Source organism: Streptomyces spectabilis (assembly GCF_008704795.1).
GTDB classification, from domain to species: domain Bacteria; phylum Actinomycetota; class Actinomycetes; order Streptomycetales; family Streptomycetaceae; genus Streptomyces; species Streptomyces spectabilis.
Genome location: NZ_CP023690.1, coordinates 7,875,062 through 7,932,732, shown reverse-complemented (window position 1 = coordinate 7,932,732; position 57,671 = coordinate 7,875,062). Strand labels below are relative to the sequence as shown.

Annotated in this window: 46 protein-coding genes and 1 tRNA gene (2 of these 47 running past the window's edge); 20 read left to right on the top strand and 27 right to left on the bottom strand. The window is 73.3% G+C overall.

All coding sequences use genetic code 11. The annotated features are described in order from the left end of the window. From CP982_RS34470 to CP982_RS34455, 4 genes are all read right to left on the bottom strand, one after another. Nucleotides 1–756 carry the 5' portion of a 4'-phosphopantetheinyl transferase family protein gene (locus tag CP982_RS34470; protein WP_150514044.1) on the bottom strand. 6 nt of this gene lie to the left of the window's left edge, so the window shows 756 of its 762 coding nt (coding positions 1–756); its start codon is at nt 754–756; its stop codon lies beyond the left edge, outside the window. A gap of 4 nt (nt 757–760) precedes the next feature. Beyond that, nucleotides 761–1,669 carry a DUF6206 family protein gene (locus CP982_RS34465; RefSeq protein WP_150514043.1) on the bottom strand — a complete coding sequence of 303 codons (909 nt, stop codon included), beginning with the start codon at nt 1,667–1,669 and terminating at the stop codon, nt 761–763. Between the two features lie 9 nt (nt 1,670–1,678). After that, a complete protein-coding gene (locus CP982_RS34460) occupies nt 1,679–2,086 on the bottom strand; it encodes a DUF6041 domain-containing protein (protein ID WP_150514042.1) in 408 nt (135 codons plus the stop codon). A gap of 67 nt (nt 2,087–2,153) precedes the next feature. Beyond that, entirely contained in the window at nt 2,154–3,362 is a 1,209-nt protein-coding gene (locus tag CP982_RS34455; protein WP_184925581.1) for a beta-ketoacyl-[acyl-carrier-protein] synthase family protein, read from the bottom strand. A gap of 451 nt (nt 3,363–3,813) precedes the next feature. On the opposite strand from CP982_RS34455, the gene CP982_RS34450 reads away from it, so the two are divergent. The 10 genes from CP982_RS34450 (at nt 3,814) to CP982_RS34405 (ending at nt 22,771) form a co-directional block, all read left to right on the top strand. Then, nucleotides 3,814–4,845: a beta-ketoacyl-ACP synthase III gene (locus tag CP982_RS34450; RefSeq protein WP_150514041.1), complete on the top strand. Its 1,032-nt coding sequence runs from the start codon at nt 3,814–3,816 to the stop codon at nt 4,843–4,845. A gap of 52 nt (nt 4,846–4,897) precedes the next feature. Then, nucleotides 4,898–5,164 (top strand): acyl carrier protein, encoded by a 267-nt coding sequence (locus CP982_RS34445; RefSeq protein ID WP_150514040.1) that lies wholly within the window; start codon nt 4,898–4,900, stop codon nt 5,162–5,164. 7 nt (nt 5,165–5,171) lie between these two features. Beyond that, nucleotides 5,172–5,444 (top strand): acyl carrier protein, encoded by a 273-nt coding sequence (locus CP982_RS34440; protein ID WP_150514039.1) that lies wholly within the window; start codon nt 5,172–5,174, stop codon nt 5,442–5,444. Beyond that, nucleotides 5,441–7,243: an aminotransferase class I/II-fold pyridoxal phosphate-dependent enzyme gene (locus CP982_RS34435; RefSeq protein WP_150514038.1), complete on the top strand. Its 1,803-nt coding sequence runs from the start codon at nt 5,441–5,443 to the stop codon at nt 7,241–7,243. The genes CP982_RS34440 and CP982_RS34435 overlap by 4 nt, the downstream gene beginning before the upstream one ends. Nucleotides 7,244–7,248: 5 nt before the next feature. Further along, nucleotides 7,249–8,949, top strand: a complete 1,701-nt coding sequence (locus CP982_RS34430; RefSeq protein WP_150514037.1) for an amino acid adenylation domain-containing protein — start codon at nt 7,249–7,251, stop codon at nt 8,947–8,949. A 22-nt stretch (nt 8,950–8,971) separates the two neighbouring features. After that, nucleotides 8,972–16,741: a type I polyketide synthase gene (locus tag CP982_RS34425; RefSeq protein WP_150514036.1), complete on the top strand. Its 7,770-nt coding sequence runs from the start codon at nt 8,972–8,974 to the stop codon at nt 16,739–16,741. A gap of 40 nt (nt 16,742–16,781) precedes the next feature. Continuing rightward, the gene (locus CP982_RS34420; RefSeq protein WP_150514035.1) at nt 16,782–17,585 is read left to right on the top strand and encodes a thioesterase II family protein; all 804 of its coding nucleotides are present in this window, start codon (nt 16,782–16,784) and stop codon (nt 17,583–17,585) included. Beyond that, entirely contained in the window at nt 17,573–18,736 is a 1,164-nt protein-coding gene (locus CP982_RS34415) for an SAM-dependent methyltransferase (protein ID WP_150514034.1), read from the top strand. The genes CP982_RS34420 and CP982_RS34415 overlap by 13 nt, the downstream gene beginning before the upstream one ends. After that, nucleotides 18,733–21,471 (top strand): undecylprodigiosin ligase RedH, encoded by a 2,739-nt coding sequence (gene redH / locus CP982_RS34410; protein ID WP_150514033.1) that lies wholly within the window; start codon nt 18,733–18,735, stop codon nt 21,469–21,471. Before CP982_RS34415 ends, redH begins: the two co-directional genes overlap by 4 nt. A gap of 76 nt (nt 21,472–21,547) precedes the next feature. Next, nucleotides 21,548–22,771, top strand: a complete 1,224-nt coding sequence (locus CP982_RS34405) for an aromatic ring-hydroxylating oxygenase subunit alpha (protein WP_150514032.1) — start codon at nt 21,548–21,550, stop codon at nt 22,769–22,771. A 22-nt stretch (nt 22,772–22,793) separates the two neighbouring features. Here CP982_RS34405 and CP982_RS34400 read toward each other — a convergent pair whose 3' ends face one another. Beyond that, on the bottom strand, nt 22,794–23,792 hold the full coding sequence (locus CP982_RS34400; RefSeq protein WP_150514031.1) for a Ppx/GppA family phosphatase: 999 nt from the start codon (nt 23,790–23,792) through the stop codon (nt 22,794–22,796). 111 nt (nt 23,793–23,903) lie between these two features. Between CP982_RS34400 and CP982_RS34395 the strand changes: the two genes are divergently transcribed. Next, complete coding sequence (locus CP982_RS34395) at nt 23,904–25,400, top strand: amidohydrolase family protein (RefSeq protein ID WP_170316541.1); 1,497 nt, start codon at nt 23,904–23,906, stop codon at nt 25,398–25,400. Between the two features lie 16 nt (nt 25,401–25,416). Here the strand turns inward: CP982_RS34395 and CP982_RS34390 are convergent, their stop codons facing one another. After that, nucleotides 25,417–26,394: an ATP-binding cassette domain-containing protein gene (locus CP982_RS34390; protein ID WP_150514030.1), complete on the bottom strand. Its 978-nt coding sequence runs from the start codon at nt 26,392–26,394 to the stop codon at nt 25,417–25,419. 541 nt (nt 26,395–26,935) lie between these two features. Between CP982_RS34390 and CP982_RS34385 the strand changes: the two genes are divergently transcribed. After that, entirely contained in the window at nt 26,936–27,502 is a 567-nt protein-coding gene (locus tag CP982_RS34385) for a hypothetical protein (RefSeq protein WP_150514029.1), read from the top strand. On the opposite strand, the gene CP982_RS34380 is transcribed toward CP982_RS34385, so the two are convergent. The 5 genes from CP982_RS34380 to argJ form a co-directional block, all read right to left on the bottom strand. After that, nucleotides 27,499–28,758: a cytochrome P450 gene (locus CP982_RS34380; RefSeq protein WP_150514028.1), complete on the bottom strand. Its 1,260-nt coding sequence runs from the start codon at nt 28,756–28,758 to the stop codon at nt 27,499–27,501. The two genes, CP982_RS34385 and CP982_RS34380, sit on opposite strands and share 4 nt — an antisense overlap. Before the next feature lie 205 nt (nt 28,759–28,963). After that, entirely contained in the window at nt 28,964–29,803 is an 840-nt protein-coding gene (locus tag CP982_RS34375) for a DUF4097 family beta strand repeat-containing protein (RefSeq protein ID WP_150514027.1), read from the bottom strand. A gap of 317 nt (nt 29,804–30,120) precedes the next feature. Next, complete coding sequence (locus CP982_RS34370) at nt 30,121–31,347, bottom strand: acetylornithine transaminase (protein WP_372503530.1); 1,227 nt, start codon at nt 31,345–31,347, stop codon at nt 30,121–30,123. Nucleotides 31,348–31,459: 112 nt separating this feature from the next. Beyond that, nucleotides 31,460–32,371: an acetylglutamate kinase gene (argB, locus tag CP982_RS34365; protein WP_150514025.1), complete on the bottom strand. Its 912-nt coding sequence runs from the start codon at nt 32,369–32,371 to the stop codon at nt 31,460–31,462. Continuing rightward, nucleotides 32,368–33,522, bottom strand: a complete 1,155-nt coding sequence (gene argJ / locus CP982_RS34360; protein WP_150514024.1) for a bifunctional glutamate N-acetyltransferase/amino-acid acetyltransferase ArgJ — start codon at nt 33,520–33,522, stop codon at nt 32,368–32,370. Before argJ ends, argB begins: the two co-directional genes overlap by 4 nt. Before the next feature lie 677 nt (nt 33,523–34,199). On the opposite strand from argJ, the gene CP982_RS34355 reads away from it, so the two are divergent. Next, entirely contained in the window at nt 34,200–34,424 is a 225-nt protein-coding gene (locus CP982_RS34355; RefSeq protein ID WP_138962850.1) for an MbtH family protein, read from the top strand. Nucleotides 34,425–34,701: 277 nt separating this feature from the next. On the opposite strand, the gene CP982_RS34350 is transcribed toward CP982_RS34355, so the two are convergent. After that, on the bottom strand, nt 34,702–36,027 hold the full coding sequence (locus CP982_RS34350; RefSeq protein WP_150514023.1) for a lysine N(6)-hydroxylase/L-ornithine N(5)-oxygenase family protein: 1,326 nt from the start codon (nt 36,025–36,027) through the stop codon (nt 34,702–34,704). A 388-nt stretch (nt 36,028–36,415) separates the two neighbouring features. Here CP982_RS34350 and CP982_RS34345 point away from each other — a divergent pair, with 388 nt between their 5' ends. Next, nucleotides 36,416–37,060, top strand: coding sequence for an FMN-binding negative transcriptional regulator (locus CP982_RS34345; protein WP_150514022.1), 645 nt, complete (start codon nt 36,416–36,418; stop codon nt 37,058–37,060). 199 nt (nt 37,061–37,259) lie between these two features. Here the strand turns inward: CP982_RS34345 and CP982_RS34340 are convergent, their stop codons facing one another. Continuing rightward, complete coding sequence (locus CP982_RS34340; RefSeq protein ID WP_144321977.1) at nt 37,260–37,946, bottom strand: LmbU family transcriptional regulator; 687 nt, start codon at nt 37,944–37,946, stop codon at nt 37,260–37,262. A 1,317-nt stretch (nt 37,947–39,263) separates the two neighbouring features. On the opposite strand from CP982_RS34340, the gene CP982_RS34335 reads away from it, so the two are divergent. Further along, the gene (locus CP982_RS34335; RefSeq protein WP_150514021.1) at nt 39,264–40,505 is read left to right on the top strand and encodes an IS701 family transposase; all 1,242 of its coding nucleotides are present in this window, start codon (nt 39,264–39,266) and stop codon (nt 40,503–40,505) included. A gap of 545 nt (nt 40,506–41,050) precedes the next feature. Here the strand turns inward: CP982_RS34335 and CP982_RS34330 are convergent. Further along, a complete protein-coding gene (locus CP982_RS34330) occupies nt 41,051–41,614 on the bottom strand; it encodes a hypothetical protein (RefSeq protein ID WP_150514020.1) in 564 nt (187 codons plus the stop codon). Between the two features lie 198 nt (nt 41,615–41,812). Here CP982_RS34330 and CP982_RS34325 point away from each other — a divergent pair, with 198 nt between their 5' ends. Next, nucleotides 41,813–42,604 (top strand): VOC family protein, encoded by a 792-nt coding sequence (locus CP982_RS34325; RefSeq protein ID WP_150514019.1) that lies wholly within the window; start codon nt 41,813–41,815, stop codon nt 42,602–42,604. 74 nt (nt 42,605–42,678) lie between these two features. Here CP982_RS34325 and CP982_RS34320 read toward each other — a convergent pair. Further along, nucleotides 42,679–42,752, bottom strand: a tRNA-Pro gene (locus CP982_RS34320). Between the two features lie 126 nt (nt 42,753–42,878). Between CP982_RS34320 and CP982_RS34315 the strand changes: the two genes are divergently transcribed. After that, nucleotides 42,879–43,601 carry a transketolase gene (locus tag CP982_RS34315; protein ID WP_150514018.1) on the top strand — a complete coding sequence of 241 codons (723 nt, stop codon included), beginning with the start codon at nt 42,879–42,881 and terminating at the stop codon, nt 43,599–43,601. 54 nt (nt 43,602–43,655) lie between these two features. Beyond that, nucleotides 43,656–44,588, top strand: coding sequence for a transketolase family protein (locus CP982_RS34310; RefSeq protein ID WP_150514017.1), 933 nt, complete (start codon nt 43,656–43,658; stop codon nt 44,586–44,588). A 46-nt stretch (nt 44,589–44,634) separates the two neighbouring features. On the opposite strand, the gene CP982_RS34305 is transcribed toward CP982_RS34310, so the two are convergent. The 12 genes from CP982_RS34305 to CP982_RS34250 all read right to left on the bottom strand — a co-directional run bounded on the left by CP982_RS34305 (nt 44,635) and on the right by CP982_RS34250 (nt 56,435). Then, entirely contained in the window at nt 44,635–44,991 is a 357-nt protein-coding gene (locus CP982_RS34305) for an MmcQ/YjbR family DNA-binding protein (protein WP_150514016.1), read from the bottom strand. A 49-nt stretch (nt 44,992–45,040) separates the two neighbouring features. Beyond that, nucleotides 45,041–46,015, bottom strand: a complete 975-nt coding sequence (locus CP982_RS34300) for an alpha/beta fold hydrolase (RefSeq protein WP_150514015.1) — start codon at nt 46,013–46,015, stop codon at nt 45,041–45,043. A gap of 79 nt (nt 46,016–46,094) precedes the next feature. Continuing rightward, complete coding sequence (locus tag CP982_RS34295; protein WP_150514014.1) at nt 46,095–47,000, bottom strand: LysR family transcriptional regulator; 906 nt, start codon at nt 46,998–47,000, stop codon at nt 46,095–46,097. A gap of 130 nt (nt 47,001–47,130) precedes the next feature. Continuing rightward, nucleotides 47,131–48,339, bottom strand: a complete 1,209-nt coding sequence (locus CP982_RS34290; RefSeq protein WP_150514013.1) for a glycine C-acetyltransferase — start codon at nt 48,337–48,339, stop codon at nt 47,131–47,133. A gap of 70 nt (nt 48,340–48,409) precedes the next feature. Next, the gene (gene tdh / locus CP982_RS34285) at nt 48,410–49,438 is read right to left on the bottom strand and encodes an L-threonine 3-dehydrogenase (protein ID WP_150514012.1); all 1,029 of its coding nucleotides are present in this window, start codon (nt 49,436–49,438) and stop codon (nt 48,410–48,412) included. A gap of 182 nt (nt 49,439–49,620) precedes the next feature. Continuing rightward, nucleotides 49,621–50,805 (bottom strand): Gfo/Idh/MocA family protein, encoded by a 1,185-nt coding sequence (locus tag CP982_RS34280; protein ID WP_150514011.1) that lies wholly within the window; start codon nt 50,803–50,805, stop codon nt 49,621–49,623. A 124-nt stretch (nt 50,806–50,929) separates the two neighbouring features. Further along, the gene (locus tag CP982_RS34275) at nt 50,930–51,577 is read right to left on the bottom strand and encodes a GAF domain-containing protein (protein ID WP_150514010.1); all 648 of its coding nucleotides are present in this window, start codon (nt 51,575–51,577) and stop codon (nt 50,930–50,932) included. Nucleotides 51,578–51,593: 16 nt separating this feature from the next. Beyond that, nucleotides 51,594–52,190: a GTP-binding protein gene (locus CP982_RS34270; RefSeq protein WP_030688235.1), complete on the bottom strand. Its 597-nt coding sequence runs from the start codon at nt 52,188–52,190 to the stop codon at nt 51,594–51,596. Then, a complete protein-coding gene (locus CP982_RS34265; protein ID WP_138962816.1) occupies nt 52,168–52,539 on the bottom strand; it encodes a DUF742 domain-containing protein in 372 nt (123 codons plus the stop codon). The genes CP982_RS34270 and CP982_RS34265 overlap by 23 nt, the downstream gene beginning before the upstream one ends. A gap of 2 nt (nt 52,540–52,541) precedes the next feature. Beyond that, complete coding sequence (locus CP982_RS34260; protein ID WP_150514009.1) at nt 52,542–52,976, bottom strand: roadblock/LC7 domain-containing protein; 435 nt, start codon at nt 52,974–52,976, stop codon at nt 52,542–52,544. Nucleotides 52,977–53,057: 81 nt separating this feature from the next. Further along, nucleotides 53,058–54,911 (bottom strand): sensor histidine kinase, encoded by a 1,854-nt coding sequence (locus tag CP982_RS34255; protein ID WP_150514008.1) that lies wholly within the window; start codon nt 54,909–54,911, stop codon nt 53,058–53,060. 345 nt (nt 54,912–55,256) lie between these two features. Further along, complete coding sequence (locus tag CP982_RS34250; protein ID WP_229879363.1) at nt 55,257–56,435, bottom strand: MBL fold metallo-hydrolase; 1,179 nt, start codon at nt 56,433–56,435, stop codon at nt 55,257–55,259. Nucleotides 56,436–56,627: 192 nt separating this feature from the next. On the opposite strand from CP982_RS34250, the gene CP982_RS34245 reads away from it, so the two are divergent. Together CP982_RS34245 and CP982_RS34240 are read left to right on the top strand one after the other, a co-directional pair. Next, entirely contained in the window at nt 56,628–57,206 is a 579-nt protein-coding gene (locus CP982_RS34245; RefSeq protein WP_150514006.1) for a carboxymuconolactone decarboxylase family protein, read from the top strand. 82 nt (nt 57,207–57,288) lie between these two features. After that, nucleotides 57,289–57,671 carry the start of a glutamate dehydrogenase gene (locus CP982_RS34240; protein WP_150514005.1) on the top strand. 871 nt of this gene lie beyond the right edge of the window, so the window shows 383 of its 1,254 coding nt (coding positions 1–383); it begins with the start codon at nt 57,289–57,291; its stop codon lies beyond the right edge, outside the window.

The following is a 57,671-nucleotide window of genomic DNA, read 5'->3' as shown; positions in this document are numbered from 1 at the left end:
CCACACGAGGGACAGGCAGTAGCCGTCGACTTCGCGCGCCCAGCTGTCCAGGCGCAGTGTGTCCACGGCCGGGACGTGGCGCCGCAGGCCCGGTCCCGCGCGCCAGGAGAAGCGGCCGTCGGGGCGCCACCCGGTGAGCTCGACCTCGCGCGTGTCGACCCGCAGGCCGAAGCCGAAGTGCTTGAGCACGGCCTCCTTGCACGCCCAGCGCAGGGACAGCGGCATGGCGTCGACGGCCGGGCGGTCCGGCTGCGCGGTGGTGAGCAACTCCGCCAGCAGGCGCGGCACTTGGCGGGTGCGTTCGAGGTCGACGCCGACGGCGCGCGGCCCGCAGGCGGCGACGGCCAGGCCGCCCGAGTGGGTCAGGCCCACCTCCACGGGCGCGTCGACGGTGGGCTTGCCCGCGCGGATGCCGCCCGCCACCGCGCCGACGCGGACGTCGCGGGTGCGCACGCACAGGCCGCTGTGCCGCCGCAGATAGGCGGTGACACCGTGCTTGACGGCGAGCCGTCCCGCCAGCCACTCCACGCGCCGCTTGGGCACGGCCAGTCGGGCGGCGCGATCCCGCTCCTCGTCGCTGAGGTGCCGGGCCTGGAGCGCGGCGCGGTCGGCGTCGCCCCGCGCACGCACCCAGGCGATCGAGACGACGGCGAGGGTCAGCGGTCCCCGGGCGTGCGCGACGCGCAGGGGGCGCGCCGGGTCCAGGCGCACGCTCTCGTCCAGGCCGGACGCCGGGGTGCGCGCGAGGAGGGCCATCGGGTCAGCGGTCCACGGGCGGCGGCAGCAGGAACGGGTACGTCCGGCGCCTGACCTTGCGGTGCCAGAACCGGTCGGCGGCGCGAAGGCGCTGGATCAGCTCCCACATGCGGGCGTCGTCGCGGTAGTAGGCGGCGACCTCGTCGGCGGTGAGCGGCCTGGCCAGGCGGGCGTTGGCCTCCTCCAGGAAGGCGGGGACGAGCGCTCCCAGGCGTTCCTTGTGGAGGTTGCCGAGGAAGTCCAGGAGCACCCCGCGGGTCTCGTAGAACTTGTCGAAGATCGACTTGGCCATGGCCAGGCGCACGACGTCGCGCAGGATCCACGGCAGCGAGGTGAAGAAGAGGCGTACGTCGAGCTGTTCGCGCCCCCGGGCGTCGCGCATGAGGGGCGTGGTGACGTCCAGGTAGGTCAGCTCGCCGTCGACGTCGATCCAGTTGGCGGCCTGCGCGTCGAGGCCGGTGGTGGGGCCGACGGCGGCGTCGACACGGTCGAGGAAGCGGACGAAGAAGTTCTTCGCCCAGGCCTCGTCCTCGGTGTGCAGCAGCCGGGAGCACAGCCGCTCGGGCGGCAGTTCGCGCTGGACGCAGTACGCGGTGATCCGCCCGCCGGGGCCGGAGGTGTGCCACACCTCGGTGGGCGCGACGGTGAGCCCGCGCTCGGCGAGGCGGCGCAGATACGCGTCGAGGCCGTCCCTGTAGCTCTCGAAGCGGTCCCGGTCGGGGAAGGCGGGCAGGCGCTTGCAGGCGAAGGAGCCCGCGGCGGTGCGCAGCCTGAGGACGAGGGTGATCTCGCCGTAGCCGAGCACGTCGAGCGCGCTGTCGTCGGCGGTGCGCAGGGCGTGCCGCACCCGCCGCTCCAGGTCCTCGAGGTCGGCGTGCGGCAGCGGGAAGGCCGGGGGGTGCCGGAAGGTCATGGCGTGCCCTCACTCGTGGGTCCTGCGGGTGTGGAGCCGAAGGAGCCACAGGCCCGCGGCGACGAAGGCGGCGTCGAAGAGGAGGATCGCCGGGACGCTGGTGACCAGGACCGCCACGAAGCAGGCCAGCATGGCCAGTTGGGCCCACAGGGCCGCGATGACCAGACGCCGGTTCCGGTTCGCCACGAGGACGGCTCCGCCGGTGAACATCGCCACCCCGACCAGGGTGGCGACGGCGGTCGGGTGCGCGGCGAGGCGGTCGCTGAGCGGGCCGATGACGGTGAGTCCCTCGTTGGCCTCGGCCGCGGCGTCGAGGCGGTCCTCGACCGACTCGACCCGGGGGAAGAACTTGGCGATCCCCGCCAGGGCGTAGAGGACGCCGAGGATGCGCTGGAGCAGCAGGTTCCGGCCGGACACGCCTCCGAGTCTCCTCCGCCCCGGGCCGGGCGGCCCGCCCCTTTCCGGCCCTCGCGCGGCGATGGATTCATGCGGCCGTCACCACCAGGACCGCGTTCTGGCCCCCGAAGCCGAAGGAGTTGCTGACGGCGACTTCGAGGGGGCGCTCGCGCGGGGCCCCGGTCACGACGTCGAGGTCGATGTCGGGGTCCTGGTGCGTGAGGTTGGCGGTCGGCGGCACGGTGCCGTGCTGCACGGCGAGGACGGTGAGCGCGGCCTCGATGGCCCCGGCCGCGCCGAGGGTGTGGCCGAGGACGCCCTTGGCGGAGGTGACGGCCGGGCCCGGGCCGAGGAACTTGCGCACCGCGGCGGCCTCGGCGGCGTCGTTCAGGGGCGTCGACGTGCCGTGCGCGTTGACGTGGTCGACCTCGTCGGGCATGACGCCCGCGCGCGCCAGGGCGGTGCGCAGGGCGAGCAGGACGCCGGTGCCCTGCGGGTCGGGGGCCGTCAGGTGGTGGGCGTCGGCGGACGCTCCGTACCCGGCCACGCGGGCCCGGACGGCGGCGCCGCGCGCGCGGGCGTCGGCGGCGCGCTCCAGGACGAGCATGCCGCTGCCCTCGCCGATGACGAAGCCGTCCCGGTCCCGGTCGAACGGCCGGGACGCGGCGGCGGGTTCGCCGACGCGCCGGGAGAGGGCTCCCATCTGCGCGAAGCCCGTCACCATCAGCGGGGTCACCCCGGCCTCGCCGCCCCCGGCGACCACCACGTCGCAACTGCCGTCGCGCAGCAGCTGGAGCGCGGTGCCGATGGCGGTGGCACCGGAGGCGCAGGCGGTCGCGGTGACGAGGTTGGGTCCGGTGGCCCCCAGGTCCATCGCCAGGTGCCCGGCCACCATGTTCGGTACGAGCATGGGGACGAGCAGCGCCGAGACGGCCTTGGGCCCGTCGTCGAGCAGGCGCCGGTGCTGGGCCTCCCAGGTGGCGACGCCGCCGAGGCCGCAGCCGACGACGACGCCCACGCGGGCGCCGTCCCAGGTGGCCGGGTCGAGTCCGCTGTCCGCGACGGCCTCGCGCGCCGCCGCGACGGACAGCTGGCTGAACCGGTCCTGCGTCAGCACGCTGCGCCTGCCCACGTGGCGCCGGGGCGAGAACCCGGGCACGGTGCAGGAGATGTCGACGGGAAGGCCCGCCAGCCCCGGGTCGCTCGCCGCCGCGGACCGGCCCCCGCACACTCCCGCCCAGGTGGCCGCCGCCCCGATCCCCGCGGCGGTGACGAGCCCCACCCCGGTCACCGCCACGGCGTCGCCCTCGGGGGCCGCGGCGCCGGTGGCGAGGCCCGGGGTGGGGCGCTCGGGGAGCGGGCGCGCGGGCCCGGCCGGTAGGGGACCGCCGCCCCCGGGCGCGGCGGCCGTCACCCCTCCACCCCGTCGTCGTCCCGGAAGGCCGGTCCTGCGTACGTCGTGCACATCGGATGCGCCCCACCTCTCGGTCGCTTGGGGTCGAGTCTGCGGGCCGTGCCTGACCGGGCACCGCGTGCGGCGCTGACGGATGGCTGACCGCGCGGGCACCCGGCCCCGGCGGGACGGCCCGGGCGGACGCGATCAGCGAGCGGTCAGCGCCCCGTCAGCATGCGTGACCGCGTCCTGTCAGCCCGCACCGCGAGACTCGACGTCAGCTTCAGCGTCCTGCCGTCGGCGTACCGGATGCGGCGCGCCGGCCGGGCGGACCAGTCGAGACCGAGGAGCACGCGTGACCGCACCGCCACCGAGCCACCCGCCGCCGCACCGGGCCGCGGTCCTCGCCGGAGTCGGCGGCTGTCTGCCGCCGACCGCCGTCACGAACGACGAGCTGGCCCAGCGCCTCGACAGCTCGGACGCGTGGATCCGCTCGCGCACGGGCATCCGGCAGCGCTACTTCGCCCCGCCCGGCACGGCCACGTCGGATCTGGCGGTCGGCGCGGGCGCCGAGGCCCTCAAGTCGTCGGGCACCCCCGACGCGGACGCCGTCCTGCTCGCCACCACCACGCCGGACCGGCCGTGTCCGGCGACGGCGCCGGTCGTGGCGGCGCGGCTCGGTCTGACCGGGGCCGCCGCCTTCGACGTCTCCGCGGTCTGCACGGGGTTCGTGTACGCCCTCGCGGCGGCGGCGGGTCTGATCGCGGCGGGCGCCGCGGAGCGCGTCCTGGTGATCGGCGCGGAGACGTTCTCCACGCTGCTCGACCCCGACGACCGGTCCACGGCCGTCATCTTCGGGGACGGCGCGGGCGCGGTGGTCCTGCGGGCGGGCGAGGCCGCGGAGCCGGGCGCGCTCGGCCCCTTCGACCTGGGCAGCGACGGCGGCCGCGAGGACCTGATCACGGTGCCCGCGGGCGGCTCGCGACAGCGTCTGTCCGGGGTGGAAGCGGCGCCCCGCGACCGCTACTTCGCGATGGACGGCAAGGAGGTGTTCCGGCACGCGGTGCGGCGGATGTCCGCGTCGGCGCGCGCCGTGCTCGACCGGGCGGGACTGCGCCCCGACGACGTGGACCACCTGGTCGGCCACCAGGCCAACCTGCGCATCACCAACCACGTGGCCGACGAGGTCGGCATCCCCCGGGAGCGCTGCTTCAGCAACATCGCCGAGGTGGGCAACACGGCCGCCGCCTCCATTCCGCTCGCCCTCGACCAGGCGCACGCGGACGGCGTCCTGACGGCGGGCGGGCGCGTGCTGCTCACCGCCTTCGGCGGCGGGCTCACCTGGGGATCGACGGTACTGACCTGGCCGCGGCTCGACCGCGCCTGACGGCCCGGCCGCGCACGCACGGGCCGGGCACGGGAACACAAGGGAGAACCGCATGAGCGCGATGTACGACAGGCTTGTCGACCTCCTGGTCGACCGTTTCGAGGTGGACCGCTCGGAGATCGGTCCCGACACCAGGTTCGAGGACCTCGACATGGACTCGCTGTTCCTGGTCGAACTGCTCCTGGTGATCCAGTCCGAGTTCAAGGTCGACATCGCGGAGGACGCGGCGACGCCGGGCGACACGATCACGGCGGTCGCGGAGCTGATCGCGCGCGAGAGCGCCCCCGCGGCGACGGCGACCACCGCAGAGCGAGCCTAGGACGGCCATGAGCACCCAGCAGTCGATCATCAACTACATCGCCGACGTCTGGCTCGACGGCGATGCCGAGGGGCTCGACGCCCACCTCCCCATCGCCGAGCTGAACATCATCGACTCGGCCGGGATCTTCGACCTCGTGCACTACCTGCAGACCGACTTCCGCATCACCGTGCCGCTGCGGGAGATCTCCCCGGCGAACTTCCGGACCGTCGACTCGATCGCCGCGCTCGTCGACCGGCTGCGGGCCGCGGGCAGGCCCGAAGGAGAGGCCGTGCGATGACCAGTGTGCACCGGCAGATCGTGGACATCGTGGCCTCGCGCACGCTGTACGACGAGTCGTACCTGTCGCCCGAGAGCCACTTCGAGGCCGAACTCGGCATCGACTCCGTCATCTTCGAGTCGATCCTCGCGACGGTCCGGGAGCGCTTCGCCCTCGGCGCGGAGCTGCCCGCCGGGCTCGCGACCATCCGGGAGCTGGTCGACGCCGTCGAGGAGGCGCTCGCGGGCGCCGCGGCCCCCGCACCGGCGCCCGCCGCCGAAGCCGCCGCCACCGGCGACCCGCTCACCGAGGCCGTCGTCGGCGCCGCCATGCGCCACACCCAGTACGCCCGTGAACAGCTGCCCCTGGACGCCGACTTCGAGGGCGAGCTGGGCATCGACTCGGTGGTGCTCGTGTCCGTCGTCGCGGACAGCGCCCGCGCCCTCGGCCTTCCCGACGGGCTGGCGGGCACGGTCACCGCGCCCTCGCTGCGCGCCCTGATCGCCGAGCTGCGCCCCTTCCTCGACAGCGCCGCGGCGGTCACGGAACACGGCGCCGACTGGGACGGCCGCTCCATGAAGGACTTCGTGGAGAAGCGCGACCCCGACCTGTTCGCCAAGGCCCGCGGCTTCCGCTCCTATCTGCGCGGCCGCGAGGCCGAACACCTCTACTGGTACGGCATGCCGCTGCACTCCCGCTGCGGCAGCCGGGCGCTCATCCTGGACGAACTGACCGGCCAGAAGCGCGAGTTCCTGATGTTCGCCTCCAACAACTACCTGGGGCTCGCCAACCATCCGAAGGTCATCGAGGCGGTGTGCGACGCCACCCGCACCTTCGGCGCGACCCACACCGGCTCGCGCTTCATCGGCGGCACGAACATGCTCCACAAGGAGCTGGAGCGGCGCCTCGCCGCGTTCAAGGGCCGCCCGGAGTGCATCGTCTATCCCGGCGGGTACGCCGCGAACCTCGGCGCCATCTCGGCGCTCGTGAAGAGCTACGACACGCTGGTCGTCGACAAGCTCAACCACATGAGCATCGTCGACGGCGCCCGGCTCTCCGGCGGCGTCCGCAAGATCTACCAGCACAACGACATGGCGGACCTGGAGCGCATCCTCAAGCGCCGCGACGACCGCTCGGGCGGCGCGCTGATCGTCGCCGACGGCGTGTTCAGCATGCACGGCGACATCTGCGACCTGCCGCAGATCGTGCGGCTCGGCAAGGAGTACGGCGCCCGCGTGCTGGTCGACGACGCGCACGCGACGGGCGTGCTCGGCGAGCGCGGCACCGGCACCGCCGAGCACTTCGGCCTCAAGGGCGAGGTCGACCTGGAACTCGGCACGATGAGCAAGGCCCTCGCGGGCATGGGCGGCTTCGTCGTCGGCGAGCCCGAGGTCATCGAGTACCTGAGGTTCTACTCCCATTCGTATGTGTTCGCCGCCAACATCCCCGCGGGCGTCGCGGCCGGGCTCATCGCCTCGCTCGACGTCATCGAGGCCGAGCCGCAGCGCGTGGGCCTGCTGTGGTCCAACATCCGCTTCCTGCGCCGCCTGCTCGTCGACGCGGGCTTCGACCTGGAGAACACCGAGAGCGCGATCCTGCCGCTGGTCATCGGCGACGAGCGCAAGGCGATGGAGATGGGCCGCGCCGTGCGGGCGCGCGGCCTGTTCTGCCAGACGGTGGTGTTCCCCGGCGTGCCGCTCGGCGACGCGCGGCTGCGGATCAGCGTCACCTGCGAGCACACGCGCGAGGACCTCAGGACCGCGGCGGGCGTCTTCGTCGAGGCCGCCCGCGAGGTCGGCGTGCTGCCGTCGGCGGGGTGAGCGCGATGACGACCGGGACCAGGGCCGCGCACACCGCCGATGCCCCGCGGGACGGGTCCGCCACCCGCGCCGCGCTGTCCGACGTCGCCCTGATCCGCAAGCCGTGGCCGCTGGACGCCGAACAGACCGCGCGGCCCGCCTTCGTGGGCCCCCGGCCGCGGACGTACGGCGCGTTCGCGGCGCACGTCGCGGCCGTCGCCTCGGGTCTGCTCGGCGTCGGCGCGGCGGTCGGCGACCGGGTGGCGATCTGGCTGGACAAGCAGCCGCGCTACGCGGAGGCGATCCTCGGCGCGCTGCACGCGGGCTGCGCGTACGTGCCGCTCGACGGCGGGCAGCCGGTGGCCCGCGTGGAGACGATCCTCGCGGACGCGGAGCCGGTGGCGCTGTTCACGGACCGCCGCCGCCTGGCCGCCCTGAGCGGCCGTCAGCTCCCGTCCTCGCTCCGGGTGATCGTGCTCGCCGACGAGCAGGAGGAGGCCGAGGAGGCCGCGGCGGACGGCCCGCGGGACGGCCCGCGGGATGCCTTGGGGGCGCCACCGCACAGCTGGGCCGACTTCACCTCCTCCGCCGCCGGGCACGTCGTGCTCCTCCCGCCCCTGGAGCGCGACGACCTCGCCGCGATCCTCTACACCTCCGGCTCGACCGGCACGCCCAAGGGGGTGCGGATCAGCTACCGGAACCTCGCGGCCTTCATCCGCTGGGCCCGCGAGGAGCTGGCCGTCGGCGCCGGGGATGTCTTCGCGGGCCACGCCTCGTTCAACTTCGACCTGTCCACGTTCGACCTGTTCACGGCCCTGTCCGTGGGCGCGGCCGTGTGGATCGTGCCGGACGAGCAGGCCCGTGACGTGGGCGCGCTCGCGGCGGGCATCCGCGAGCACGGCGTCACCGTGTGGTACTCGGTGCCGTCGGTCCTGCACCTGCTCACGGTGTCGGGGGCGCTCACGCCCGAGACCGTGCGGGGCCTGCGGTACGTCCTGTTCGCGGGCGAGGTGTTCCCCATCCCCCACCTGCGGGCGCTCGCCGCGCTGCTGCCCGACACGGCGGTGCTCTACAACCTGTACGGGCCGACGGAGACGAACGTCTGCACCTACCACCGCGTGCGCCCCGAGGACCTGGCCCGGCAGGAGCCCGTGCCGATCGGCACCCCGCTGCCCGGCGCCCGGGTGTCCGTCGTGGACGCCGCGGGCCGCGTGGTGACCGGGCAGGGCGCCTGCGGCGAACTCGTCGTCGAGGGCGACTGCGTGACCCCCGGCTACTGGCGCCGCGAGTCCGAGCCCGCGGCCGCGGGGCACCGGCAGGGCCGCCACGCCACCGGCGACCTGGTGAGCCACGACGGTACGAGCCTCGTCTACCGCGGCCGCAAGGACCGCATGGTCAAACTCGCCGGCTACCGCGTGGAACTGGGCGAGATCGAGGCCGCGGTGCTGCGCCACCCCGGTGTGGCACAGGCCGCCGTCGTCGCCGAGGCCCGCGACGGGGAGCCCGTGATCGCCCTGTACTTCACGCTCAGCGGCCGCACCCCGCGGCCGGGCCTGATCGAGCTGAAGCGGCACTGCGCCCAGCACCTGCCCCGCTACATGCTGCCGCGCACCGCCACCTGCCTCGACGAACTGCCGCACAACGCCAACGGCAAGACCGACTACCACCGCCTGGGCGGCGCCACGCCCGCGCCCGCCCGCGCCCGGCGGGCCGAGCCCGGCACCTGACCGGCGACCGACGGAGACGTACATGACCCATGGCCCGACCGAGATCCCCCGGCGCGGCGGCGCGTCGCGGGCCCCGCGGCACCTGGTGGCCCTGGTGCGCGAGCACGCCGCGCACCGGCCGGACGCCGTCGCCTACCGCTTCGTCGAGGGCGCCGACGCCGCCGCGACGGCGTGGACGTACCGCGAACTCGACCTGCGCGCACGGCGCGTCGCGGCGCTGCTCCAGGCCGAGGGCCTCACCGGCGCGCCGGTGCTCCTGCTCCACCCGCCCGGACTCGGCTACATCGCGGGGTTCCTCGGCTGTCTGTACGCGGGGTCCTTCGCCGTGCCCGCCTATCCCCCGGACACGCGCCGCTTCGGCCAGACCACGGCGCGGCTCGCCGCCATCGCGCGGGACGCGCGGGCGACGCACGCCCTCACCACGGACGACCTGGCGCGCCTCGCGGACGAGCGCAAGGACGAGCTCGCCGCCCTTGGGCTCGGCGGGCTCCGCTGGCTGACCACGGGCGGGCCCGGGGCGCCCCCGGACGCGGGCGGCGCGCCGGGCGCCGACGACTGGCGCGAGCCCGACCTCGACGGCGACTCGCTGGCCTTCCTCCAGTACACCTCCGGGTCGACGTCCGCGCCCAAGGGCGTCATGGTCGGCCACGGCAATCTGCTGCACAACCTCGGCGCCATCCACCGCAGGCTGGAGCACGACGAGCACTCCGCGATGGTGTCGTGGCTGCCGCCGTACCACGACATGGGTCTGATCGGCGGCATCCTTTCGCCGCTGTACGGCGGTTTCCCCGCGCATCTGATGGCGCCGATGTCCTTCGTGCGCAAGCCGCTCCTCTGGCTGCGGACGCTCTCCGACACGCGGGCCTCCACCAGCGTCGCGCCCAACTTCGGCTTCGAGGCGTGCGTCCGCCGGATCACCGACGAGGAGCGCGCCGGGCTCGATCTGAGCCACTGGCGCCTGGCCCTGAACGGCGCGGAGCCGGTGCGCGCCGACACCCTCGACGGCTTCGCCGAGCGGTTCGCGCCGTGCGGGTTCCGCCGCGCCGCGCTGCTGCCCTGCTACGGCCTTGCCGAGGCCACCTTGATGGTGACCGGCGTACGCGCCCAGGAGCCGCCCGTCATCGGCGCGTTCGACGCGGCGGCGCTCGGCGCGGGCACCGCGGCCCCCGCGGACGGCGGCCGCGTCACCCGGGTCGTCGGGTGCGGCCCCGCGGTCGAAGGGCTGGACGTGGCGGTCGTGGACGCGGCGACGCGCCGCCGGATCACCGCCGACGGCACCGTCGGCGAGGTCTGGATCGCGGGCGGCAGCGTGGCGCGGGGCTACTGGCGGCGCCCGGAGGCGACCGAGGAGACGTTCCGGGCGCGCCTCGCGGACGGGGGCGACACGCCGTATCTGCGCACCGGCGACCTCGGCTTCACGCGCGCCGGGCAGCTGCACGTGGTCGGCCGCACCAAGGACGTGGTCATCGTGCAGGGCCGCAACCACTACCCGCACGACGTCGAACTCACCGTGGAGCGGGCCGACCCGGCGATCCGCGCGGGCTGCGGCGCCGCGTTCGCCGTGGAGGTCGACGGCGCCGAACAGCTCGTGGTCGCGTACGAGATCGACGGCAGGCGCGCCGGGAACGCGCCGGAGCTGCTCGCCCGGCTGCGCACCGCGATCGCCGAGGAGCACGAGGTCGCGCCGCACGCGGTGCTGCTCCTCAAGCGGTCGACCGTGCCCAAGACCACCAGCGGGAAGATCCAGCGGCAGGCGTGCCGACGGGACTTCCTCGGGCTCGGCCTGAAGGTCGTCGCCGCCAGTGTGGCTCGCGATACGCGCCCGAAGGGGCGCGGGGAACTGCGCGACCAGCCACGACGGACCCGCGGGCAGCAGACGGCCCAGCACATCATCGAGACCTTCCCCGACCACGTCACCGACACGGAGCGCGAGTTCGCCGAGGTGGGGCTCGACTATCCCCAACTGCTCGATATCGTACGGACTTTGGAAGAGCGGTACGACACCGTGCTACCCGTGGGGGAGCTGCTGGCGCGGCCCCGGGTCGGCACGCTCGTCGAGTTGCTCGCGCCCGCCGGGCCGCCGGGCGGGGCCTGGGCGTCCGACGCGGTCGAGGCGTGGCTGACCGCGCGGGTCGCGGAGCGCCTCGGTCTCGCCGCCACCGCCGTGGACCCCACGAAGCCCCTCGCCTCGCTGGGTCTGGACTCCAAGCAGGCCGTGGCCGTCCTCACCGAGCTCGGCGCGCGCACCGGCCGCGAGATCCCCGCGTCCGTCGTCTTCGACCACCCGACGATCCGCGCGATCGCGGCGCACCTGGCGACCACGCGGGGCACGGCCCCGGCCGACGGCGCGGCGCCCGAGGACCGGGACGCGCCCGAGCCCGTCGCCGTCGTCGGCATCGGCTGCCGCCTCCCCGGCGCGCCGGACCCGGACAGCTTCGCCCGGCTGCTGCGCGACGGCCGGGACGCGATCACCGAGGTGCCGCCGGGGCGCTGGGACGCCGAGCGGGTCGCCGCGCCGGACTTCGGCGGGTTCCTGGACGGCGTGGCGGACTTCGACGCCCGCTTCTTCGGCCTGTCGGTGCGCGAAACGGTCCGCATGGACCCGCAGCAGCGGCTCCTGCTCGAAGTGGCCTGGCAGACCCTGGAGGACGCGGGAATCGACCCGACGTCGCTCGCGGGCAGCGCCACCGGCGTGTTCGCGGGCATCAGCAGCCACGACTACAGCGAGCTCCAGATGGGCCGGCTGGACACCGTCGACGTGCACGGCGCCACCGGCAACGCGCACTCCGTCGCCGCCAACCGCCTGTCGTACGTCCTCGATCTGCGCGGCCCGAGCCTCGCCCTGGACACCGCGTGCTCGTCGTCCCTGACGGCGGTGCACCTGGCGTGCGACAGCCTGCGCCGGGGCGAGTGCTCCCTGGCGCTCGCGGGCGGGGTGAACCTGATGCTCACGCCCGGCCTCTCGGTGGCGTTCGCGGACGGCGGCATGCTCGCCGACGACGGGCGCTGCCGCACCTTCGACGACGCGGCGGGCGGCTACGTGCGCGGTGAGGGCGCGGGCCTGGTGCTGCTCAAGCCGCTGTCCGCCGCGCTCGCCGACGGCGACCGGGTGCACGCGGTGATCAAGGGCTCGGCAACCGGGCACGGCGGGCGCGGCAACGGCCTGACCGCGCCCCGGGGAGCGGCGCAGCGCACGGTGATCGAACAGGCCCTGGGACGCGCCGGGCTGAGCGGCAAGGAGGTCGACTACGTCGAGGCGCACGGCACCGGCACCCCGCTCGGCGACCCCGTGGAGTGGGAGGGCCTGGCGGGCGCGTACGGCATGGGCCGCCCGGACGGCGCGCGCTGCCTGGTCGGCTCGGTGAAGACCAACATCGGGCACCTGGAAGCGGCCGCGGGCATCGCGGGCCTGATCAAGGCGGCGCTCGTGGTGCGCGACCGCGAGGTGCCGCCGACGCTGCACCTGCGGACGCCGAACCGGCGACTGGACTGGGAGGGCGCGGGACTCGACGTGCCGACGCGCCGGACGCCGCTGGCGGCCCGGGGCCCGGTGCGGGCCGCGGTCAGCTCCTTCGGGTTCGGCGGCGCGAACGCGCACGTGGTCCTGGAGTCGCCGCCCGAGCCCGCTCCCGCCGCCGCCCAGGAGGCGCCCGCCCGGCCGGTGCACGCCCTGTGCCTGTCCGGGCACACGCCGACCGCGCTGACGACGCTGGCCCAGGCGTGGCGCACCCATCTCGCCGCCCATCCCGACACGCCCGTGGGCGACCTGTGCCGGGCGGCGAACACCGGCCGCGCGCGGCTCGCCCACCGCGCGGTCGTCGTCGGCGGCTCCGCCGCGGCCCTCGACTCCGGTCTGGACGCGCTCGCGCGCGGCGACGCGGCCCGGGGCGTGGTGCGCGGGACGGCCCCGCACGGCCCGGCGCCCAAGGTCGCGTTCCTGTTCACCGGGCAGGGCACGCAGTACCCGGGCATGGGAGCGGGCCTGTACGACACGCACGCCCCGTTCGCCCGCGCCATCGACCGGGCGGACCGCGTGCTGCGACCCGAACTGGGCCTTCCGCTACAGGAGTTGCTTTTCGACACCGCAGGGGACATCGCAGGGGACACGGCTGGGGACGCGGCCGAGGACGCGGCCGGGCGGCTGCGGTCCACCCGCCGCTGCCAACCCGCCCTGGTGGCCCTGGAGGTGGCGCTCGCCGAGCTGTGGATGTCGCTCGGGGTGCGGCCCGCCGCCGTCCTCGGGCACAGCGTCGGCGCCTACGCCGCCGCGTACGTGTCCGGCGCGCTCTCCTTCGACGACGCCCTCACCCTCGCCGCGGTGCGCGGCCGTCTCATGGCCGAGCAGCCGGGGGACGGCGCGATGATCGCCTGCGTCGGGGACGCGGACACCGTGCGGGCGGTGGCCGAAGGACTGGACGCCGTGTCGGTGGCCGCCGTCAACTCCCCCACCCACCTCGTCCTGTCCGGCGAGCGCGCGCAGATCGAGCGGGCGGGCGCCGCGCTGCGCGAGCGGTCGGTCACGGTCAGGCCGCTCGCCGTGTCGCACGCCTTCCACTCGCCGCTGATGGCGGGCGCCGCCGAGCCGCTGCGGGCGGCCGCGCGGGCGGTGCGGTTCGCCGAGCCGGTCATCCCCTGGGTGTCGGACGCCACCGGCGAACCGGCCGGGCGCGTCGACGCCGACGCCCTGGTGGACCACCTCCTGGGCACCGTGCGCTTCGCCGACGGCTGCGCGGCCCTGCGCCGCCTCGGCTGCACCGCCTTCGTGGAGGTCGGCCCGCATCCGACGCTGCTCGGCCTGGCCCGCGCCACGGCGCCCGCGGCTCCCGCGGACACCGGGCGGCCCGCGCTGTGGCTCCCGTCGCTGCGCCGCCCCGCCTCCGGCGCGGCGACGGGCGCCGGCGACTGGGAGACCCTGCTCCAGTCCCTCGGACGGCTGCACTGCGCGGGCGGCGCGGTGGACTGGGCGGCACTCGACGAGGGCCGCTGCGGGCCCCGGGTGCCGGTGCCGCACGCGGTCCTGGAGCGGGAGACGTATTGGTTCACACCGCCCCGGACCGAGGCGGCGCACGAGGGGGCCCGGCCCGAGCCCGCGGCGCGGGCGACCGCGCCCGAGGCGGCGCCCGTCCCCGTGCCCGTGCACGGCCCCGCCTCCACCCGGCACGAGGTCGTCGCCCACGTGGCTCGCGTCTGCGGGTACGACGCCCGGCAGATCCCGGGCGACGCGCGGCTCGGCATGGACCTCGGCTTCGACTCGCTGATGCGGCAGGAGCTGGAGCGCGCGCTCGGGCGGCGGTTCCCCGACCGGCTCAACGGCAACCGCGAGCGGCTGCCCGACGACCCGACCGTCGGGCAGCTGGTGGACCTGCTCGACGGCGCGGGAGCCGGCACGGGAGGCAGCGCGACAGACGCCACAGGACCGGTCCCGGCCGCGCCCCCCGCCGACGCGGCCGCCCCCGTCCGGCAGGAGCGCGTCTTCGAGGAGTGGCCCGAGTACGCCGAGCTGCAGGGCAGGCTGCGGCAGGCCACCGCCGACGGGGCGAACCCGTACGGTCGTACGCACGAGGGATTCAACGGCGCGTCGGCGCGCGTGAACGGCGTGTCCGTCCTGAACTTCGCCTCCTTCAACTACCTCGCCCTGTCGCAGCACCCACGGGTCCGCGCGGCCGCGAAGGCCGCCGTCGACCGCTACGGCACCTCGTGCTCGGCGACGCCACTGCTGTTCGGCGAGACCCCGCTGCACCACGCGCTCGACGCCGAGATCGCCTCGTTCCTCGGCACCGAGGCGGCCATCGTGTTCGCGGGCGGGCACGCCACGAACGTCGCGACGATCGGGCACCTCCTCGGCCCCGACGACCTGATCCTGCACGACGAGTGGATCCACGACAGCGCGGTGCGCGGCAGCGTCCTGTCCGGCGCGCGGCGCAGGCCCTTCCCGCACAACGACTGGCGCGCCCTCGACCGCCTGCTCACCGCGTCGCGCGACCGGGCCCGGCGCGCCCTGGTGCTCGTCGAGGGCGCCTACAGCCAGGACGGCGACCTGCCGGACCTGCCGAAGTTCATCGACGTCAAGCGGCGGCACGGGGCCCTGCTCATGGTCGACGAGGCCCACTCGATCGGCGTGCTCGGCCGCACCGGACGGGGCATCGGCGAGTACTTCGGCGTGGACCGCGCCGACGTCGACCTGTGGATGGGCACCCTCAGCAAGGCGATCGGCAGCCTCGGCGGCTATGTGGCGGCGCGGCGACCGCTCGTGGAGTACCTGAAGTTCACGGCCCCGCTGCACATCTTCAGCACCGGCATCTCGCCCGCCGGCACGGCCGCCGCCCTGGAGGCGATCCGGGTCATCCGGGCCGAGCCGGAGCGCGTGGCCCGGCTGCGGGGCCTCGCCGAGCACTTCCGGGACTCGGCGCGCGCCCGCGGCCTCGACATCGGCGTGTCGCGGGCGTCGGCGGTGGTGCCGGTCGTCATCGGCGGCTGGGAGCGGACCATGGCGCTCTCCAACGCGCTGCTCCGCCTGGGCGTGAACGTCATGCCGATCGGCCACCCGGCCGTCCCACGCGACGAGTGCCGCCTGCGCTTCTTCATCAACGCCGACCACACCCGGGACGAACTCGACCGCGCCCTCGACCTGTTGGGACGAGCCATGGCAGAGCAGCAGCACACCCCCGAGACCTCCGTCACCGGCGCGGGAGCGGCATCGGAGGCGTCGTCGGAACCGGCCTCCGCGTCGGTGTCCCCCGCCGCCGGAGGCACGGCGGCGCCGAGCCCGGCCGCACCCCCCGACGTGCTCGTGGCCGGGGCCGGCGGATTCATCGGCGGGCACCTCACGCGCCGCCTCGTCGAGCGCGGCCACCGGGTCCGGGCGCTGGTCCGCGAGGGCAGCGACCGCTCCGGCCTCGCGGATCTGCACCCCGACGCCGTCGAGGTGGCCACCGGCGACCTCACGGACCCGGAGAGCCTGCGCCGGGCGGCCGCCGGGGTCCGGCACGTCTACAACTGCACGGGCCTGTCGGCGGACTGGGGTCCCTGGGCCCGGTTCAAGGAGGTCAACGTCGACGGCAGCCGCAACCTCGTCGAGGCGGCCGCGCACGCGGGCACCGTCGAGCGGTTCCTGCACGTCAGCACCACCGACGTGTACGGCTACCCGGTCCGGCCCGGTGACGAGAGCACACCGCCGCGCGACATCGGCCTGCCGTACAACCGCAGCAAGCTCCTCGGCGAGCAGGCGGTGCGCGAGGCCGCGGCGCGCGCCCTGCTGCCCCTGACGGTGGTGCGGCCGGTCAGCGTGTACGGGCCGCGCAGCAAGGACTTCGTCGTCGAGATCGCGACGCTGCTCCTGAGCCGCCAGATGGTCTACATCCGCGGCGGCGACGTCCCCGCGGGCCTGCTGTACGTGGGCAACGCCGCCGACGCGATGATCGCCGCCTGCGCCGCCGAGGCCGCCGCGGGACGGACGTACAACCTGCGCGATCCCGAGCGCACGACGTGGCGCGCCTACATCGAGGCGCTCGCCCGCGGCCTCGGCGTCAAGCCGCCCGCCCTGAGCCTGCCCGCCCCGGTGGCGCGGGGCGTCGCGGCGCTCTCGGAGGGGGTGTACGGGGCGCTGCGCCTGAAGTCACGCCCGGTGCTCACCCGGCACGCGGTGCACCTGTTCGACCGCGACCAGTCGTACGCCGTCGACCGCGCCCGCGACGAGTTCGGCTTCAAGAGCGAGGTGGGCTTCGAGGAGGGCGTGCGGCTCACGCTCGCCTGGCTCGACTCGCCCGAGGGCCGCGCCCACGTCAAGCGCTGAGGGCCGCTCCGGCCGCCGCACTGCGAGAGGACCCCGTTCCGTGCATCTGACCGAGCGCCAGCGGCCCCCGGCCGGCGACTGGTTCGCGGGCCCCGGCCCGGGCCCTGACCCCGTGCCCGGGGCGCCGCGCCTGATCTGCTTCCCGTACGCGGGCGGCACGGCCTCCGTGTACCGCGACTGGCAGGCGCACCTGGGCGTGCCCGTGGTGCCGGTGCAGCCGCCCGGGCGCGGCCCGCGCCTGCGCGAGCCGCCGTACACGGACCTGGACGCGCTGGTGTCCGACGTGACGGACGCGCTGCTCGCGGCCGGGCTCGTCCACGACTACGCCCTGTTCGGGCACAGCATGGGGGCCCTCGTCGCGTACGAGGTGGCGTGCGCGCTGCGCGGGCGCGGCGCGCCCGGGCCCCGCCGCCTGTTCGTGTCCGGCAGCCGCGCCCCGCACCTGTACGCAGAGCGCGCCGACCACGCGCTCGGCGACGAGGAGCTGCGCCGCCTCGTGACCGACCTGGGCGCCGTCGCGCCCGGGGACCGGGTCGCGGGCGCGTATCTGGAGCGCAGGCTGCCGGTCCTGCGCGCCGACCTCACGGCCTGCGAGCGCTACCGGTGGCGCCCGCGCCGCCCCCTGGACTGCCCGATGACCGCGTACTCGGCCGTCGGCGATCCCCTCGCGCCCGTGCCGGGCGTCGAGGCGTGGCGCGCGTACACCGGCGCCTCGCTGCTCCGCCGCCACGTGCCGGGCGGCCACTTCTTCCTCAACGGCCCCGCGCGCCGCCCCCTCCTGCGCGACCTGCGCACCGAACTCACCCGTACCACCGAGGAGAAGGAACCCTCATGGACCTACTGAGCCTGGCCAAGGCCGTCAAAGACCGGGCGCAGGAGCCCTTCACGGACGTGCTGGCGGCGGCGCGGATCGTCACGGACCCCCGCCTGCCGCTGCTGCTCGTGCTCGACCGCACGCTGTTCACGCCGCTGTACCGGGCGTCGTTCCTCGCGGCGGCCGCGGGCTCGGGCGTCCTGTCGTGCCTGGCGGCGCGCCCCTGCGACCTGGAGAGCATCGCCGAGCGGATCGGGTGCGGCACCGGGCCCGAGGACCGGCAGCGCCTTCGCGCGTGGCTCGACATCGGCGTGCGCCTCGGCGAGCTGCGCAGGAAGGAGGGCTGCTACCGCCTGCGCAGCCGCACCGCCAAGGCCCTCGCGCGGGTCGCCAACGACCCGGTGGCGGCGGCCCTGGAGGAGCTGATGCGCTTCCACGTGCCCGCCCTGCGCGACGCCCCGCGCATGCTCGCCGACGGCGGCCGCTTCACCCTGTCCGACCAGGACGGCCTGGTCATCGCCCGCTCGTCCCTGGTGGTGCGCGGCTTCGTCGAGGCGGCCATCGACCGCACGCTGCCGCGCGCCGCGCCGGTGCGGCTGCTGGAGGTCGGCTGCGGCAGCGGCGCGTACGTCCGCCACGCCGCCGGGCTCAATCCGCGGCTCACCGCCCTCGCGGTCGACCTCCAGGGCGAGGTCGCCGAGCGGGCCGCGAAGAACATGGCGCAGTGGGGCCTCGCCGACCGCGTCGAGACCCGCCGGGGCGATGTGCGCACCCTGGACCTCCAGCCGCAGTTCGACGTGGTGACCCTGCACAACAACATCTACTACTTCCCGCCCGAGGAGCGCGTCGAGGTCCTCGCCCGGGTCCGCTCCTTCCTGGCCCCCGGCGGCACGCTGCTGCTCACCTCCTCCTGCCGGGGCGGCCGCACACTCGGCATCGAGGTGCTCAACCTGTGGTTCGAGTACGCGTCGTTCGGCGGGCCGCTGCCGCGCGAGGAGGAGCTGCTCGGCCAGTTGCGCGACGCCGGGTTCGACGACGTGCGGGCCGCGGGCGTGGTGCCGGGACAGCCGTTCCGCGTGTTCACCGGCGTCAACGCGCACGCGGGCCCCGTCGGCGCGCGTCCCGCCCCGCCCGCCCCGCCCGCCCCGCTCCCGCAGACCGCCGAGGAGGCCGCGTCATGACCACGAACGCGACGCCGGACCAGAGCACCGCCGCCCCCGCGGGAGCCGCCCCGCACGCGGATCTCGTCGCCGTCGTCGGCGGCCCGCACACCGCGGCCGCCGAGGCGCTCGGCGGCAAGGGCGCCCGGCTCGACGAGCTGACCCGGGCGGGCCTGCCGGTGCCGCCCGCGTTCTGCCTCACCACCGGCCTCTTCGAGCTGTTCCTGCGCGAGAGCGGCCTCGGCGCCGAGCTGCGCGCGGCCGAGGCGCGGGGTGAACCGGCCGCCGTCGTCAGGGAGTCGGTGCTCGCCCGTGAGATCCCGGAGTCCGTCGCGCGCACCGTCGTCGCCGCGTACGAGGAGCTGGGGCGCCCGCGCGTCGCGGTGCGCTCGTCGGCGGTGCGCGAGGACTCCGCGACGCGGTCGTTCGCGGGCCAGCACGACACGGTCCTCGACGTGGCGGGCGACGCGGCGCTGCTGGACGCCGTCAAGGTCTGCTGGGCCTCCCTGTGGTCGGACCGCGCGGCGGCCTACCGCTCGGGTTCGGACCCGGTCGGTTCGATCGCCGTGGTCGTCCAGGAGATGGTGAACGCGGACGTCAGCGGCGTGCTGTTCACCGTCGACCCGATCGGCGGGCGGCCCAACCGCCTGGTGGTGGAGGCCTGTTGCGGGCTCGGCGAGGGCCTGGTGTCGGGGCGGGTCTCCAGCGACTTCTTCGTGGTGGACGACCGCAGCCTGGACGTCGTCGAGGAGCGGGTGCGCTACAAGGTCACCAAGTGCGCCCCGCTCGCGCCGGGCCGCATCGGCATGACGAAGGTGGACGCCGCGGACCGGGACGCGCCGTGTCTGACCCGCGACCAGCTCACCGCCCTGGCCCGGCTCGCCCTTCAGGTGCGCGAGCACTACGGCAGCGAACAGGACATCGAGTGGGCGCTGCGCGACGGCGCCCTGCATCTGCTCCAGGCCCGGCCCATCACCACCCGGGCACGGCCCGAGGCGGCCGAGGGCGCCCGCAGCCCCTATCTGCCGCGGCACTGGCAGGAGCAGCCGGACGCGGTCCGGCACGGCACGCTGTGGTCGCGCATGGACATCGGCGAGATCTTCGTGGGCCTGATGTCCCCGCTCGGCCTGAGCTTCGCCCGCTACTACCAGGACCATGTGCACGGCGACTGCGCGCGGGCCCTCGGCGTGCGCGACGTCGGCGACGTCGGCCTGCACATGGGCTACTTCCAGGGCCATGTGTATCTGAACATCTCCTACACGGCGTATCTGCTCGGCCAGGCCCTGCCGACGCGCGACCAGCGGCACTTCACCCGCCGCTTCGTCAGCGAGGAGGTCGACCTCGCCACCTACGCCAACCCCTTCGGGTCGTTCCCCGGCGGCATGGAGGACCTCCTCTCGACCGCGCACTGGCTGCGCGAGACGGCGCGCGAGATGCTGGTGATGAAGGGCCGCGCCCGCGCGATGGTCGACACGCGCCTGTACGAGTTCGACCGCGCCCGGCGCCTGGACCTGACCCGGATGTCACGCCGCGAGCTGCACGCCGAACTCACCCGCTACCTGGACTACTTCCACGACGCGCACGTCGGCTACATGCCGTACTACATCAACGCGTTCGGGTTCTACGGCATCCTCACCGAGCTGTGCGCGAAGTGGCTCGGCGCCGCGGGCGACAACCTCCAGAACCGCATCAAGACCGATATGTCGAGCCTGCGCACGGTGGCGTCGGCGCAGGAGATCTGGGCCGTGGCGCAGGCCGCCAAGGCCAGGCCGCGCGTCATGGAGATCATCGAGGGCGCGCCCCTGGAGGAGGTCGCGGAGCGGCTGCGCGCGGACGCCGAGGGGCAGGCGTTCTGGGACACCCAGATGGAGCCGTTCCTGCGCGCCAACGGCACCCGGGGGCGGCAGGAGATGGAGCTGACCCACCAGCGCTGGATCGACGACCCCTCGTACATCTTCCAGATGATCCGCCGCTACGCCGCCGACGGCTTCACGGCCGACGACATCATGGGCCGCAGCCGGGCGCGCCAGGAGGGCGACGTCCGGGAGGTCCTCGGCGGCCTTCCGCTGCCGCGGCGCAAGACGCTGGAGGGCCTGATCTCCATGTACGCGCTCTGCAGCGAGCTGCGGGAGACCACCCGCATGTCGATGATCACGTCGATCTGGCTGGTCAGGAACGTGGTGTACGAGGTGGGGCGCCGGCTCGTCGACGAGGGCGTGCTGCACTGTCTCGACGAGGTCGCCCAGCTGGACTTCGAGGACGTACGCCGTTACGTGAGCGGCGAGTTGGCGGTGCACGAGGCGTTCTCGCGGGAGGCCGTCGAGGAGCGGCGGCGTGTGCACGAGTACCACAACCGCCTTCCGGAGCCGCCGCTGACGTTCGTCGGCGAGCACGACAGCACGCGCGCGGTGCGGCCGGTGAAGGACGGGGCGCGCCTCACGGGGCTCGGCTCGTCGCCGGGCCGGATCGTGGGGCGGGCCCGGATCGTGGAGGACCTGGTGTGGCAGGCCGACGAGTTCCAGGCGGGCGAGATCCTCGTGACCCGGCACACCGACGCGTCGTGGACACCGCTGTTCGCCATCGCGGGCGGCGTGGTCACCGACATCGGGTCGATGCTCTCGCACAGCTCCATCGTGTCCCGCGAGTTCAACGTGCCCTCGGTGGTCAACACCAAGCACGCCACCCAGACGATCAACACCGGCGACATGGTCATGGTCGACGGCGACACCGGCGTCGTCGAGATCGTCGAGGGCTGAGCGGCCCGAGCGTCCACCGGCTCCGCGCGGACGACGAGCCCGCGGGCAACCAGAGAGGAAAGCGAGAGGCGACCAGATGATCCCGAACCAGTGGTATCCGATCCTGCGGACCGAGGACGTCAAACGCGACGCCCCGACGGGCGTGAAGCGCCTGGGCGAGGAGCTCGTGCTCTGGCGCGACGTCGGCGGCAAGCTGGTGTGCCAGTCGGCGCGCTGCCCGCACAAGGGCGCGAACCTGTCCGACGGACGCCTCGTCGGCAACTCGATCGCCTGCCCCTACCACGGCTTCCGCTACGACACGAGCGGCGCCTGCCGGCTGATCCCGGCCCTCGGCACCCAGGGGCGCATCCCGGCGTCCCTGCGGATCGACACGTACGAGGTGCGCGAGAAGTACGGCCTGGTGTGGCTGTGGTGGGGCGAGCAGCGGGAGAAGCTGCCGGACATCGAGCTGCCGCACGAACTCGCCGAGCACCCCCGGCCGTACGAGACGATCACCTGGAGCAGGCCGGTCCACTACACCCGCTACATCGAGAGCCTGCTCGAGTTCTACCACGTGACGTTCGTGCACCGGGACCACTGGGCGAACATCATCGACTACACGTTCATGTACGGCAGTTGGCGCAAGCTGTGGACCGACGGGCGCGAGCGCTACATCGCCGCCAACAAGATCGTGAACCATCGCGTGGACGTGGACGGCACGATCATCCGCTCCACCTTCGACCAGTGCGAGGAGGGCGATCCCTCCAACATCTGGCACTTCGACCTGATCTACCAGGCGCCCTGTATGACCCATGTCCGCCAGGGCCTGTTGGAGGTCACCACCTGGCTGACGCCCATCGACGAGGAGAACACCCAGGCGATCATGCGCCTGTGGGAGTATCCGCTGCTCAAGCGGATGGTGCCGATCAAGCCGCTGCGGCCGTGGATCCTCAAGGCCTCGCTCCAGATGGAGAAGTACGTCCAGGACCAGCAGGACAACGACATCATGGCGCGCCAGGAGCCGAAGGTCAGCGAGCGCGGCGTCAACAAGCTCATCGCGCCGGACGAGATGAACGCCAAGTACCTCCAGATGCGGGACCGCCTGAAGGCGGAGGCCCGCGCGGAGTCCGAGGCGCGGGAGGCGGCGCGGGCGCGGGAGGCCGCGGCCGACGAGCGGCGGGAGGCGCCGGCCAACGGGTCCTCCTCCGGGAACGGCTCCGGCTCCGGGAACGGCTCCGGCTCCGGGAACGGCTCCGGGCGCGCCGGGCGGCCCGAGGAGGCGGCGGCCCGCGCGGGAGGCGTCAGCAAGAGCGCGTCCTGATCCGGGCGGGCGCGCGCCCGGATCAGGACGTGGCCACGCGCAGCGGGGCCTTGCCCACAGGGCCCTGCTCTCCCTCCTCGCCGAGCTCGTCCCACCACTGCGGGCCGTCCTCGATGTGGCGCAGCAGGACACCTTCGCGCAGCGCCCAGGGGCAGACGGCGGCCGACTTGAGGCCCATGAGCTTCATCGCCGTGTGCCCGACCACCGCGCCGGCCAGGCTCTGCCCTGCCCGTGGCGCAGAGATGCCGGGCAGCCGCGCCCGCTCGGCGGCGGGCAGCCGGGCGAGGCGGTCACGCGCCTCGCGCAGGCCCGAGCGGTACAGGGTCCTGCTCACGAACGGGCCGTGCCGCCCGGGGGCCTCCCCGGTGAGCCGTGCCAGCTGCTGGAAGGTCCGCGAGGTGGCCACGGCGGTGTGCGGCCCCTCCCAGCGGACCCGGGCCGCGACGTCCCGCAGCTGGTGGCGCACCCGGCGCCGCAGCGCCTTGACGTCCTCCTCGGTCGGCGGCGCCTCGGCGGGGAAGAACTCGTGGGTGAGGCGCTGCGCGCCGAGCGGCACCGCCACCGCGAAGTCCGGCAGCCGGCCGCGGCCGAAGGCCACTTCGAGGGAGCCGCCGCCGATGTCGATGAGCACCAGCGGCCCGGCCCGCCAGCCCAGCCAGCGCCGGGCGCCGAGGAACGTCAGCTCGGCCTCCAGCTCCCCCGGCAGCGTGCGCAGCCACACGCCGGTGCGCGCGCCGACGGTCCGCAGCACCTCGCGGCGGTTCGGCGCGTCCCGCACGACGGCGGTCGCGAAGGCCAGGGGGCGCCCCGCACCCCACCGTTCGGCGGTCGCCGACGCGGCCGTCACGGCTCTGCCCAGTCTCCGCACGCTTTCCTCGTCCAGGGGCCCGCCGGGCGCGACCTGCTCGCCGAGACGCAGCTTCCACTTCGCGGTGTGCACGGGCAGCGGCGCCCCGCTGCCCGTGTCCACGACCACCAGGCGCGCGGTGCGCGACCCCACATCCAACACACTCACTCGCATGAGCCCTCAGTACCCAACGGGAACTGCGGCACGCCCACGCTTCCGGCCAGTCATGGCATATGCCATGACCATCTACTTTCCCGCTCTCCTCCGGGTCCCTAGCGTGGGTCCATGACTCCAGCCACTCCACCGCCCGTTCCCGTGCACGATCTGGTGCTGCGCGGGGGTCGCGTCCTCGATCCCGAGAGCGGCCTCGACGCCGTGGCCGACGTCGGGGTGACGGGGCACTCGATCTCCGCCGTCTCGACCGCGCCACTGACGGGCCATCAGGTCATCGAGGTGGCGGGACTCGTGGTGGCGCCCGGCTTCATCGATCTGCACAGCCACTCGCACACGGTCGCGGGCCACCGCCTGCAGGCGCTCGACGGGGTGACCACGGCCCTGGAGCTCGAACTCGGGCTCTCCCCCGTCGGCGAGGCCTACCGCGTGGCCGCGACCGAGGGGCGGCCGCTCAACTACGGCTTCTCCGCGTCCTGGGCGCAGGCCCGCATGGCCGCGGTCGGCGGTCTTCCGCACGGCGGCGGCGCCCTCGCGGCCCTCGCCCACCTGGGAGCGGCCGCCTGGCAGCGCCAGGCGACCCGGGCCCAGGAGGACGCGCTCCTGGGCCTGTTGGAGCGCGATCTGGCCGACGGCGCCCTTGGCATCGGCCTCATCGTGGGGTACGCGCCACGCGTGCGGCCCGAGGAGTACCTCGCCGTGTCCCGGCTCGCCGCGGCCGCCGGAGTGCCCACGTACACGCACGCGCGCAGTCTCGTGGAGGAGGACCCGGAGACGCTCGTCGACGGCGCCGAGGAGATCGCCCGCGCCGCGGGCGAGACCGGCGTGCACGCCCACTACTGCCATGTGCCGTCCACCTCGCACCGGCACGCGGACCGCGTCCTCGCCGTCCTGGAGCGGGTCCGGGGCGAGGGCGCGCGCGTGTCCACGGAGGCCTATCCGTACGGCGCGGGCATGACGGCCATCGGCGCCGCGTTCCTCGATCCGGGCGTGCTCGCCGCCTCCGGGCGCGGCGTGGCGGACATCGTGCTCGCCGCCACCGGCGAGCGCCCGCGCGACCTCGACCGGCTCCGGGAGCTGCGCGCCGCGGACCCCGGGGCCCTCGCCTTCCTGCACTTCCTGGACGAGTCCGACGCCCACGACCGGGCGTTCCTCGACCGGGCCCTGCTGCATCCGCACACGGTGATCGGCTCCGACGCGATGCCGCTGACCTGGACGGACCCGACGGCCGACCCGCTGGCGTGGCCGCTGCCGCCCGGCGCCGCGGTCACGCATCCGCGCACCGCGGGCACCTTCTCCAAGACGCTGCGCCGGTACGTGCGCGAACTCGGCGCGCTCGGCCTGATGGACGCGGTCGCCCGGGCGAGCCTGCTGCCCGCGCGCGTCCTGGAGGCCGGGGTGCCCGCGCTGCGCAGGAAGGGCCGGGTCCGGGCCGGGTGCGACGCCGACCTCGTCGTCTTCGACCCCGACACGGTCAGCGACCGGGCGACGTACGCCGACAGCACCCGGCCGTCGACGGGCCACGCCCACGTACTGGTCGGCGGCACCCCCGTCGTCCGGCACGGCACCCTCCTGCCGGACGCGCTGCCCGGACGCCCGGTACGCCGCTGACCGCCGCGGGGCCGCTTCACCTCGGTCGCGCGGCGGCCCCCCGATCGCGGCCGGTCAGGGCGAGGAACACGTCGTCCAGGTCGGGGGTGTGCACGGTGAGCGCCTCCGCCTGGATGCCGGACGCCTCAAGGACGTCGAGGACCGCGCGCAGGACGGGGATCCTGCCGTCGCTCGACACCTGGAGCGTCAGCTCGGTGTCGTCGCGCGTGACAGTGCTGAGCGCGAGACGGTCGGTGGCGGCGTTCAGATGCCGGATGTCGGTGAACCGGAGACGGATGTGGCCGCCGGGAATGCGGCGCTTGAGCTCCTCGGCCGTGCCCTCGGCGACGATCCTCCCGCCGTCGAGCACCGCGATCCGGTCGGCCAGTTGGTCGGCCTCCTCCAAGTACTGCGTGGTCAGGAAGACGGTGGTACCGCTCGCGGCGAGGTCGCGGATGAGGTCCCACATCGTGCGGCGGACGCGCGGATCGAGGCCCGTCGTCGGCTCGTCGAGGAAGACCACGCCCGGGCGGCCGACCAGCGTCATCGCCAGATGCAGCTTGCGGCGCGTACGGCCGGAGAGCGAGGCGGCGACCTTCCGCGCGACCTCCGACAGGGCGAAGCGCTCCAGGAGTTCGGCGGCCCGGCGCTTGCCCTCGGCCCGGCCCAGGTGCAGCAGGTCCGCGATGAGGAGCAGGTTCTCCTCGACCGTCAGCAGACCGTCCACGGCCGCGTACTGACCCGACACACCGATCTCGGCACGCACCGCGTCCGGGGCCTCGCGCAGCGAGTGCCCGGCCACCGTGGCCCACCCCTCGTCGGCGCCGATCAGGGTGGACAGGATCCGCACGGTGGTGGTCTTGCCCGCACCGTTCGGACCGAGCAGCGCGAAGACCGTGCCGGGCATGACGTCCAGGTCGACCCCGTCGAGCACCACCTTCCCGCCGTACGCCTTGCGCAGCCCCCGAGCGAAGATCCCGCGGGACTCCCCGGTCGTTCGGATGGTGGCGGTCATGGTGTCCCTGCTCGTTGCCGTCGGCGCTTCGGGGCGCTCCCGGCGCGCGAGGGGCCGCCGCGCGCGACCAGCACCATCGTACGGCTGTGGCGCCAACACGAGCCACCGTGGCGCCATTCTCGTTTCGGCCGGATACGGGCCCGCGCCGGAAGCCGACCCTCAGAACCGGCGACACCGCTGTCCCGGCCACCGGGACAGGCCCGGACCCCCGGAACGTCCGCCGCCGCAGAGTCGTGGCACCACGCTGACGCCACATCAGACGACCCCTGGCGTTTGCGCGGCGCCATTTCGCGCCAACCCGGCCCTCCGGCTTCCTCGGCAGGGGGCAAAGAGGGCAACAGAGGTGCCCGCAGGGCTGCCCTCCACGTCGGCGTACCTCCGCAGGCCCCGGACGCATCCCGGAAGTGACAGACACAACTCCGCCCGGATTGTAAGCTTTGGGCGAGAATGGAACCGAGCCTAGCGTTCAGATTCGGCCACGCAGTCGGGCCCGAGCCAAGGCGCCCCTTGAATGGCGCCACGCATGTGCCATCATGGCGTCATGAACTTCACGCCATACGTCGACGATATTCGGCACGGATTCGTGGTCGCCGCGGACCCGGGCGGAGAAGAAGGGAGGACCTCGGGCGGGAAGCGCCGCATAGGACCCGATTCGCCCGCGCCGCACGCCGATGACCTCGCGTGGCACCACCTCCCCTCCGATGACCTCGCCTGGCAGCACCGCCCGTCGGACGACCTCGCGTGGGAACACCACCCGTCCGACGACCTCGCCTGGCAGGACCTGCCGTCCGAGCAGCCGCCGTGCGCGCCGGAGCCCGCCGGGATCCCCCTCGGCCTGCTGTGCGCGGCCCTCACCGGCGGTTACATCCGGCTCCAGCTCTCCGCCCCGGGTGACCTCGACACGGCCGCCGCCCTGTTCGACTCCGCCGTGCCCGACCACGAGGTGCTCGCGCTCCAGGTGCCGTCCGACGGCACCGTGGCCACGCTGCGCTCCGTCCTGGGCGTGCTCGACGAGGCGGGCATCCGGATCACCGCGATCACGGTGCACACCCCCGGACTCGGCGACGTCGCGTCCACCTTCCTGGACCCCGAGGACCGCGGCCGCTAGACCGCGGTGAGCAGCGGCAGCGTGCGCGGCCCCACCACCTCCGGGGTCGTCTGGAAGACCGGCGGGCGCCCCGGGTCGGTGCGCAGCGCCGGAAAGCGCTCCAGGAGGATGTCGAGGGCGATCCGCGCCTCGATGCGGGCCAGCGGCGCCCCCAGACAGAAGTGGATGCCGCGGCCGAAGCCGAGGTGGGGATTGGGATCGCGCTCCGGGTGGAATCCGTGCGGGTCGGCGAAGACGCGCGCGTCCCGGTTCGCCGCGCCGAGCCACAGCGCGACCACCTGCCCGGCTGGCAGCCGCCGCCCGCCGAGCTCCACCGCGCGGGTGGTGGCCCGGTAGAACATCGAGAAGGGCGGCAGCAGGCGCAGCGCCTCCTCGATCACCGCGGGCACCAGCGTCCGGTCCGCCCGCACCCGCTCCCGGGCCCCGGCGTGGGCGTCCAGGCAGAGCACCGCGTTGCCCAGCAGTATCGTCGTCGTGACGTGCCCGGCGACGAGCAGCAGTTGGGCGAAGTTGCCGAGGGCGGCCGCGCTCAGCCGCTCGCCGTCCACCTCGGCCCGTACCAGCGCGGTGAGCAGATCGTCCTGCGGGCGCCTGCGGCGCTCCTCGGCGTGCGCGCCGAAGTACGCGCTCATGCGCGCCGACAGGTCGAGGACGGCCGCGACCATGTCGGCGCTCCGGGCCGTCCGGCCGACCGCGGCCACCTCGGAGCGCGCGAGCAGCTCCTCGGCCCACTCCCGGAACAGCTCCCGGTCCTCGCTCGGCACACCGAGGAGTTCGGCGATGACGGTCACCGGCAGCGGATGGGCGAGGTCCGCGACGAGGTCGAGGCCGGAGCCGCCGTCGACCCGGTCGAGCAGTTCGTGGGTGAGGGCGCCGATCCGCGGCGCGAGCCCGGCCACGAGCCGGGGCGTGAAGGCGCGGCTGACGAGTCGGCGGAGCTTGCGGTGCTCGGGCGGGTCCATCTGGGTGAGCATGCCGCTGCGCTCGTACTCCGGCAGATCGGGCGCGAAGTGGTGGACGATGTCGGACGAGTAGCCGCCGGGGTCGGCGAAGACCTCGACGGCCTCCGGGTGGCCGTACACGTTCCAGACTCCGAGCCGTTCGTCGAACTCGACGGCCCGCGCGGGCTCCTGACCGCGCAGCCAGAAGTGCGCCGGGTGCGCTCCCCACTGGTCGACGAGCGTGGTGAGCGGGGACGAGTGCCTGGACGGAGACGTTGACGGGGACGTTGGCAGGGACGTTGGCGGATACGTCATGAAAAATCACCTGTTTCAGATCGCGCGAGGACGCGCGTCACGGTCACGAGCCGTGGGGCACGAGGGAAGCGGTGATACGCAGGGGGCGTTCCTGGTCACCGGTCGGCGAAGCCGAGGGAAGGGGCCGGTCGGGCGGGCGCGGCGGGACCGGTCGTGGGCGCCGACGCCTGATGCCGGCGCCGGCGCCTAGTGCTGGCGCTGCCGCTCAGACCCGGCGTATGACGATGTCGCCGCGGCTGGTGGCGGCGTGTATCTCCACGGCCTCGCCGGGCTCCTCCGGGGCGCCCGACGCGCCCAGGGAGTTGCGTATGTGGCCGACCTTGGTGTGGACGTCGAGCCAGGCGGCCGTGCCGCTCCTGACCCCTATCTCCAACTGTCCGACCGCGGCCCTGAGTTCGACGCGGCCGCGGCACACCTCGCCGAGCCGGACGTCACCGGTGACGGACCGCGCGGCGACGGTGTCGTGGACGCGGCCGATGGCGATGTCACCCCGGTTCGCGGTCACCCGCAGGGGGCCCGTGACCTCTTCGACCTCGGAGTCCCCGCTGGTGTTCCTGAGGGTGAGCGGGCCGTCGATCCGGCCGACGGTGACGTCGCCGTAGGCCACCCGGATGTCGGCCTCGCCGATGGCGCTGCCGACCTTGACGTCGCCGTATCCGGTGGTGAGCTGGAGGCGCCCCGCGCGCTCCAGGTGGATCTTGCCGACCTCGGTCTTGAACTCGCACTCCCCCAGCTCGCCCTCGCCGTACAGGTCGGCCACGATGGCGTCGCCCGCCACGGCGGAGCCCGCGGGCAGTTCGACGGTGACGTCGACGGAGCCGCCGGTGCCGAAGAGGCTGCGCCGCTTGGGCGCCCTGATCAGGAGCCGGCCGTGGGAGAACTCGACCCGGGTCTGCTCGGCGGCACTGCGGTCCGCCTGGCTGAAGCCGCTGCTCGGGCTCACGTCGACGACGGTCCGGGCGCATGCGCCCGCGGTGAAGCGCAGGACGCCCGCGGTGAGCTGCAACGAGACCGAGATCGGCTCGGGGGTGTCGAAGGCTGGCATGGCTGCCCCGTCCTCATGGGTTCTGCCGGGCGTCCCCACGGTGGGACGGCAAGGGGAGATGGCGCGCCCGGCCGGGGGCGCACGCTCCGCGACGCCATCATGGCATCACTCTGGCGCCACTGCAAGCGCGGAGTGGCGCGTGCCGACGCCTGACAGGCGCCAGCAAGGGTGGAACGGGCCCTGCCCTCCCAGAACCGGCCTTGCTCGCCCTGGCCGAAAGGCCGCCCACCAGTGGTGGACGGCCTTCGGCCAGTGCGCAACCGGAGTCAGCACGCGTCCGGAGTCAGCACGCGGCCAGGGTCAGCGCGCGGCCGGGCTCAGCGCGTCACGTCCCGCCGCGCCCGCTCCAGTACGCCGGGCAGCGTGCGCAGGAACGTGGTCACCTCGTCCTCGCCCACGATCAGCGGCGGGGCGAGCCGGATCGTGTCGGTCCCGACGGCGTTCACGAGGAGCCCCGCGTCCTGGGCCGCCTGCTGCACCTGCGCGGCGAGCGGTTCGGTCAGGACGATGCCGAGCAGGAGGCCGGCCCCGCGGACCCGGTCCACCAGCGGGTCGCCGAGGGCCTCGATGCCCTGGCGCAGCGCCTCGCCCTGGCGCTTGACGTGGTCGAGCAGCCCGTCGCCGTGGATCGTGTCGAGGACGGCGAGCGCGGCGGCGCACGCGACGGGGTTGCCGCCGAACGTGGTGCCGTGCGCGCCGGGCGCCATCAGGTCCGCGGCCGGGCCGAAGGCGAGCGTCGCGCCGATCGGCAGCCCCCCGCCGAGTCCCTTGGCGAGCGTGAGGACGTCCGGCTCGACGCCCTGCGCCTGGCACTCGAACCAGTGCCCGGTGCGGCCGATGCCGGTCTGCACCTCGTCGAGCACGAGCAGCGCCCCGGCGGCACGGGTGATCTCGCGCGCGGCCGCCAGATAGCCGGGCGGCGGCACGACCACGCCGTTCTCGCCCTGGATCGGCTCGATGACGACGAGCGCCGTGTCGGTGTCGACGGCCGCGCGCAGCGCCTCGGCGTCGCCGAAGGGCACGTGCGTGACGTCCCCGGGCAGCGGCTCGAAGGCGGTGCGCTTCGCGGGCTGGCCGGTCAGCGCGAGCGCGCCCATGGTGCGGCCGTGGAAGCCGCCGTCGGTGGCGACCATCCGGCGCCGGCCGGTGAGCCTGCCGATCTTGAAGGCGGCCTCGTTGGCCTCGGCGCCGGAGTTCGAGAAGAAGACCCGGCCGCCGCGCCCGGAGAGCCGCAGGAGGCGCTCGGCGAGCCGCACCGGCGGCTCGGCTATGAACAGGTTCGACACATGGCCGAGCCGGGCGATCTGCTCACTCACGGCGCGGACGACGGCCGGGTGCGCGGTGCCCAGCGAGTTCACGGCGATGCCGCCGAGGAAGTCCAGGTACTTCTTGCCGTCCGCGTCCCAGAACGCGACGCCCTCGCCGCGCACCAACGGCACCCGCGGCGTGCCGTAGTTGTCCATCAACGACGCCTGCCAGCGCTCGGTCAGCGCCGCCGACTGCCCGCCCGTACCGGTCCCGGCCGCGCGTCCGGCGTCGTCCATGCCCTCGCTCATCGCGTCCCCTCTTCCACGGCCGCGCTCGTCGCGGCCCTCGTGCGCCGGTGCCCGTCGCCCCGGGTCGCGGGGTCGGGTCGTCGGCGTCCATCGGCCCCGATCATCGCAAGCCCTCCTCGATGTCCGGCAGGACCAGGGTGCCGATCTCCTCGCGCGTGAACATCTCCAGGAGCACCGAGTGCTGGACGCGGCCGTCGATCACGCGCGCGCTGCCCACGCCGTTGCGGACCGCGTGCAGGCACCCGGCCATCTTCGGCACCATGCCGTCGTGCAGCTCCGGCAGGACCTTCTCCAGCTCGCTGGCGCTGAGCCTGCTGATGACCTCGTCGCTCTGCGGCCAGTCCCGGTACAGACCCTCGACGTCGGTGAGGAACACCAGCGTGTGGGCGTTCAGGGCGGCGGCGACCCCGGCGGCCGCGGTGTCGGCGTTCACGTTGTAGACGTACTCGTCGTCGACGCTCCGCGCGATGGGAGAGATCACCGGGATGCGGCCGTCGTCGAGGAGCGCCTGGACCGCGCCGGGGTTCACCCCGACGATCTCGCCGACGCGGCCGATGTCGACCCGCTCGCCGTCCTCGTTCTTCGGCTGGTGCTTGGTCGCCGTGATGGTGTCGGCGTCCTCGCCGGTCAGGCCGACGGCGAGCGGTCCGTGCTGGTTGATGAGGCCGACGAGCTCGCGCTGCACCTGTCCTGCGAGGACCATGCGGACGACGTTCATGGCCTCCGGCGAGGTGACGCGCAGGCCCTCCTTGAACTCGCTCGCGATGTCGTGCAGGCGCAGCGCGGCGCTGATCTGGGGGCCGCCGCCGTGCACGACGACGGGCTTGAGCCCGGCGTGCCGCAGGAAGACGACGTCGTGGGCGAAGGCGGCCTTCAGCTCGTCGTCGATCATGGCGTTGCCGCCGAACTTGATGACGCAGATCTTGCCCTGGTGGCGGTTGAGCCAGGGCAGCGCGTCCATCACGGACTGCGCCTTCACCAGTGCGGGGTGTTCGTGAGTGGCGCTCCTCATGACGAGTACGCGCTGTTCTCGTGGACGTACTCGGCCGTGAGGTCGTTCGCCCACAGGGTCGCCGCCTCGGTGCCGGCCGCGAGGTCCGCGGTGATGACGACCTCGCGGCCGCTCATGTCCACCCCGTCCCGGTCCGCGCCGATCGAGCCGTCCTTGCAGACCCACACGCCGTTGATGGCGACGTTGAGGCGGTCCGGCTCGAAGGAGGCGCCGGTGGTGCCGATGGCGGACAGGACGCGGCCCCAGTTGGGGTCCTCGCCGTGGATGGCGCACTTCAGGAGGTTGTTGCGGGCGATGGAGCGCCCGGCCTCCACCGCGTCGTCCTCGGTGGCGGCGTTCACCACGTCGATGCGGATGTCCTTGCTCGCGCCCTCGGCGTCGCCGATGAGCTGCCGGGCGAGGTCCTCGCACACCGTGCGGACCGCCTCGGCGAACGCGGCGTACTCGGGGGTCTTCCCGGAGGCGCCGGAGGCCAGGAGCAGCACGGTGTCGTTGGTGGACATGCAGCCGTCGGAGTCGACCCGGTCGAAGGTGAGCCGGGTGGCCCCGCGCAGCGCCTTGTCCAGGGCCTTGCTGTCCAGGTCGGCATCCGTGGTGAGGACGACCAGCATGGTGGCGAGGCCGGGGGCGAGCATGCCCGCGCCCTTGGCCATGCCGCCGACGGTCCAGCCCTCGCCCTCGAAGACGGCCGTCTTGTGCACGCTGTCCGTGGTCTTGATCGCGACGGCCGCCTGCTCGCCGCCGTCCTCCGCCAGGGCGGCCGCCACGGTCTCGACGCCCGGCAGGATCCGGTCCATCGGAAGGCGCGTACCGATGAGCCCGGTGGAGGCCACCGCGACCTCTCCGGCGCGGTGTCCGTCCAGGACCGCGGCGACCTTCTCGGCCGTGGCCCGCGTGTCCTGGAAGCCGGGTGCGCCCGTGCAGGCGTTGGCACCGCCGGAATTGAGGATGACGGCGCTGACGGCGCCGCCCCTGATGACCTGTTCGCTCCACACCACAGGGGCGGCCTTCACCCGGTTCGCGGTGAAGACACCTGCCGCGGCCCGGCACGGGCCGTTGTTCACAACGAGGGCCAGATCAGGATTTCCATTGCTTTTGATTCCGGCCGCGACGCCCGCGGCCGAAAAACCTCGTGCTGCCGTGACGCTCATGGCTCTGCTTCTCCTCAAGCGGAAGTTCCCGGCTTCCCGGGAAGGCCGAGGGGGGCCATTGGCAAGGGCATCGACCACGGGCCCGACAAAGCCCGGCCGACGCCACCCCATTCCTCGATTCTGACGGCTCTGCCGACTGAGAGCCGAAACTCAACAACGCGCTGTCGGTTCCTTTGCGTTCCCCGCCTGCCGACCGATCGCGCAGTTCACCGACGGGCTTCGGAGAAGTGCACCGATCGTCGGGCGGGACCCACCGACAGCTCGCAACAAACTACCCGCGATTCCGGCGCTCGGCACCGGGGCGTTGTCCTGTCCACAGGACGCGCGTCGCACGGCCCGCTCCCTAGTGGGGGCAGCCCTGCCGGTCTCCGTGGTGGTGGGGCCCGGGGAAGGACCGGATTCGCACCTGACTTCGTCCTGGCGGCGATACGGATTTCACGGTGGCGCAGTATCGTCCCGGGACGGACCCCGGCAATTCCCCGGAGACGGGCGGATCTGGACGCCGGGGCCGCACCGAACGACAATGGCGGAGCCGGTACCCGGCCCGCGGACGGCTTGCCGCGGCGGCGGGCCCCGGCCCGCCGGGGGGTTCCTCCTTCGCCGGTGCACCGCGGCAGACGGAATCCGCGGGGCCCGAGGACCTGTCCGGTGACCAGACCTTTCGAATTGGAGTGACTATGAGCAGCAACCCGTTCGACGACGCGGACGGCCGGTTCTACATCCTGGTGAACGACGAGGAGCAGCACTCGCTGTGGCCGTCCTTCGCCGAGGTGCCCGCCGGCTGGCGGGTCACGTTCGGTGAGGCGAGCCGTCAGGAGTGCCTGGACTACGTGGAGCAGAACTGGACCGACCTGCGGCCCAAGAGCCTCCGCGACGCGATGGCGGCGGACAAGGCTGCGTGACACGCTCCGCGTACCGCTGAGGGCCCCGACGCCGGGAACGGCGCCGGGGCCCTCTCTCGTGTGCCCGGAGGGCGTCCGGGCACACGAGAGAGGGCCCCGTACCGCCCGCGGGGCGTCCCCCCGCCGGGAGCCGCCTGGGAAACCGCCCGGGAGCCCCCGGGGGACGCCCAGGAGACGCCCGGGAGGCGCCCCCGCCCGCGGCCCCACGCGCCTACGGCCCGCCAGCTGGGCTGGCGGGCCGCGGTGCGGAGGTGGGGCGGGGAGACCGGGCGGGTGCCTAGGCCCCGCTGCCGACCCGGGCCGGCTCGCCGCGGCGCTCGACGAGGGAGTCGGCGATCTCACCGCTGCGGATGGCGATGTTCGAAAGGAGCGACGAGGTCAGGCCGTGCGTGTGCTCGGTGCCGCCCTGGAGGTAGATGCCGCACGACAGACCGGGCTCGGTGACCACCCGGTAGTCGCGCTCCACCTGGTGGCGGCCCTCCTTGTCGCGCAGGCAGAAGCGGTCGAGGTCGCCGAGCAGGCTCGTGGCGTCCATGCCCTGGTAGCCGGTGGCGAAGACGAGCGCGTCGACGTCCATCTCCTGCTGGGCCTCGTCGTCGAGGAGCGAGTGCAGCACGACACGCGTGTCGTTGCCTGAGCGCTTCACTTCCTTGACCCGGGTCAGGTTCAGGAAGTGCAGGCGCTTCTCGCCCGCGACCTCTTCCTCGTAGGAGCGCCGGAACAGCTCACGGATCACGTCGTCGTCGACGACGGAGTAGTTCGTGTTCTTGTGGTAGCGCCAGAACGCGTCGCGCGTCGTCTCGCTGCCGAAGTAGTAGTGGTCGACCGCGGTCGGGTCGAACACCTGGTTGGCGAAGGGCGTGTCGTCGGCCACGGAGTAGCCGTACGACGGGAGGATCGCCGACACCTGCGCGTGCGGCAGCATGTCGTGCAGGTACTTGGTGATCTCGGCCGCGCTCTGCCCGGCGCCGACCACCGCCACGTTCTGCAGCTCCGCGGGGTCCATCCGGCCGTACTTGGCCAGGAACTCCGAGCTGTGCCAGACGCGTTCGTCGCGGTCCATGCCCTCGGGCATGCGCGGCACGAGGCCCGTCGAGACGGCGACGTTGTGGGCGCGCACGACGCGGGTCGCACCGCTCGCGGTGTCCCGGACCGAGATTTCGAGGTACTGCTCGGATCCCGTCCCGGCGTTCTCGGGAAGCCGGATGCCGGTCACTTCCGAGTTGTACGTGACGCGGTCGCTGAAGTTGGACTCGGCCCACTCCAGGTACTGGTGGAACTCCTGCCGGGTCGGGAAGAAGTCCTGGTTGTTCACGAACTGCACGAGGCGGTCCGAGGCGTGCAGGTACGAGACGAAGCTGTACCGCGACACGGGATTGCGGAAAGTGGCCAGGTCCTTCAGGAACGAAATCTGCATCGTCGCCTGGGGAAGCAGCATGTTGCGGTGCCAGCCGAAGGCTGCCTGCCGCTCGAAGAAGGCGGCCGTGACCGGCCGACCCGACGCGTTGTTCTGGTGTTCCTCCAGGGCGATGGCCAGGGACAGGTTGGACGGGCCGAACCCGATGCCAACGATGTCGTATATCTCGTGTTCACGAGTACCCATAGATAATCTCCCGCTGGTGTAGCTTCGACAGGGACTTCCGCGTATTCGCTGAGGTTTCAGTGCTGCGGTTGCCCGAGAGGACCTCGGCCGGAAATGCTGTCAACTGTCGTTTCTGAAGTGCGGCTGATGGTCTCGAACATCTCGACCGGTGGTCCGGAAGAACACGCATTGAGTATTGCGCTGGAGAACACCGCCACGCCAACTTAGAGGGGCCGGGCGGACCTTTCAAGAGGACCTGGCAGCCGCACCTGGCCGGGCACCGCTGTCCCGTCGACAGGACAGCCGGGCTGCTCGTCCGCAATTCGGCTCGTGCCTCGCAGGACGTGGGTAACGTCGGCGGCTTGGCGCGCCGCACCGTCAGTGATTTCAACGAAAGGGTGAGCTCCGGATGTTTGTACCGAGCCAGTACCGCCAACCGGACAGTTCCTGGATGATCGACCTGATCCATGGCAATCCCCTGGCACTGTTCGTGAGCAACGGCACGGAGGAAGCAGGACCGTTCGCCACGCATCTGCCGGTAATCCGGGATCCGGAGTGGTCCGGGGAATGGTCCGAAGACCTCGCGGGCGCCCGGCTGCTCGGCCATATGAACCGGGCGAACCCGCACTGGAAGGCGCTCGAGTCGGGCAGTGTGAACCTGCTGACGTTCACCGGACCGCACGGCTATGTGTCACCGACGGTCTACGACGTCACGCCGGCCGCGCCGACTTGGAACTTCACCTCGGTCCACGTGCACGGCGTGGTCGAGAAGATAGAGGGCATAGAGAACACCCTGGCCGTCGTGAAGGCGACGGTGCGGGCCTATGAGAGCGCTTTCGGTGACGGCTGGGACATGTCCGAGTCCCTGGAGTACTTCCGGAAGATCGTGCCCGCCGTGGGCGCCTTCCAGTTCAGGGTGACCGGCGCCGAGGGCATGTTCAAGCTCAGCCAGGAGCAGCCGGACGAGGTGCAGGAGCGCGTGCGCCGCTCGTTCGGCGGGCGCGAGTGCACCCGCCACCAGGCGACGGCGAGCCTCATGAGCAAGCTGCCCTGACGCTCCCTCCCCGAGAACGGCCGACGGTACGGGCGCCGCCCGCCACACTCACGGGCCCCACGGGCCCGTACCGTCGGCACCCATCGAGGCGTCCACGCGACGCGCCGCCGTCAGGGCGGAGCGCCGCGGCGCCATCGGCGCGCATGCGAGGGCCCGCACCCCCTTCCGGGGTGCGGGCCCTCGCATGTGACTCCTCGGATCAGGCACTGATGCCGGCCTTCTCCTGCTCCTCTTCCTCCAGGGCGCGCTCGGCGGCGTTGTCGAGCGTCGCGAGCACCCACTGCTCGAAGTCGATGCCCGACTGCTCGGCGGCCTTGTGCCACCACTGGAGCCGGCTGCCGGGCACCGCGAGGCGCCGCATCGTCTCAGGGGTCGGCGTGCCGTCCCTGACCTCGTCCTCGCGCGCCATGCGGATCGCACTGCGCAGCTGCTTGGTGGTCCACTGCAACTGCTCCGCGCGGTCGAGCCACAGCTCCTGCTCGTCGACCGGCAGCGAGGCCAGTTCGGCATGGTGCTGGAAACTCAGCGCCGCGCGCCGACGGCTGAAGTCGAAACGCCGCGAAACCCATGCGTAGTTGCGCAGCGTCTGGTACTGCAGGCCCGCCGCGCGAATTCCACGCTGATAGCGGTCGGTGTAGTGGTCCTTGCCGTATACCAGCCAGTCTCCCAGCCACCAGGAAGAGGAGTTCACAATTCCGGAAAGCTGGCGTCCGGCCCGCTCCCAGTCCTCGAAGGTCAGCCCGGCAGGCATCTGCAGGCCCACCTTCGTCGTCAGTACCTGGCCACGACGCTCGTCCACTCGGCGCTGCCGCGGGACGGAATTCGCGTTTCTACGGAACAGCACAACCTTCGAGCCCTCGAGGTCGCTGACCTGGTTCGTCATCATGCCTCCATGTGAATGAACTTCGAACGAACACGGACATAACGGACCGCGTTCGAACGGGAAAAAGCCATGCGGGCTTGGCAGCCGTGTCCAAGATCCCCTCGGGATCGGTCGCCATCGCGCATCGCGAGGCACAGGCTTGCCAATCGATCACAGCCGATCGGCCGGATGAAAGCTCGTTCGAGCCGCTCGCCGAATCAGGTCGTCAAAGATCCGTCAACTCACGGATGGACCCGTCGGGGTGGCCACGCGCACATCCCGCCGCCAGGCGGCCTCTAGCCGAGGCAGCCTCCGGCGCTGAGCACGGGCAGGTCCGGCCGTTCGGCGCGCCCCTCAAGGCAGCGCGGAAGGCATTCAGTCGGCATGTGTGCGGATACGTACATCAACTACTCGCCCCGTTCAACTACTCGCCCCGTTCGCCTGGACCACTCCACTCCATGCCGTCTGCACCGACGTGTCCCCCGTCAGTACAGATGACCCGGATTCGCAGTGGTCTCTTCCAAAGGCCTACCCGAGTAGAACCCGACACCTGTTGGAGATTCAAGGAAGAGGCCGTCGCTCGTCGCGACTTTTCGAAGTTCGAACAAGCTAGCCCAACTTCGCTATCCCTGTCATGGGTGGCCTGGATCTCTCGGATCCACTCGCGGGAACCGTTTTGACGATTGTCTTCCGCCAGTCAAGGCAAGAATTGAGCCAAATCCACCAGAGGGCAAACAGTTGCATACGAGAAGGGGGCACACGGGAGGACGGGGCGGGTCCTCAAGTTTGCTGGCTCGGCCACGGCAAACAGTGGGGAACCATCTCCACTTGTGCGCTGTAGCGGAATCCTGAGCTCGTTAGGGAACACTAGCATTATCCATACGGATTCTTAACGCCCTTAACGCGCTCTCCCGGGCCACCGCTCCGCCGGCCTCCTCCGACGCCAACTGCGGGCAGGCCACAGCGGAGTTCGAGCACCGCGGCGGCCGACGAGCTCAAAGGGCGGAAGCGGTTCGCGACAGGGACGCGGAGGCGGTCGCGCGATGTCGGAATCATGAATTCCGCCGGGCGGCCGAGGGAGACCGGGGAGCGGGAATCGGCGCGCGTCGTTCCGCCCGGCTTGTGGCCGGGACGGCCGAAGGCCGCACAACTCCGCGGCAGAGGGACCGGACGTGGGCGGTCCGCCGTCGCGCCGAGTGCCCGAAGAGGGGTCTACGCCCCAATTTGCAGCCGTGGTTGTCACATCTGTCACGCCCGCCGCAAGATGGTGCGCGGCGCTCTCGGATCCTAGACTCAACGCTCGGCAGCCGCCGCTCAGGGACGTCCGGGAGGGATTGCAGCATGGTTGTGCCCTGCGCATTGCCAATATCGACTCCGGTCAGCGAGGTACCCGACCCCCATCTCGCGTCACCCTTCAGCGACTTCACCGACCAGGTCTTCCAGAACCTGCGCCGCGCGGACCAGCGCCGCTGGGCCGGCGCCTATCTGGCGGGGCTGCTCATCACCCCCGGCAAGAAGTCGGTGCGCCGCCTCGCCGGAGCCGTCTCGGCCTCCCCCACCGCGGTGCAGTCCCTGCGCCAGTTCGTGAGCCTCAGCCCATGGGACTGGGATCCGGTCATGCACGAGCTGACCCGGTGGGCGGAGCGCCACGGCCCCGCTGCCACCTGGGCGATCGGCCGTGCGGTGCTGCCCAAGCGCGGCGACCGCTCCGTGGGCGTGCACCGCTACTTCGACCCGAGCACGGGCCGCACCCTCAACTGCCAGCTGGGCCTCGGCGCGTTCCTCTGCATCGGCGGGCTCCAGGTCCCGGTCGACTGGCGGCTGCTGCTGCCCGCGCCCTGGACGGAGGACCCGCAACTGCGCCGCCGCGCGCGCATCCCCGACGAGGTGTCCCACCGTCCGCTGTGGGCGCAGGCCCTGGACCTGGTCGACACCCTGGAGGCCAGGACCGAGTCGACGGCCGCGCCGGTCGTCGCCGACATGAGCGACGACCCCGACGCCGGGCTCTTCCTGCGCGGACTCAGCCAGCGCGCCCGCGATTTCGTCGTCGCCGTGCCCCAGCACCAGAAGGTCCTGCCGGTCGGCGAGCGCACCCCGAACGGCCCGGATCCGGTCAGCGCCCGGGCCCATGTCTCCCAGGGCAACACCGAGACCGTCCTGGTCACGGCCGCGGACGGGCGCCAGCAGGAGCTGCGCGTCCAGTCGGTCCTGGTACGGCTGCCCGGAGCGCGGGCCGGGGCCACCCCGGAGTACCCCTACCGGCTCTTCACCGAGGTGCTCCCGGACGGCAGCCAGGGAGTCATGTGGCTGACCAGCCTCACGCACCGCCGTCTCGACAACGTTGCCTCACTGGCCACCCGTCGTCACGGCACCACCGCGGCCGTCGCGGGCATGGAGCGGCACTTCGGGCTCCTGGACTTCGAGGGCCGCTCCTTCCCCGGCTGGTACCACCACATGACGCTGGTCTCGGCCGCGTACACGTATCAGCGCCTCACGCACCGGCCCGCTCCCCGGCACCTTCCGTGCTGCCCCACGCCGCTGCCGCAGCACACCAGGGAACGGCTGCATCTGGCGGATCGCTAGCCCTTCCGGCGGTCCACCGACTGCCCTCACGTTTCCATTCGTTAAGCGGAATTTCGCCGCACGCGCACTGAAAGGGCTGCCCTTCCGCCGCCTTGTTCCGCAACGCAATTCGGTGCCACCGGGCGCGGCATATGCGTATGCCGAGCGTGCACCATGGCCAAATGACGCGCATATGACGGGGCTTCCACGGATATACCTCGGAGCGGAGTCCGTCCGTACGCACTTCATTCACCCAGGGGTACGTTCGTCCGGAATTGGAGCGAGACGTCGACGGTTCCCGGCTAAGCCACTCCGCGGTGGCGCGAGGCATGTGGCCGATTTCTCAACAGGCGGTCCGCACGGTCGAGTTCACTGGAACTGCGTGCATAATCAGATCTCCGGCACACGCCGGAAGGGTGCGGCCCTGGAAACCGCCGGGGGAGGTCGGTCTCCAGGGCCGCTGGATCGGTCCGCCGCGCGGCAGCACGGCGGGCCGAAGCTTCTAGGGGCGCGGCCCGCCCCGAAGGAGAACCGGACACGGATGCGCTCGGCCGCGCGTCACCGGATCAGTTCACCCAGCCCGTGTAGCGCTGGGCGCCCGCCGGGGCGCCGTGGGCGGCACGCTGGTCCATCCGGCGGCCGCGGTCGTCGTACTCCAGCGTCGCGGACACCGCTCGAACCAGCCAGGCGTTGACCGACAGCTGCTCCCGGCCGGCGGCCTCCTCGATCCGGGCCTTGAGGTGCTCGGGCGGCCGGAAGTTGATGCGGGAGGTCGCCCCCTCATCCCCGTTCGCCATTAATGGCGCCAGTGACACCAAGGGTGGCGCCACGCCCGGGGACCCACGGTCGTGGTCCCGGTCGCCCTCGTCACCGAAGGAACGGTCCTGCGGAGGCAGCGTGACCACGAAGGTCGGATCGAGCCCGCGCAGGCGGACCTCGACGGAGCCCGGCGCCATGTCGCGGGTGATCTCGTCCACGGCCGCCGACAAGGCGTCGAGGAGCGTGAGGCGCACGGCGGAACCCAGCGGCGCGATCAGACGTCCGGCGAGGTCGCGCGTCTCCTCGTCGCCCGAATCGACCGCTGCGGCGAGCTCCTGCCGCAGATGGTCGACGTACCGCGTGAGTTCCATGGCGCCATCGTCGCACCATTGTGGCACCACGCGCAAGCTTTCGATTCATTGCACCCCGCGGCGGCGGGCATTCTTCGGCCGCTGGCCGGTTCTCGCTCCTGCGCCTAGCGTGGAAGGGAGCGCGGCCCTGCCGCGGGGGCGCATGACCTCGTCCGGAGCGCGCTGTCCCATCCCAGGGGGGCGGGAGGTCGTAGCACCATGTCCACGCATCCTGAGGGCTCACCCTGCTGGGCGGACGCCATGTTCCCCGACATCGGGGCGGCCAAGGACTTCTACGGCGAGCTGTTCGGCTGGACCTTCGCGGAGGGCTCGGCCGAGTTCGGCGGCTACACGCAGGCGTACAAGGACGGCAAGGCCGTCGCGGCCCTGATGCCGCAGATGCCGGACGCGGCCGGGCAGCCGCCCGCCTGGAACCTGTACTTCGAGACGCCGGACATCGCCGCGACCGCGGGCCGGATCCGCGACAACGGCGGCACGCTCCTCATGGAGCCGATGCCCGTCGGCGACTTCGGCACCATGACCACGGCGCAGGATCCGAGCGGCGTGTACTTCAGCGCGTGGCAGCCGGACAGCCACCGGGGCTTCGAGCTCATGGGCGCCCCGGGAGCGTTCTGCTGGGCGGAGGTCACCACGCGGGAGGCGGAGAAGGCGGACGCCTTCTTCACCGCCGTGTTCCCCTTCGAGGTCAAGCGCATGGAGGACGAGCACGTCGACTTCCACGTGTGGGAGCTGGACGGCCGGCCGGTCGTGGGGCGCATGAAGATGCCCCCGGAGTCGCCGGCCGAGGTGCCGCCGCACGTGAACGTGTACTTCGGCGTCGACGACTGCGACGCCGCCGTGGAGCTGGTGAAGCGGAGCGGCGGACAGCTGCACTTCGGTCCGATGTCCTCGCCGTTCGGCCGTTTCGCGACGGTGGCCGATCCGCAGGGCGCCGCGTTCTCCGTGATCGACCTGGCGACGACCGAGGGCGAGATGCCGAAGCTGACGTGACGCGCGCCCCGGGGCAGCAGAAAGGGGCCGCCCTCACGGACGGCCCCTCGTTGCGGTTCTCACCGACATCTCTGTCGGGACGACAGGATTTGAACCTGCGACCCCTTGACCCCCAGTCAAGTGCGCTACCAAGCTGCGCCACGTCCCGTTACCCGCTGACCTGGGCTTTCCCCTGGCCGAACGCGCACCGAAACCATACCGCACTCCGGCCGGTGATCGCTCCCGCCTTTCCGGGCTTGACCTCAACTCCACTTGAGGTTGCACGCTCGTCCGCATGACGACCACAACGGCACGCGCCCACACCTACGCGGACCTCCCCGGCCTGATGGCCCTGATGACCGGCGACGAGAAGCACGGTCCCGCGGCGACCTCCACCCTCGACGCCCTCTGGGTCCTCTACGACCGTGTGCTGCGGGTCACACCCGAGGGCGCGGACGATCCGGGGCGCGACCGGTTCCTGCTCTCCAAGGGGCACGGGCCGATGGCGTACTACGCGGTCCTCGCCGCCAAGGGCTTCGTGCCCGTGGACTGGCTGGAGGGCTTCGGCTCGTACGACTCGCCGCTCGGGCACCACCCGGACCGGTTGCTCGTCCCGGGCGCCGAGATCGGCAGCGGCTCGCTCGGGCACGGCCTGCCCCTCGCGGTCGGCACCGCCCTCGGCCTCAAGGCCCGCGGGCTCACCGACCCGCACGTGTGGGTGCTCGTCGGGGACGCCGAGCTGGACGAGGGCAGCAACCACGAGGCCATCGCCTACGCCGGGCCCGCGGGCCTGGAGCGGCTGCACACCCTCGTGATCGACAACGCCTCCGCCTCGTACGCGCGCCCCGGCGGCATCGCCGCCCGCTTCGAGGCCGCGGGCTGGTCCGCGCTGACCGTCGACGGCCGGGACCACGACGCCCTGTACGCGGCCTTCACCGCACCGCACCCCGGGCGTCCGCACGTGGTCGTGGCCCGCGTCGAGTCCAAGGAGTTCGCGGGCGAGCCCGAGTCCGCCTGACCGCCCGCCGCGCCACCACCCCGCACCCGCCTCTTGTGGAAGGACCTCTCCCCCATGGACACCATGCGTGACCGTTTCGCCCCCGTCATGACCCGGCTGCTCGACGAGGATCCCCGCGTCGCCGTCGTCCTCGCCGAGATCGGCGTGGACGCCTTCAAGGAGGCGATGCGCGCGCACCCGGACCGGGTGATCAACGTCGGCATCCGCGAGCAGCTCCTCGTGGGCGCCGGGGCCGGCCTGGCGCTCGCGGGCCTCAGGCCCGTCGTGCACACCTTCGCGAGCTTCCTCGTGGAGCGGCCCTTCGAGCAGATCAAGCTGGACTTCGGGCACCAGGGCGTGGGCGGGGTGCTCGTCAGCGCGGCGGCGTCGTTCGACTGGCCCGAGGGCGGCTTCACGCACATGGCCCCGGGTGACGTCGGGGTCCTGGACACCCTGGACGGCTGGGCCGTGCACGTCCCGGGCCACCCGGACGAGGCCGAGACGCTCCTGCGGCACGCCGTGGGCACGGGGGCCGGGGCGGTGCCGTCCGACGACAAGGCCTACGTACGCCTGTCGGTGCAGTCCAACGCGGCGCCGATGCCCGTGGACGGCAAGCGCTTCCTCACCGTGCGGGAGGGGCGCGGGGGCGTGGTCGTCGCCGTCGGCCCGATGCTCGACCACGTCCTCGCGGCGACGGAGGGGCTCGACGTCACCGTCCTGTACGCGACGACGGTGCGGCCCTTCGACGCGGACGCGCTGCGGCGGGCCGTCGGGGCGGGCACCTCGGCCGACGTCGTCCTCGTCGAGCCGTACCTCGCCGGGACGTCCACGGCCGCCGCGAACGACGCGCTCGTCGACGTGCCGCACCGGGTTCTCGGGCTCGGCGTCGGCCGCGCGGAGCTGCGCCGCTACGGCCGCCAGGACGACCACCTCCGGGCCCACGGCCTGGACCCGGCCACCCTCCGCACCCGCATCACGGGCTTCCTCGGCGCGGGGGCCCGGGCCTGACCCTCACGGGGCGCCCCTGCCCCGCCACGGGGGCGCTCCGCGAGGGCTAGTCCGCTGCGGGTACCCCGAGCCCCGGGTGCGCGTCGAGCAGGCGCGTGGGCGCGGCCTGGCGCCAGGAGTCGGCGAGGATGACGCGCAGCTCCCGCTCGTCGAGCGCGGCGAGCCGCACCCGCACCCACGCGAAGGACGCCTCGTGCTCGGCGATCCAGAACTTCTCGGGCTCGGCGAGCACCAGCTCGTCCCGCTCCAGCTTCGGGCAGCGCACGGCGATGGACGTCTCGTCCTCGGGGACCGTGGCGAACATCTTGCCCGCGACCCGGAAGGTCGGCATGCTCCAGGCGATCTTCTCCGTCGTGTCCGGCAGAGCGAGGGCGGTACGGCGTACGTCGTCGGCGTTGACCATGGAAGGAACGGTAACCAACGCCTCTGACAGCCACCCCTGGAGCCCGTCCTCACCCCACGCGCGCGTCCAGCCACTCCGTCAGGTCCCGGTGCACCTCGTCGCGGTTGGTCTCGTTCAGGATCTCGTGCCGCGCGCCCTCGTACCCCTTCCAGCCGAGGTCGCGCACGCCCGCGTAGCGGAGGTCCTCCAGGAGTTCGTACACGAGCGTCATGCCCTGGTTGCAGGGGTCCTCCGTGCCCACGGCGATGTGGACGGGCAGGTCCGCGGGGACACGGGCCAGCCGCCGCGGGTCGTTGATCTTGCGGACGGCGCGCACCCAGTCCAGCGAGAGCCCCGCCGAGAACGGGAAGCCGCAGCGCTCGTCGGCCACGTACGCGTCGACCTCGGCCACGTCCCGCGAGAGCCACTCGAAGCCGGTGCGGTGCGGGTGCGCGCCGTTGAACGCGGCGAACAGCTCGGGGACGAAGGAGGAGCGGGCCGCGCGCCCGCCGGCGGCGACCTCGGCCCGCAGCCGCGCGAGCGCCGACTCGGTCTCCGCGCCGGGCAGCGAGCGGAACGTGCCGGAGAGGATGAGGCCCGCGAGCCCGTCCGCGTGCTCCTGGGCGTAGTCCCGGGCGAGCATCGCGCCGAGGCTGTGCCCGAGCAGCACCACCGGGGCGCCGGGGTACAGGGCCCGGACCTGGTCGCCGACGGCCTTGAGGTCGCCCACGATCGCCCGCCACGCGTCGGGCCCGTCGTCCGGCCCGGCGTCCGCGACCCCGTAGCCCCCGGTGGCCTGGGCGGTCGCGCCGTGCCCCCGGTGGTCGGAGGCCACCACGCCGTAGCCGTGCGCGGTGAGGTGGCGGGCGAAGCGGTCGTAGCGCAGGGCGTGTTCGGCGGCTCCGTGGGCGATCTGGACGAAGGCGCGGGGCCTGCCGTCGCGGGGCTGCCAGGTGTACGTGGCGACGGGTACGCCGTCCGGCGCGGTCAGCAGCCCCGCGGTGTGGGTCACGGGTGTCACGCGCGCGTGCTCGCGGTCGGGCATCAAGGAGTCCCCTGTCAGACGCTGCGGCTCTCGGCTCTCTGTCCCGACCGTCTCCCCCCGCCCCTGCGGTGCGAACCCTCTAGTCCTCGGCCGCGGCGTCCCTCAGGGCGGCGAGCACCGGGGCGATCAGGGGGTGTTCCTCCGCCCCGCAGCGCACGGCGGCGAACACGCGTCGCGTGGGGGCGATCCCGTCCACGGGCCGGACCGCCACGTCCGTCACGTCCATGCCCCGCAGGGCGGAGCGGGGCACGAGAGCCACGCCCGCGCCCGCCGACGCCAGGGCGACCACCGCGCGGAAGTCGTCCGACGTGTGTTCCATGACCGGCTGGAAGCCTGCCTGTTCACAGGCGAGGACCACCACGTCGTGGCAGGGGTTGCCGGGGAAGGGCCCGATCCACACGTCCTTGGCGAGGCCGGCGAGCGGCACCCGGCCGCCGTCGGCCAGCGGGTGCGTCACGGGGAGCACCGCGTCGAAGGGTTCGGCGTACAGCGGTACGCGTGTCAGGCGCGCGTCGTCGGCGCCCGGCGCGCCGCGGTACTCCACGGCCACCGCCACGTCCACCTGCCGGTCGAGCACCATCGGCAGGCTGGCGTCGCCCTCGGCGTCCTGGACGCGCACCCGGATGCCGGGCGCGGTCTCGGCGAGCCGGTTCAGGGCGGGCGCCACGACCAGGCCGATGCCGGTCGCGAACGCCGCGAGCGTCACCGTCCCGGCCGCGCCGGAGCTGTACGCGGCCAGCTCGGCCTCGGCCCGCTCCAGCTGGGCGAGCACGGCGTTCGTGTGCGCGAGCAGGATCTCGCCCGCGGGCGTGAGCCGGACGCCCCGCGCCGACCGGTCCACGAGCCGGTGCCCCGTCTCCTGCTCCAACGCGGTGAGCTGCTGCGACACGGCGGACGGGGTGAGATAGAGGGCGGCGGCCGCGGCGGTGACGGTGCCGTGGTCGGCCACCGCGCGCAAGATGTGCAACCGCCGTGCTTCGATCATGCCCCCGATTCTCTCACCCGCCCGGCACCCGACAACGAACGCGCCGACGCAACAACCAAGCCCGTCCGGCGTTTGAGGACGAGCGCGCAGCGCGATGAAGGGGCGGGCGGGAGAAGGGCCCTGCGGGGCACTAGACCCCGGCCGAGTCCAGTTCGGCGCGCGCGGCGACGAACGCGTCGACGGCCCGGTCCACGTCAGCCGTGGAGTGCGCCGCGGACAGCTGCACCCGGATGCGGGCCTGCCCCTGCGGCACCACCGGGTAGGAGAAGCCGATGACGTACACGCCGCGCTCCAGGAGCAGCTCGGCCATGCGTCCGGCCTTCGCCGCGTCCCCGATCATGACGGGCGCGATGGCGTGGTCGCCGGGCAGCACGTCGAAGCCCTCGGCGGTCATCCGGGAGCGGAACAGCTGCGTGTTCGCGGCGAGGCGGTCCCGCAGGTCACCGGCCGCCTCAAGGAGGTCGAGGACCTTCAGCGAAGCGGCGGCGATCACCGGGGCGAGGGTGTTGGAGAACAGGTAGGGGCGCGAGCGCTGGCGCAGCAGCGCGACGATCTCGGCACGGGCGGCGACGTAGCCGCCGGAGGCGCCGCCGAGCGCCTTGCCGAGGGTGCCCGTGATGATGTCGACGCGGTCCATGACGCCGTGCAGTTCGGGGGTGCCCCGGCCGCCGGGGCCGACGAAGCCGACGGCGTGCGAGTCGTCGACCATGACCATGGCGTCGTAGCGCTCGGCGAGGTCGCAGATGTCCGCCAGCGGGGCGACGTAGCCGTCCATGGAGAAGACGCCGTCGGTGACGATCAGCTTGCGCCGGGCGCCGCCCTCCGCGGCCTCCTTGAGCTGCTTCTCCAGGTCGGCCATGTCGCGGTTGGCGTAGCGGAAGCGGCGGGCCTTGGAGAGCCGGATGCCGTCGATGATCGAGGCGTGGTTGAGGGCGTCGGAGATCACCGCGTCCTCAGGCCCGAGGAGCGTCTCGAAGACGCCGCCGTTGGCGTCGAAGCAGGAGGAGTAGAGGATCGTGTCCTCCTGGCCGAGGAACGCCGACAGGCGCGCCTCAAGCTCCTTGTGGACCTCCTGGGTGCCGCAGATGAAGCGCACGGAGGCCATGCCGTAGCCCCAGCGGTCGAGCGCCTCGTGGGCGGCGGCGATGACCTCGGGGTGGTCGGCGAGGCCGAGGTAGTTATTCGCACAGAAGTTCAGCACCTCGCCGGGGCGGCCCCCCGCGGTGACGGCGACGGTGGCCGACTGCGGGGTGCCGATGACCCGCTCGGGCTTGTGCAGGCCTGCGGCGCGGATCTCGTCGAGGGTGGCGGCGAGGTCGTCGCGTACGGAGTCGAACATCGAGGAGTCCTTCGGGAGTTCGTGAGGCGGGTGGGCGGGGCCCGGGTCAGGCGGTCGGGCGGTCCACGGGTCAGGCGGTCCAGTCGAGGATGACCTTGCCGCCGCGGCCGCTCGCCGCGTCGTCGAAGGCTTCCTGGAAGTCGCGGTGGCCGTAGCGGCCGGTGATGACGGGCGAGAGGTCGAGGCCGCCTTCGAGGAGCACGGACATCGCGTACCACGTCTCGAACATCTCGCGGCCGTAGATGCCCTTGATCGTGATCATGGAAGTGACGATCCGCGCCCAGTCGACCGCGAACTCCTCGGACGGCAGGCCGAGCATGGCGATCTTGCCGCCGTGGGTCATGTTGGCGACCATGTCGCGCATCGCGCGCGGGTTGCCGGACATCTCCAGGCCCACGTCGAAGCCCTCGCGCAGGCCCAGCTCCCGCTGGCCGTCGGCGATCGTCGCGTCGGCGACGTTGAGGGCGAGGCTGACGCCGACCTTGCGGGCGAGCACCAGGCGCTCCTCGCTGACGTCGGTGACGACGACGTTGCGGGCGCCCGCGTGCCGCGCGACGGCGGCGGCCATCAGGCCGATCGGCCCGGCTCCGGTGATCAGCACGTCCTCGCCGACCAGCGGGAAGGACAGGGCGGTGTGCACGGCGTTGCCGAACGGGTCGAAGATCGCCGCTATGTCGAGGTCGACCGGCACCCGGTGCACCCAGACGTTGCTCGCGGGCAGCGCGACGTACTCCGCGAACGCGCCGTCGCGCCCCACGCCGAGCCCGACCGTGGCGCGGCACAGGTGGCGCCGTCCGGCCAGGCAGTTGCGGCACTTGCCGCACACCAGGTGGCCCTCGCCGCTGACCAGGTCGCCCGCCGTGACGTCCGCGACGTCCCGGCCGGTCTCGACGACCTCGCCGACGAACTCGTGCCCGACGATCAGGGGGGCCGAGATCGCCTGCTGCGCCCAGCCGTCCCAGGCCCGGATGTGCAGATCGGTCCCGCAGATCCCGGTGCGCAGCACCTTGATCAGGACGTCACCGGGGCCGATGACCGGCTCCGGTACCTCCATGAGACGGAGCCCGGGCTCCGCTTTCTCCTTGACCAGCGCCTTCACGCCACGGCTCCTGTCGTGTGACCTAGGGAGGGTGGGCGACCGGCGTCCCACCGATCACATCCGCACAGCAATCTTCCCTACGTCACGCCACGGGTCCATCGAGGATTTCTTAACCGCGGCCGCAGCTTTCCTTCAGACCCCAGGCGCACCGGGCCCCGCGTCAACCTCAGGGGCGCCCGCGGTCAGCGCGCCTGCCCCCGTTCGAAGTACGCGACCAGCTCCTCGTCGAGCGGCGGCACCTCCTGCGGGCCGCCGCCGTCCCGCAGCGACCGCGTCGCCCCGGCGCCCGCGGCGACGGCCATGCGCGCGGCCACCGGCGAGGTGTCGGTGCGCCCGCCGTCACGGGCGAAGCGCAGGAACTCGTCGATGATCAGCGGGTCGGCGCCGCCGTGTCCGTACGCGTCCGGGGAGCCCCCGATCGCGTACTCGGCGTCGCCCTCGCCGCGGTGGAGCGAACGCCCGCCGTTCCAGACCCTGACCACGCCGCCGGGGCCGTCGCCGAAGTTCTCCAGGCGCCCGGCGTCGCCGATGACGGTGTAGTTGCGCCAGTAGTCGGGGGTGAAGTGGCACTGCTGGTAGGCGGCGAGCACGCCGTTGTCCAGGCGGAGGTTGACCAGGGACACGTCCTCCACGTCGATCACGGGGTTCAGGTCCCGCTGGGCGCGCGGCGGCCAGGGGCCGTCCTCGACGGGGCCGCCGTCGGGCCGGGGCTCGCCCGGCGCGCGGCGGTGCGGGATGTCGCCGTAGACCATGAGGTCGCCGAGCGCCTGTACGCGGCGGGTGTAGCCGCCCGCGATCCAGTGCACGACGTCGAGGTCGTGGGCGGCCTTCTGGAGCAACAGGCCCGTGGTGTACTGCCGTTCGGCGTGCCAGTCCTTGAAGTACCAGTCGCCTCCGTAGCCCACGAAGTGGCGCACCCAGACGGTCTTGACGGCCCCGATCTCGCCGCGCGCGACGATGTCCCGCATCAGGCGCACGACCGGCATGTGGCGCATGTTGTGCCCCACGTACAGGCGCGTGCCGGTCTCGTACGCGGTCCGCAGGATCGCGTCGCTCGCCTCGACGCTCACGTCCAGGGGCTTCTCGACGAAGACCGGCTTGCCCGCGCGCAGCACCGCGCGGGCGAGGGGCTCGTGGGTGTGGTCGGGCGTGAGGACGAGGACGGCGTCCACGTCCGGGGCCTCGATGACCTCGCGCGGGTCCGGGGCCGTGCGGACACCGGGGAGGTCCTGGGCCGCGCGGGTGCGCGCGGCCTCGTCGGGGTCGGCGAGCGCGGTGACGCGGGCGCCCGCGCCGGGGCGGTGGGCGGTGCGGGCGAGCGAGCCGCGCAGTCCGTAGCCGAGGACGCCGAGGCGGAGGTCCGTCATGCGGTGTGCCTTTCGGTGGGGCCCCGCACAGGCGGCGGGGCGGGTCTCCGTCAGGGGCCTCGCACCGTAGAGCCATGTCCTTGTACCGTCAACGTACCGTCCTGGGGAAGCGCCCCGCGGGGTGTCACAGGGCCGCGCCCGGCTCCCCCTCGGCCTCGCGCAGGTGGATCCAATCCACCAGCTCCGCCGCCATCGGCTTGATCGTGTCGAGCCCGGCCCTCCCCCACGGCCGGGGCTCCACGTCCACCACGCACACCGTGCCGAGCGCGATCCCGGTCCTGTCGATCAGCGGCGCGCCCAGATAGGACCTGACCCCGAACTCGTCGACGACCGGGTTGCCCGCGAACCGGGGGTAGTCGCAGACGTCCTCCAGGACCAGCGCCTTGCCCCGCACCACCACGTGCGGGCAGTAGCCGCGGTCCCGTGCCAGGTGGCGCTCGGAGAACGGTGCCGCCGTCACGCCGGGCTCGTCCGGCTCCCCGCGGCTCACCCCGTTCACCCCGTTCACCCCGTTCACCCCGAGCCCGGGCGTCCCGGGCTCGGGCGGCGCCCCCTCGGTCCGGTGCAGTCCGGCGAAGAACTGCCCTTCCTCGTCGATGAAGTTGACCATGGCGTACGGCGCGTCCATGACCCGGGCGAGCCGGTCGGCGAAGGCGTCGAGCCCGGGCTCGGCCCGCGCGCCGAGGCCAAGCTCCCGCAGCCTGCGCACCCGCGCCGGCGCCTCCTTGTCCACCGGGGTCACCAGCAGACGGCCGGTCGCTTCGTACATCATGTGCGTGCTCCATGGGTCATGTGTGGGCCCCCGACGTGGGCGTGGCGGGGGCGTGGGCGAGCAGGTGGCGGACGAGCGTGAGCAGCGTCTGGATGCCGGAGCTGGAGATCCGCGCGTCACAGCGCACGACCGGCACCTGCGGGTCCAGGTCGATGGCGGTGCGGACCTCTTCGGGCTCGTAGCGGTAGGCGCCGTCGAACTCGTTGACGGCGACGATGAATCCCATGCCGCGCTGCTCGAAGAAGTCGACGGCGGCGAAGCAGTCCTCCAGGCGCCGGGTGTCGGCGAGCACCACCGCGCCGAGCGCCCCTTCGGACAGCTCGTCCCACATGAACCAGAACCGTTCCTGTCCGGGCGTGCCGAACAGGTACAGGACGTGTTCGGGGTCGAGCGTGATGCGTCCGAAGTCCATGGCGACGGTCGTCGTGGTCTTGTTCTCCACGCCCGACAGGTCGTCGGTGGCTTCGCTGACCGTGGTGAGCAGTTCCTCCGTACTCAGCGGCGCGATCTCACTGACCGCGCCCACGAAGGTCGTCTTGCCGACCCCGAACCCACCCGCCACGAGGATCTTCAGCGCGGTGGGGAAGGCGTCAGAGCTGTCGTCGTAGTCCATCGAGCACTGCCTCCAACAGGGACCGGTCAGTCGGGTTGTGGTAGAAGTCCGGGGCTCTGGTGGTGATCGCCCCGCAGTCGACGAGGTCGGACAGGAGCACCTTGGTCACCGCCACGGGCAGCTTCAGCTGGGCGGCGATCTCCGCCACCGACGTGGGTGCCTCGCACATGCCGAGGGCCAGGGCGTGCTCCGGGCCGAGGTAGCCGGCGGGGGTGGTGCCGGTCGCCCTCACCTGGGACAGCAGGTCGAGCCGCGTGGTCGGCCTGGTGCGTCCGTTGCTGACCGTGTACGGGCGGATGAGCCGCCCTGCGGCGTCGTCGAGCCATGGCCCGTCGTGCGGGGCCCCCACGCTCAGCGCCTCATCGACGCGGGCTCACTGGCGGGCTGACGCGGCGCTGTGACCAGGTACGGGCGGACGCTCTTGACCAGCATCGCCATCTCGTACCCGAGCACCGCGGCGTCCGCCTCCCGCCCGGCGAGCACGGCGAGACAGGTGCCGGAACCGGCGGTGGACACGAAGAGCAGGGTGGAGTCCAGCTCCACGACCACCTGCCGCACGTCGCCGCCGTCGCCGAAGCGGACGCCCGCGCTGCGCCCGAGCGAGTAGAGCCCTGAGGCGAGCGCGGCCATGTGGTCGGCGCTGTCCGGGTCGAGGCCATGGACCGACTTCACGAGTCCGTCGCAGGAGAGCAGGACGGCGCTGTGGGTGTGCGGCACGCGCTGGACGAGGCCGCTCATCAGCCAGTCGAGATCGGATACCTGGCCGGTCGGCACATCGCTCGCCATGGTGGATCGACTCCTTGGAAAGTACGGGTTCGAGAGCTTCTCGAACGTCCGCGGGGCAGACGGGGTGGGGGGTGGTGCGGGTCAGCCGCCCTGGTCGCTCCTGCCGGTGCGGTCGGCTCTGTCGCCGGGCCCCGGGGGCACGCTGACTTCGTGGTCGGGCAGGGCGTCCCGGGCCTGGGCCGCCTGAGCGAGGCCGATGCCGCGCTGGAAGGCGGCCATCAGGCCCGGGTCGTGGCCGACGAGCTGGTCGTCCGCCGTGCGCGGGGCGCGGGCGTCGCGCAGCTGCGGCGCGAGGTGTTCCTGGGCGCGGCGGCGGGGCAGCTGGGGTTTGCCGACCCGGCCGCGCACGGCGCCGTTGCGGGGCACGGGCGGGGCGGCGGTGTGCTCGGCGGTGACGCTCCGGTCCTCGGGGCGGATGCCGGGCAGGGCTTCGGCGGGGGTGGGCCGGTCGCCGCGCGGGCCGCGGACGGGGAGCGGGGCGGGCGGGGTGGTGCCGGCCGTGCTCCCGGCGCGGTGCGCGGGGGTCTGGGGGGCCTGCGGGGCCTCGGGGGCGGCCGCGGCGGGGCGCGCGGTGCCGTTCCGGTACGGCGCGTGGGGGGGCTGCTCGGGGGGTGCGGCGGCCGGGTGCGGGGTGGGCGCGGCGGCCGGTTCGCGGACGGTGCCGGGGGCGGTGCCCGGGGCGGAGTGGGCCGCGGAGGCGCCGCCGCGGGGGGCCGACGCGGCGTCCTGTTCGGCGCCGAGCAGCCCCTGGGGCAGGATCAGGACCGCCTGGACGCCGCCGTAGATGTTGGTCTGGAGGCGCACCGCGATGCCGTGGCGGCGGGCGAGGGCGGCGACCACGAACAGGCCGATGCGGCCGTCCTGGAGCAGGCTCGCGACGTTGACCTGGTCGGGGTCGGCGAGGAGTTGGTTCATCCTGGTCTGCTCGGCGACGGGCATGCCGAGGCCGCGGTCCTCGACCTCGACGGCGAGGCCGGACGTCACCCGGCCCGCGCGCAGCAGGACTTGGGTGTGCGGCGCGGAGAACACCGTGGCGTTCTCGACGAGTTCGGCGAGCAGGTGGATGACGTCGGCGACGGCGTGGCCGCGCAGGGTGCCGTCGACGGGCGGCACCAGCTTGACCCGCGAGTACTGCTCGACCTCGGCGATGGAGGAGCGGAGCACCTCCGTCATGGACACGGGCCTGCTCCACTGGCGGCGCGACACGGCGCCGCCGAGCACGGCGAGGTTCTCGGCGTGCCGCCGGATGCGGGTGGCCAGGTGGTCGATGTGGAAGAGGCCCTTGAGGAGCTCGGGGTCCTCGACGGAGTTCTCCAGCTCGTCCAGGAGCGAGATCTCGCGGTGGACGAGCGACTGCAGGCGCCGGGCGAGGTTCACGAAGACCTCGACCTTCTGCTCGTTGCCCGCCCGGCCGGAGAGGCGGGACGCCTGCACGACGGCGGTGAGGGCGCCCTCGTGGGCGCGGGCCAGCTCGTCGGCGAGCAGGCCGAACTCGTCCTTGGCCGGCGCGGGACGGGCACCGGGCTCGCGCACCGCCGGGGTGTCGCCGTGGCGCAGCCGCTCGACGACCTCGCGCAGGTCGGCCTGGCCGCGCGCGGTGGTGCGGCGCAGCGCGACGACGCGGTCGCGCAGGGACCGCGCGGCCCGGTCGGCGGCCACCGCGGCGACGACGATGCCGAGGACGCCGAGCCCGGCGGCCGCGCCGAGCAGGGCGAGCAGCGGCGGCTGCGGCCGGGCCCCGGCGGCGCGGATCATGAAGAGCACGGCGGCACAGCCGCACAGGCCGACGGCGACGGCGGGCAGCACGGCGATGCGCATCAGCTGGAGCCGTATGCGCGTCTCGGGCGGCGGCGGCGCGGCGCGGCTCCCGGAGCGTCCGTGCCGTCCGCCCTCGCGGCGGTCTGCGCGTGCTGCCGGTGCGCGAAGGTGAGACATCAGCGTCCTCGGTACGTAGCGACGTGTGCCGCAGCGGTCCGCTGCGGCACCTCGTCGATGGCATCGCGGTGCCGGCCGGCAGGCCGAAGATGTGATCCCTGCGTCGCCCGACGGCCACTCACGGTAGTCGTCACGACATCACGTGCGGTGGGCAGTTGACAAAGTCCGGTGCCCAGCGTCCCGCTCTGGTATGACGCGTCGTACGAGAGGACGAAATGTGTCGTACGTCAGCGCGAGCGCGGAGGTGTCCGCCGCACTGGGTGTGCGTCGGACGCCAGTTCCCGGCGGGGGCGCGGGCCGGGGTCGCGCCCCCCGTGGAGCCGCCCGCTCCCCCGGCGTCCGCCGTCAGCCGACGGGTGCGGTCTCCTGGTCCGCCGCGTCCAGGGCGGGGCCGGGGCCGTGGTCGCTCCAGCCGCCCTCCGGCGCGACGGCGACCTCGCGCCACCACGGGGCGTCGGGCACCGCGTCGGACGTCGGCTCGAACGGCTCGCCGGGGATGGGCAGCGCCACCGGGGCGCCCGCGGCGCGCGCGGCGGCGAGCGTGCCCTCGCCCGGCTCCGACCAGGCGTGCGGCGCGAGGTTGAACGTGGCCCAGTGGATCGGGAGCAGCACGCCGTGCGGCCGTCCGCCCTGGAGGTCGAGGTGGGCCCGCACCCCCTCCTCGGGCCTCATGTGGATGTCCGGCCAGAACGCGGAGTACGCGCCGATCTGGATCATCGTGGCGTCGAACGGGCCGTAGGCGGCGCCGATGTCCGCGAAGCCCGGGAAGTATCCGGTGTCACCGCTGTGGAAGACGCGGTGCTCGGGGCCCGTGACGCTCCAGGACGCCCACAGGGTGTGCTGCTGGTTGCGCAGCCCGCGGCCGCAGAAGTGGCGGGCGGGCGTCGCCGTCAGGGTCAGGCCCGCGACGTCCGTGGACTCGTGCCAGTCGAGCTCGCGCAGCCGGTCCGCGGGGACGCCCCAGCGCTCCAGGTGCGCGCCGACGCCGAGCGGCACCACGAACACCGTGTCCGTGCCCGCGAGGGCCTTGATGCTGGGCAGGTCCAGGTGGTCGTAGTGGTCGTGCGAGATGACGACCGCGTCGACCGGGCCGAGCGCCGCCAGCGGCAGGGGCACCGGGTGCAGGCGCTTGGGCCCCACGAAGGCGAAGGGCGAGCAGCGCTCGCCCCACACGGGGTCGAAGAGCACCCGGCGCCCGTCGATCTCGGCGAGGACGCTGGAGTGCCCCATCCAGGTGAGCCTGAGGCCGCTCGCCGGAGGTTTGGCGAGGTCCGCCAGGGTCGTGGCGTGCACCGGCACATGGCCCGCGGGAGCGCGCCGGGACCGCTCCTCGCGGCGGAAATAGACCTTGGCGAACTCCAGGGCGGAGCCGGAGGGCCTGGTGCGCGCCCCCACCGGGTTCCGGAACGATCCGTTCTCGAAATTCGGCGATCTGTGGATGCGGGCGAGCCGGTCACCGGCCGGATCCGCGCCGAACGCGGGCGTCCGCAGGGAGCGGAGCAGGGGGCTCAGGGACCGGGACACGGCGCACCTCCAGAAACAGGGCTGCTCAGGCCTCCCCATTATGTGCGCCACCGCTGACAACGACCGCCGGGGCCGGGGCGCGCGGGCCGTGCGGACCGCCGCACGGGCCCCCGATGTCACATCCGCGCACCCCGGGTCCGTCACATCGGTACGACGGCGAAGGACGCCGCGCACGACGTGGAGGTGGCTCCCATGGCCCGCATCTCGCTCACCCCGCCCCGCACCCTGTTCTTCCGGATCATGGAGTGGTACTCGAAGCGCGCCTACGGCAAGGTCCTGGACCCGGGCAAGGCGATGTCCCACCACCGCCGCGTCCTGTGGTCGTATCTCCGCTTCGAGCAGTCCGTGGCCAAGTGGGACAGGCTGGACGCGGGCCTGAAGGAGCTCGCGGTAATGGCGTCGGCGGCCTCCATCGGCTGCTCCTGGTGCATGGACTTCGGCTACTGGGAGGGCCACCGGCTCGGCATGGACCCGCGCAAGCTGCACGGCGTGCCGGTGTGGCGCGAGAGCGACGTGTACACGCCCCTGGAGCGCGACGTCATGGCGTACGCGGAGGCGATGACCGCGAACCCGCCGGAGGTCGACGACGAGCTGGCCGGGCGGCTGCTGCGCGAGCTCGGCGATGCCGCGTTCGTCGAGCTGACGATGATCGTGGCGGTGGAGAACCTGCGCTCGCGCTTCAACTCCGCGATGGGCCTGACCAGTCAGGGCTTCAAGGACTCCTGCGACCTGCGCGAGGCCCCGGCGGGCGAAGCGCAGCACGCCCTGTGACCGGCGCGGTCCGGCCGTGCTGTACTGGCTACTGAATGATCGGTCAGTAGCCAGTGCCGCAGCAGCCCGTACAGGAGTCCGCATGCCCGTGCCGCCCGAGCCCCTGATCTCGCTGACGTGGACCGACCACGTCACCGGCCGCCAGGGCTTCCTCGTCGTCGACCGCCTGGTGCGCGGCGTGTGCAGCGGCGGTCTGCGGATGCGGCCGGGCTGCACCCTCCAGGAGGTCACCGGGCTCGCCCGCGGCATGACCATGAAGGAGGCCCTGCACTACGACCCGGCGGCGCGGTACGTCCCGCTCGGCGGCGCCAAGGGCGGCATCGACTGCGATCCGCGCGCCCCCGAGGCCTACGGCCTGCTGGTGCGCTATCTGCGGGCGACGCGGCCGTACGTCGAGGCCCTCTGGAACACCGGCGAGGACCTCGGCCTGAGCCAGGACGTCGTGGACCGGGCCGCCGCCGACGC

What these genes read in the sequence shown, in the direction of transcription:
- CP982_RS34465 (WP_150514043.1), bottom strand. Translation starts at nt 1,669, where the DNA reads ATGACCTTCCGGCACCCCCCGGCCTTCCCGCTGCCGCACGCCGACCTC.
- CP982_RS34445 (WP_150514040.1), top strand. Translation starts at nt 4,898, where the DNA reads ATGAGCGCGATGTACGACAGGCTTGTCGACCTCCTGGTCGACCGTTTC.
- CP982_RS34440 (WP_150514039.1), top strand. Translation starts at nt 5,172, where the DNA reads ATGAGCACCCAGCAGTCGATCATCAACTACATCGCCGACGTCTGGCTC.
- CP982_RS34435 (WP_150514038.1), top strand. Translation starts at nt 5,441, where the DNA reads ATGACCAGTGTGCACCGGCAGATCGTGGACATCGTGGCCTCGCGCACG.
- CP982_RS34430 (WP_150514037.1), top strand. Translation starts at nt 7,249, where the DNA reads ATGACGACCGGGACCAGGGCCGCGCACACCGCCGATGCCCCGCGGGAC.
- CP982_RS34425 (WP_150514036.1), top strand. Translation starts at nt 8,972, where the DNA reads ATGACCCATGGCCCGACCGAGATCCCCCGGCGCGGCGGCGCGTCGCGG.
- CP982_RS34415 (WP_150514034.1), top strand. Translation starts at nt 17,573, where the DNA reads ATGGACCTACTGAGCCTGGCCAAGGCCGTCAAAGACCGGGCGCAGGAG.
- redH (WP_150514033.1), top strand. Translation starts at nt 18,733, where the DNA reads ATGACCACGAACGCGACGCCGGACCAGAGCACCGCCGCCCCCGCGGGA.
- CP982_RS34405 (WP_150514032.1), top strand. Translation starts at nt 21,548, where the DNA reads ATGATCCCGAACCAGTGGTATCCGATCCTGCGGACCGAGGACGTCAAA.
- CP982_RS34400 (WP_150514031.1), bottom strand. Translation starts at nt 23,792, where the DNA reads ATGCGAGTGAGTGTGTTGGATGTGGGGTCGCGCACCGCGCGCCTGGTG.
- CP982_RS34395 (WP_170316541.1), top strand. Translation starts at nt 23,904, where the DNA reads ATGACTCCAGCCACTCCACCGCCCGTTCCCGTGCACGATCTGGTGCTG.
- CP982_RS34390 (WP_150514030.1), bottom strand. Translation starts at nt 26,394, where the DNA reads ATGACCGCCACCATCCGAACGACCGGGGAGTCCCGCGGGATCTTCGCT.
- CP982_RS34385 (WP_150514029.1), top strand. Translation starts at nt 26,936, where the DNA reads ATGAACTTCACGCCATACGTCGACGATATTCGGCACGGATTCGTGGTC.
- CP982_RS34380 (WP_150514028.1), bottom strand. Translation starts at nt 28,758, where the DNA reads ATGACGTATCCGCCAACGTCCCTGCCAACGTCCCCGTCAACGTCTCCG.
- CP982_RS34375 (WP_150514027.1), bottom strand. Translation starts at nt 29,803, where the DNA reads ATGCCAGCCTTCGACACCCCCGAGCCGATCTCGGTCTCGTTGCAGCTC.
- CP982_RS34370 (WP_372503530.1), bottom strand. Translation starts at nt 31,347, where the DNA reads ATGGACGACGCCGGACGCGCGGCCGGGACCGGTACGGGCGGGCAGTCG.
- argB (WP_150514025.1), bottom strand. Translation starts at nt 32,371, where the DNA reads ATGAGGAGCGCCACTCACGAACACCCCGCACTGGTGAAGGCGCAGTCC.
- argJ (WP_150514024.1), bottom strand. Translation starts at nt 33,522, where the DNA reads ATGAGCGTCACGGCAGCACGAGGTTTTTCGGCCGCGGGCGTCGCGGCC.
- CP982_RS34355 (WP_138962850.1), top strand. Translation starts at nt 34,200, where the DNA reads ATGAGCAGCAACCCGTTCGACGACGCGGACGGCCGGTTCTACATCCTG.
- CP982_RS34350 (WP_150514023.1), bottom strand. Translation starts at nt 36,027, where the DNA reads ATGGGTACTCGTGAACACGAGATATACGACATCGTTGGCATCGGGTTC.
- CP982_RS34345 (WP_150514022.1), top strand. Translation starts at nt 36,416, where the DNA reads ATGTTTGTACCGAGCCAGTACCGCCAACCGGACAGTTCCTGGATGATC.
- CP982_RS34340 (WP_144321977.1), bottom strand. Translation starts at nt 37,946, where the DNA reads ATGATGACGAACCAGGTCAGCGACCTCGAGGGCTCGAAGGTTGTGCTG.
- CP982_RS34335 (WP_150514021.1), top strand. Translation starts at nt 39,264, where the DNA reads ATGGTTGTGCCCTGCGCATTGCCAATATCGACTCCGGTCAGCGAGGTA.
- CP982_RS34330 (WP_150514020.1), bottom strand. Translation starts at nt 41,614, where the DNA reads ATGGAACTCACGCGGTACGTCGACCATCTGCGGCAGGAGCTCGCCGCA.
- CP982_RS34325 (WP_150514019.1), top strand. Translation starts at nt 41,813, where the DNA reads ATGTCCACGCATCCTGAGGGCTCACCCTGCTGGGCGGACGCCATGTTC.
- CP982_RS34315 (WP_150514018.1), top strand. Translation starts at nt 42,879, where the DNA reads ATGACGACCACAACGGCACGCGCCCACACCTACGCGGACCTCCCCGGC.
- CP982_RS34310 (WP_150514017.1), top strand. Translation starts at nt 43,656, where the DNA reads ATGGACACCATGCGTGACCGTTTCGCCCCCGTCATGACCCGGCTGCTC.
- CP982_RS34305 (WP_150514016.1), bottom strand. Translation starts at nt 44,991, where the DNA reads ATGGTCAACGCCGACGACGTACGCCGTACCGCCCTCGCTCTGCCGGAC.
- CP982_RS34300 (WP_150514015.1), bottom strand. Translation starts at nt 46,015, where the DNA reads ATGCCCGACCGCGAGCACGCGCGCGTGACACCCGTGACCCACACCGCG.
- CP982_RS34295 (WP_150514014.1), bottom strand. Translation starts at nt 47,000, where the DNA reads ATGATCGAAGCACGGCGGTTGCACATCTTGCGCGCGGTGGCCGACCAC.
- CP982_RS34290 (WP_150514013.1), bottom strand. Translation starts at nt 48,339, where the DNA reads ATGTTCGACTCCGTACGCGACGACCTCGCCGCCACCCTCGACGAGATC.
- CP982_RS34280 (WP_150514011.1), bottom strand. Translation starts at nt 50,805, where the DNA reads ATGACGGACCTCCGCCTCGGCGTCCTCGGCTACGGACTGCGCGGCTCG.
- CP982_RS34275 (WP_150514010.1), bottom strand. Translation starts at nt 51,577, where the DNA reads ATGATGTACGAAGCGACCGGCCGTCTGCTGGTGACCCCGGTGGACAAG.
- CP982_RS34270 (WP_030688235.1), bottom strand. Translation starts at nt 52,190, where the DNA reads ATGGACTACGACGACAGCTCTGACGCCTTCCCCACCGCGCTGAAGATC.
- CP982_RS34260 (WP_150514009.1), bottom strand. Translation starts at nt 52,976, where the DNA reads ATGGCGAGCGATGTGCCGACCGGCCAGGTATCCGATCTCGACTGGCTG.
- CP982_RS34255 (WP_150514008.1), bottom strand. Translation starts at nt 54,911, where the DNA reads ATGTCTCACCTTCGCGCACCGGCAGCACGCGCAGACCGCCGCGAGGGC.
- CP982_RS34245 (WP_150514006.1), top strand. Translation starts at nt 56,628, where the DNA reads ATGGCCCGCATCTCGCTCACCCCGCCCCGCACCCTGTTCTTCCGGATC.